The following is a 54,223-nucleotide window of genomic DNA, read 5'->3' as shown; positions in this document are numbered from 1 at the left end:
GGTCGCGCCTGGCGCTCGCGCCTGGCGGTCGCGCCTGGCCGGTAGCCGATGGCCCCGCACCGGGAACCGGCCGGCTGAGCGCTCGGTGGCGCCCCGCCGGCCGGTCTCCGTCCGGTTCCGTCAGTCCGACTCGGCCGGCGGGATGAAGCCGCCGGGCACCTTGTCCGGCGTCACGATCTGGGTCTCGCCGGGGTACGGCTTCTTCCAGTCGTGCGACTGGTACCAGGTGAAGTGGTTCATCTGCGCGGGGTTGGCGAAGTCGGCACGGGCGCCCGGCCCGGAGAGCCGCTGATGCGCCTTCCACGCGTCCCACTGTGCCGCCACCGCCTTCTCGTTCGCCGGCACGATGGCCGTCGGGGCGGCCGCCGCGGTCGGGTCCTGGGCCGCCGGGACGTCCGCGCCGCAGGACGGCAGGGTCGACAGGCCGAGGGTGAGCGAGGTGCGGTTGGGCACCGCGGTGAACGGCGTGTAGTCGGGCCGCGAGGTGAACGCCGCGGACATCGGGGTGGCCGCGCTGTCCTTCTGGTTCATCGGCCGGACCCCGAGGATCTGCTCGATCGTCCGGATCATCGTGATCTGCGAGTAGTAGTGGCTGTCCACCACGCCCCGCTTCGCGTACGGGCTGATGATCTCGATCGGGGCCCGGTGGCCGTCGACGTGGTCGAGGCCCGCCTGGGAGTCATCCTCGACCATGAAGATCGCGGAGTCCTTCCAGTACTTGCTGTGCGAGATCGTGTCGACCAGCTTGCCGACCGCGAGGTCGCCGTCGGCGACCTGGGCGGCGGCGTTCGGCGGCCCGCCGGTGTGGTCGCTGGAGAACCAGAACATGTTCAGGTTCGCCGGGCCGTTCTTCTCGAAGTCCTTCTTCCAGATCTCGTACCGGTAGATGTCCGGCACGTCGGTGTCGAACTTCGGGAACCCGGCGACCGACACGCTGTTCAGCGACGGGATCGGCGAGGACGAGACCAGCGGGTACGCCGTGTCGGCGCCGGTCGCGGCCATGTTCTTCGTGTCGCAGTACAGGTTCTGCCAGGTCGCGCCGGCCGGCTTGGTGAGGAACTGGTGGAACTCGCCGAAGTCCCGCACCGACTTGCCGGCGGCCTGCGCACCGGTCCAGAGGAAGCCGGTCCGCTGGTGGCCGAGCGCGTCGTCCTCGGTGTCGTAGCTGCGGATGTACTCGCCGGCCGAGGACTCGGTGTACTCCGGGTCGTCGGCCTGCATCAGCCAGTTGTGGCCCTCGGCCGAGTTGGTGCCGATGTCGTACGTGTTGTCGAAGAGCCCGAACTCCCGCTCCAGCGCATGCTGGTTGGGGGTCACGTTCTCGCCGAACTCGTTCACCGACGGGTCGCCGTTGGCCCGCGTCTCGCCGCCGTACATCTGGTCGTACGTCCGGTTCTCCTTGACGACCAGGAACACGTGCTTGATCGTCGACGGGTCGCCGAGCCGGACCGGGACCGGCGCCGGGCGCGCGTACCCGCTGCCGTAGGTCACCGACCCGGGCGTCCAGCCGTTCTGCGCGAACACCTTGGCGGTCAGTGCCCGGATGGCCCGGTCGCTGGGCAGCGTGAAGCGGGTCAGGCTGGAGGTGGTGTCGTGCGTGCCGTGCCCGGCCGCGGTGGTCGGGCGGCGGGCGTCGATACCCCGGGTGTTGGCGACCAGCACCTGCGTGCCGACCGTGGTGATCTCGGCCGGGAAGTAGTCGGTCGGCAGCAGCCCGAGGTAGCTGACCGGCGCGAGCGCGCCGTAGAACCGGTAGACCGCGATCGCGTTCGCCCGGCCGAGCGTGACCAGCAGGTGGCCGTCGTCGGTGAGGGTCACCGCGTTCGGCTCGTAGCCGACCGACGCCTCCGGCCACGGCTGGGTGGCGATGGTCTGCACGACCTTCCCGCGGCCGGTGTCGATGACCGAGACGCTGTTGGTCGCCGTGTTGGTGACGAAGACCGTCCGGCCCTTGGCGTACACCGCGGTCGGGTGCAGGCCGACGCCGATGCTGCCGACCGCGGCGGCCGGGTCGGCCAGGTCGATGACGCTGACCGTGCCGGTGGTGGCGGCGCCGGTGACCGGCGAGGCGGGCACCGGGGTGTTGTACGAGTTGATCGTCGTGTCGCCGGCCTGTGCCGTGCGGCCGCCCTCGTTGCTCACGTAGAGCTTGGTGCCGACCTGCACCAGGTCCCGCGGCGCGATGCCGGTCGGCCAGGTCTGCTTGATGGCGCCGGTCGCCGCGTCGATCGCGACCACCCGGTTCTGCCCGTTGACCGCGGCGAACACGGTGGACCCGTCGGCCGAGAACACGGCCCCGCTCGCCAGGGCCCGGTTCGAGCCCACCTTCGGGATCGAGACGAACGTCGGGTTGGCCAGCGAGCCGTCCGCGTTGACGTCGAACCTGCGGTATCCGTCGGCCTGGCCCAGCCAGAGGTGCTTGCCGTCGGGGGAGTAGGCCGGGCCTTCCTGGCCCACGTCGTTGCCGCTGATCCGCAGGTCGGCGGCGGCGTTGTTGCCGATGAGCTGCTGGACCTTCCACGACTGGAGGTCCACGATGGCCAGTGCCTCGCCACCGTCGGCGACGTTGGCGGCCAGGTGGCTGCCGTCGGGGCTGACGGTCGACGACATGATTTTGCCGTTGTTGATGACGAGACGCCCGCCCACCGGGTCGATGTACTGGTCGGCGGAGACGACCTGACCCTTCGCGGTGACCTCGCCGACCTGATCGGTGCCGAACTGCCACGTACTTGCGTACGCGACGCCGGCGCCGGTCGCGACGACCGCGGCGGTGGTGCCCGCCGTGGCGACGAACAACCGTCGTCCGGTCCTGCTCCCGGCACGCCTGCGTTGGCGTGTTACCTGCATCGAGCTATCCCTTCGGCTCGTTCTTCAACAGATCGACATTGCCGTCGAACTGCCAGAGCGGATTCGGCGCATCCCCGGTCGGGGTGTGCACCAGGAAGTAGCCGTTGACCTCTTTCGGGCCGTCGCCGTCGGCCATGTACCGCCCGTCCGGGGTCAGGTCGAGCTGGTAGATGGCCTGCCCGGTGGCCGTGGTGCCCGGGAGGTGCCAGGTCACCACGCAGCGCCAGTCGTTTCCCGCCCCCGACGGGTCACGCCGGCCGCCGCCCCTGGTGCAGTCGGCCGTGGTGGCCAGTTGCGCCTCGGTGACGTCCGGCCGGTTCAGCCGGCCGGTCTGCAGGCGGTAAAGGTGGGCGAACGCGGTGGCGATCGAGCGCTGCACCTTCGCCTGCCCGATGCCGGAGCCGGAGACGCCGGTCGCCGCCCCGAGCACGACGACCGAGACGACGAACAGCGCGGCCAGCGGCAACGCGCCGAACAGCAGCGCCCGCCGGCCGGTGCCGTCCGGCGTCAGGCTGGTGAAGTCGCGCCGCAGAAAGAGAACGTACGCCAGGGTGGTCGCCACGGCCGCCCACAGCAGACTGACCGCGATCCCGATCAGTAACGGCCCCCACTGCGCCGGGTTCGCGAACAGCCCGTTCCAGGCGATGAACGCGTACCCGGGAAGGGCCAGCCGCACCGCGACCGGGATCGGCAGCATCTGGGCGAGTTGCAGGGCGAGCGCGACCACCGCGGGCAGCAGCAGCCCCATCGGCGACCGGCCGAGCAGCACCGAGCCGAGCAGCCCGATCGCGGCCAGCGCCAGCGTCGGCGCCAGCACGCAGGCCCAGGCGAGCAGCACCCGGGCCCCGGCGTCCCCGGCGCTCAGCTGGTGCCCGTCCAGCCCGGTCAGCGGCTGGTTGCCGACCGCGAGCACGCCGCCGAGCGCGCTGGAGACGACCAGCCCGGCCACCATCAGCACGATCACCGAGAGGCTCGCGAGGGACTTCGCCACGAAGATGCGCCGCGGCGAGCGGACCGCGACCAGCAGGTGCCGCCAGGTGCCGAGCCGGTCCTCCGCGGCGAACACGTCGCCGGCCACCAGCGCGACCAGCAGCGGCAGCGCCCAGGTGCCGGCGAAGCCCAGCATCACCAGCGGGCCGGCCCAGCCGGTGGCGTGCATCCACCGGCCGAACAGCGTGTCGACCGGCAGCGTGCTCTGCCGGCTCACCGCGGCCACGAACAGGCCGGGCGCCACCCAGCAGGCGAGCACGACCAGCCGGATCCGCCACTGCGAGACCAGCTTGACCAGTTCGAACCGCAGGCCGCGGTAGAGCGGCGCGGGCCGCGCCAGGGTGGCGGCGGTCATCGCTTGTCCTCCGTAAGACTCAGGAACGCGGCCTCCAGCGGAGAGACCACCGGCGTCAGCTCGCGGACGGCGACGTTCTCCCGTACGAGTCGGGTCACGAGCTCGTCCATGGCGGGAACCAGTCCCCGGACCACGTTGTCCTCAACGACCGTGATGCCGTGCGAGTCCGAAGCGATGGCGCGCGTCCGGGCCGGGTCCGAGGTGCGCAGCCGGTAGTCGAGCTCGCGGTTCTCGGCGGCCAGCTTGCCGAGCGGCCCGGAGAAGACCACCCGTCCGGTGGCCAGGATGGTGACCTCGGAGCAGAGCGCCTCGACGTCGTCCATCCGGTGGCTGGAGAGCACGATGCTGGTGCCCTCGGCGGCGAGCCCGGTGAGCACCCGGTGCACGTGCCGGGAGCCGGCCGGGTCCAGCCCGTTGGCCGGCTCGTCCAGTACCAGCAGGGTCGGCGGGGTGAGCAGCGCGGCGGCGAGCCCGAGCCGCTGCCGCATGCCGAGCGAGAACCCGCCGGCCCGGTCGTCCGCGACATCGGTGAGCCCCACCTGGGCGAGCGTCTCGTCGATCCCGGCGCTGCGCGGGTTCCGCCCGCGCAGCCGGGCCAGGGCGGCGAGGTTCTGCCGCGCGGTCAGCGAGGGATAGAGGCCGGGGCCGTCCACAAAGCCCGACACGCCGTCCGGGACGTCCAGCGCCCGCCGGACCGGCGCGCCCAGGATCTCCAGCGTGCCGCTGTCCGGGACCGCGAGGCCCAGCAGCAGGCCGAGCAGCGTTGTCTTGCCCGCGCCGTTGGGTCCGACCAGGCCGTGGATCTGCCCCGGCGCCACATCGAGGTCTATCGCGTCGAGCGCGACCACCTCACCGAAGCACTTGGTGATCCGCCGGGCCCGCACCGCGCGCGGCTGTTCCATCGATCCCTCTTTCGTCAGCCCCTACGAAACGTAGGAGTTTTTGGCTGACGAGGGCGTACACCGCCAGTTGAACGGTGATAGAACGAACAGCGAAAGGAATTCGTCGAATTCGATGTCTATCGAGACAGTGGATCAGGCGTGCAAGTGGACGATGGCCTCGATCTCGACCGGGATGCCGAACGGCAGCGCCGCCTGGCCGACCGCGCTGCGGGCGTGCCCGCCGACCTCCGGCCCGAAGAGTTCGAGCAGCAGATCGGAGCAGCCGTTGATCACCTCGGGCAGGCGGTCGAAGCCGGGCGCGACATTCACCATGCCGAAGACGCGTCCCCAGGCCGCGATCCGGTCCAGGTCGCCGAGCTCGCGGGCGAGGCTGGCCAGGATCGCGAGGCCGGTGAGCCGGGCCGACGCGTACGCCTGCTCGGGGGTGACCTCGGCGCCCACCTTGCCCAGCGGTTCGGCGAGGGTGCCGTCCGCGGCGAGCGGGCCGTGACCGGCCACGTACGCCACCGACCCGACCACGCGCACCTGACGGAACGGCAACCGCACGGCGCCCGGCGGCGTCACCGGCGCGGGCAGCACCAGCCCGAGCTCGGCGATCCGCGACTCGATCTCGCTCATGGCGCCGATGGTGTCAGTCGCCGTCGACCCACTCGACGGCGGGGGCGGTGCCCGCGCGCAGCGCCTCGATCTCGCGCCGCAGGCCGTCGGCGCGGGCGGAGGTCGCCGACTTGACCCCGCCGGCCGCCGCGAGCACCGACGCGAAGGTGGGCGAGGACGGCACGGTCCGGGTGAGCCGGGGCAGGGTGCCGGTGCGGGCGTCGATCGCCTCGCGCAGGCTGCCCACCCGGTTGGTGAGCTTGCCGAGGTCGCGGAACTCCGGGTCGGTGCCGAACCAGATCTGCTGGAACCAGTGGTCGCTGTCCGGGTCGTGCCAGCTCAGGTAGCCGCCCGTGACGATCCGGCGCGGCCCGTCGAGGTTGCCGCCGAACGAGTAGCGCACGCCGGCCGCGGCCACCGGGTCGTAGAAGTGCGGCGTGATGAAGTCGGAGACCAGGACCCCGTTGACCTTGTACGCGAACTGGGCCTCCTCGATCGGGTCGGCCACCTCGACCAGGAACTCGACCCGGCCCTGCCCGGGCTTCGGCGAGTCGCCGGCGACCACCCGGTTGCCGAACGGGTCGGCCAGCATCTCCAGGGCCTCGTGGCTCGCGGTCAATGACCAGGACTCGCTGTACTCCACGAGCGAGTACGGCTGGCCGTTCTGGTCCAGGTGCACGCCCGCGGCGCCCGGCTGCCCGATGTCGTCCTGCACGATGATCGGCCAGTACCCGATCGGCACGTCGTCGAGCGTCGTGAAGGCGTCGACGGTCGCGTGGATCGACCAGATCGGCGCGAAGTCGCGGATCGCCTGCTTCTGCAGCGCCGCGGCGACCCGGGTGAGCTGCGAGTGGGAAATTCGGTCGGTCTCCGCCACGAGAGCGAGTTCGGTCACCAGCATTCGACGGACGCTACGTCCGGGCGTACGCCGAATGAAGGTTCGGAGGTCTCTTTACGCGCTCGTTGCCGCTCGACCCCAAACGGGATCGGCCGAACGGCCGTTGTGGGGTTGCGAGGACCGAGCATCATCGGTAATGACCCACCATTGTGCACTGTCGGGGGAGAGGGGCCATGGTGCTGCGCCGGATCGTCCTGGCGGCGGTCCTCTTGATGCCGGCCGGCTGCGGTGTGCAGCGGCACGGTCTGGTCGTGCCGAGCGCGCCCGCGACCACGCCACCGGCGGTGAGCGCGGCGGTGAGCGCCGCCGGTCCGCACACCCCGACCCCTGCTCCGTCGACCATCGCCGGCCTCGTGCCCTCGGCGCTGGTGGTCAGCCGATCCGGCGCGCCGCCGGGGCAGTTCGACGGCGTCCGGCTGACCGACGCGCTGCTCACGCTCGACGACATGCCGGCGGGCTGGACCGTGGGGACGAGCACGGTCAACCAGACCGGGTTTGAGGTGACGAACTGCCCGCCGTACGACCGGATCAACGCGTGGCCGGGCGTGCAGGCGGTGATCGGGTTCCAGGCCGGGGACGGGCGCACCCAGTTGGTGGAGGGGGTCCTCGCCACGACCGACGCGGACGCTAAGCGGCTGCTGGCCACCACCCGCCAGATGATCGTCCAGTGCCTGACCATCACGATCCACGACAGCGGCGGCAACCCGCACGTCCTGGACGTGACCGAGCCGGCGCAGGCCCGGCTCGGCGACGACTCGTACACCCTCCGGCTGGGGAGCGGCCAGGTGTTCTACGACAACACGCTGGTCATCCGGCGGGGTGGGCTGGTGGTGACGGTCGCGTCGCTCACGAATGGTCCGGACGCACCGCTGTTGGCCAAGTTCGGCCGGGACGCACTCGCGAAGGCGGAGCGCAAGCTGCGGTGAGCGCGGGACCGCCGGCGGCGGCCCCGCGCCGGAAAACTACGAGGAGAACGACCAGAGCTGGCAGGTGTTGTTGAGCCACATCCACAGCTGCACCTTGGTGCCGTTCGCGGTGCCGCAGTTCTGGTCGTCGAGGACCATGCCGCTGTTCTCGACGACGAGCTCGTAGCGGCCGTTGCCGGCCGGGATGACCGCCCACTGCTGGCAGTTGTTGCCGAGCGACGACCACAGCCGAGCCACGGTGCCCAGGGCCAGGCCGCAGTTCTGCGCGTCCAGGACCTTGCCCGAGTTCACGTTCGCGATCGTCCACTTGTTGGCGCCGACGCTGGTGAACTTCCACTGCTGGCAGGTGTTGCCGAGGTTCTGCCAGACGTCGAGCAGGGTGCCGTCAGCGGTGCCGCAGTTGATCGCGTCGAGCACCTTGCCGGCGGCCAGGTTGGTCAGCCGGTACGACGAGCCGCTCACCGGGAACGTCACGCTCTTCGAGTAGCCGACGGCCACGATGTTCGACTGCACCGAGCTCTCCGTGGCGTCCGACGGGTAACCGCTGGTCATCACGCCCTCGAAGAACGAGCCGACCGAGCCGTTGCTGTTGTCGCCGCCGATGCCCAGGATGATCGCGCCCTGCTTGGTCATCGGCAGGTACCCGCTCTGGGTGGGCAGCGATCCGTTGTACCGGGTGGCCAGCCCGCCGGACTGGGCGTTGCCGTCCTTGATCGCGTACGTGCTGGTGCCGTTGTTCTTCGTCATCGCCGTCACGAACGCGCTGTTGCGGCCGGTGTTCGCGGTGTTCGAGCCGTTCCCGCCGGCGAACAGGCCGTTCTCCAGGTCGGCCATGACCTTCGGGTTCGAGCCGCTGCACGGCGAGAACCAGCACAGGGTGCCGAAGTAGATCGCATCCATGTCGCCGTTGCCGGTGTCGTTGTTGTTCGTCTCGGCGTTGCCGTAGTCGAAGCAGCAGCGGTTGTTGACGTGCGTGCCCTCGGTGACCATGTACATGCCCTCGGGCGCGCTGCCGGTGGCGACGCCATTGGTCGAGTTGTTCCGGTAGCCGTTGCCGGCCGAGATGTAGACGCCGTAGACCTTGTGGCCGCCCGCGGTGACCGGCAGCGCCGCCGCGTTCGCGCCCTGGTCGGCGGTCGGGTTGGCGCCGCCGCCCGGAGCGATGGACAGGTCGTTGTGGTGCGACGTCTGGTCGTAGATCTTGACGATCGTGCAGTAGGTGCCCGAGCAGAAGTTGTCCTGCGTGGCGGCGTTCGCGTACCCGCCGGCGGCGAGCACCCCGACGTTGGTCGTCGCGCCGTCGGACCAGCGTCTCACCTGGTAGAGCGAGCCGCTGTAGGAGCCGAACAGGGCCCGGGTGGTCGAGTGCGCGGCGACGCAGGGGGTGCCGCCGCCGGCGTAGATGTCGCAGGGTGCGGTGGTGGCGGCATTCGCCGCGCTGGTCGAGGCGACCAGCGACGCCGCGACGACCAGGGCGGCGGCCCCGGCGGCGAGCGCCTTGCGCAGGCGGGGACGGGGGGACCGGAGACTCATCGGAGTCCTTTCGCGGGCGTGCGAAGCAGCGGCACGTGGCCTGGACGCTGCTGGGGAGTCGCGGATGTGAACGTTAACAAATCCTTGCGTGCTGATTTCATGGTTGTCAATAGATGCGACCTCCGGCGGCACTTTCGGGCCGCGTGGCCGGTCGGGCGTGCATCCCGGCGATATGATCAGTTGTTACCTGCTCCGGCCGGATGCGGGACGCCGCGGTGACGCAGGGCTAAGGCCGCGGGGGTTCGCGACCGATGCTTCGGCCGTCAGGTCGCCATCGTCGTACGGCCGGGGTAGCGCATGTCGAGCGGTTCCGAGATCGCCGTGGTGGAGCGGGTGACCGCCGCCGAGCTGCTGCAGCGCAGCCGGGACGCGCTGCGCGGCTCTGAGCACGAGACCGCGCGGGCGCTCGCCCAGGAGGCGGCCGACCGGGGTGGGCCGGCCGAGCGGGCGGAGGCGCTGTGCATCCTCGCCACCTGCCGCCGCCTGCGCGACGAGTATCCGGAGGCCATCGAGGCCGCGCTGCGCGCCACTGAACTGTGCCGCGAGATCGGCGACCCGAGCGCGGAGGCGCGGGCCCGCAGCGAGGTCGCCCGGGCCCTGACCGCCTCCGGCGAGACCGACGAGGCGCTGGGCGAGAGCCTGGCCGCGCTGGAGCTGGCCGAGGCCGGTGCCGACCTGGGCGCCCGGATCGCCGCGATGACCGCGGTCGCCAACGTCTACCTCGTCCTCCAGCAGCACGACCTGGCCATCGAGCTGTGCGAGCGGGGCGCCGAGATGGCCCGCCTGCTCGGCGACGAGATCGCCAACGGGGCGCTGCAGGACACCGTGTCCTGCGCGCTGCTGATGCAGTCCCAGGTGGCCCGGACCCGCGGTGACGAGCAAGCGGCCGTCCAGTACTCGCTGGCCGCCGCCGAGCGTTCGCAGACCGCGATGGCGATCGCCCGCGAGCACGGGCACCGGCGCAACGAGGCGTGCGCCCTGGGCAACCTCGCCGAGGCGCTGGCATCGGCCGGGCAGCCGGCGCACGCGCTGGCCCTGCTCGACACCTGGGAGATCGACCCGGGGCGGGACTCGGCCTTCACGATCACCCATCACCTCGACACCCGCGGCGGCATCTGCGTGCTGCTCGGGCGATACGAGGAGGCCATCGCGCTGTTCTCGCGCGCGCTGGACGTCGCCGAGAGCAAGGGCTCGGCGATGATGTACTGCGAGCACCTGGCCGAGGCGTACGAGAAGAACGGCGACTTCGCGGCGGCGCTCGCCACCTACAAGCGGTTCCACCTGTTGTACTGCGAGGTCGCCTCGGAGGCGGCGCAGCGCAACGCCCGGCTGGCCGCGGTGCGGCTGGAGACCGAGCAGGCCAAGGCCAGCGCCGAGCGGGAGCGGCTGCGCGCCGACGGCCTGCAGCGACTGTCCTTGGAGGACCCGCTGACCGGGCTCGCGAACCGGCGCCGGCTGGACAACGAGCTGGCCGCCGGGGTGGCCGGTCACACCATCGCGCTGATCGACGTCGACCACTTCAAGCGGGTCAACGACGGCTTCTCCCACCAGATCGGCGACGAGGTGCTGCGCGAGCTGGGCCGGTTGCTGCGGTCCGTCTGCCGGGCCGACGACCTGGCCGCCCGCTACGGCGGCGAGGAGTTCGCGGTGCTGTTCCGCGGCCTGACCGCGGCCGAGGCGGCGGCCGCGGCCGAGCGGATCCGGCGCGCCGTCGAGGAGCACGACTGGTCGGTGGTCGCCGAGGGCCTCACCGTCACGGTGAGCATCGGCGTTGCGTCCGGCGGCGCGTCGACCCCGGCCGCCGGGTTGATCTCGCTGGCCGACCAGCGGTTGTACGAGGCCAAGCACGCGGGCCGCAACCGGGTTCGGGTCTCGACCGGCAGCACGTGACCTCGGGAAACGCCGGCGGGCAGGTGCCCGCCGGCATTCCTGTCGCTCAGAAGGCCGATACGCCGTTCGGGGTGCCGAGGCCGGTCGGCCCGTCCCAGCCGGCCCGCGCGTTGCACCACTGACTGGTGCTGCAGGAGCCGTTGGAGCCCGACGTGACGTCGAACAGGCCGCTCGAGTGCGTGTACGGGTAGTTGTTGTCGATGCTCGCCGCGTTGCCGGCCAGGCCGTAGACGGCGGCGATGATCGGCGCCGAGGCGCTGGTGCCGCCGAACGTCAGCCAGCCGCTGTAGCCCTGGTAGGCGTAGCTGTCATAGACCGAGACGCCGGTGGCGGGGTCGGCGACCGCGGAGACGTCCGCCTCGGCCCGCCTGGAGCAGCCGGTCGAGAAGCTCGCCGCACCGCTGAGCGCGGTGTTGTAGGCGGAGCAGCCGCTGCCGGCGCCGGACCAGGCGGTCTCGCTCCAGCCCCGGGTGGTGCTGCTGGTCTTGAGGGTGGTGCCGCCGACCGCGGTCACGTAGTGCGAGCTGGCCGGGTAGGAGGCGCCGTAGCCGTCGTCACCCGAGCTGGCCGTGACGGCGATACCCGGGTGGTTGTAGTAGCTGCCGTACGAGCTGTCCGACGCGTCGCTGCCGCCGTAGCTGTTGCTGATCGCGGTCGCGCCGAGTGCGGCGGCCTCGTTGACCGCCGCGCCGAGGTTGGCGAACGAGGCGCTCTTGGCCTCGACCAGCAGGATCTTGCAGTTCGGGCAGATCGCCGAGACCATGTCGATGTCCAGGGAGATCTCCTGGGCCCAGCCGCCGTTCTTGGCCGGGAGGCTGGTGGTGCTTCCGGTCTGGCTGACCTTCTTGAAGCAGCCGTTGGCCGTCGTGCACGCGGACAGGCCGAAGTAGCTGCGGTACACGCCCAGGTCCGCCTCGGCGTTCGGGTCGTCGTAGGCGTCGACGATGGCGATCGTCTTGCCGGAGCCCGCGCTCGAGGACGGCAGCTTGTACGCGGACTGCAGGTTCGCCGGGCTCAGTCCCGACGGGGTCGCCGCGGCGGCGCTGACCGAGGCGCCGCTCGTGAGGCTGGTGACGGTCGTGCGGACCACGGCCATGCAGCGGGCGAACCCGCGGGCCGAGGACGTGCCGCAGGAGTTCATCTGCTTGAAGCCGAGGGGTTTGGCCTGGGCCGGCGCGGCGCCGGCGAACGCCAGGCCGCCGGCCACGAGGATGGCCGTGGCGACGAGACTGGTGATCTTCTGGATGGGTCGCATCAATCCTCCGAGGTACGGGGGGTACGGGGATTGGCGCGAAGCGTATTCACATTTGTCATTGGAACTCAATTGCCGCCGGAGGGCGTCGGGACGGCGTTGCCCGGTGTCTCGGGCCAATTCCGAGAGGTCCGACGTGAGTAGACAAGCCTCGAATAACGCCAACTGCCGATAGGCGCGAAAAGGCGTTATGCATCTTCCATAACGTATCCATGATGGTCGACGGCTGTGGATTTCCTGTGCGAAATGCTACCGACCTGACGATGAAATAAGTCGCATAGCCGGTAATGAATTTCACCGGCCGCCGGTCAGACCCCGCAGGGCGCGCGCCGCGCCGTCCACCACGGTCGCCGGCAGTCCGCGGCGGGGCCGGACGGAGAGCGCGATCGGCGCGGCCGGGGGCAGGTCGTCGCGTACGGTCAGGCCCTCGATCTGCTGTCCGGGCGTGGCCATCAGTGCCACGCCCAGGCCGGCCCGGACAGCCGCCTGCACCCCGGCCAGGTTCGCCGCCTCGCAGCCGACCTCCGCGGGCAGGCCGCTCTCCGCGAGAGTCTCCAAGGCACGGGTACGCAGGGCGCAGGGCGCGTCGAAGGCGACCAGGGTGATCGGCCCGGCGGCCCGCCGGCCGGCGGAGACGCTGGTGGAAGGCGCGCCGGCCGATCCCGCCGAGGTAAGCGCGGAGTACCAGGTCAGCGGCAGCTCTCCGACGGTCTGCGCGTCCGGGTCGTCGGCCGGCCCGAGCAGCAGCGCCAGGTCGATCCGCCCGTCGGCCAGCCCCGCGCGCAGCTGCTGACCCCGGTCGATCCGGAATTTGACCTGGTGCGCCGGGAACGTGCCGGCCAGTGCCGCGGACAGCCCGGGCAGCAGCTGGGCGGCGGCGTGCTCGGTCGAGCCGATCACCAGGCGCGGCGCGGCCTCGACCGCGAACGCGCGCAGCGTCTCGTCGTGTGCGGCCAGGATGCGCCGGGCCTGGATCAGCAGCGTCTCGCCGTCGACGGTGAACCGCGAGCCGCGGCCGTCCCGCTCGACCAGCGCGCGGCCCAGCGCCGACTCGAGCCGGCGTACGTGCTGGCTCACCGCGCCCTGGGTGAGGTGCAGCGCGGTGGCGGCCCGCTGGAAGCCGCCGCAGTCGGCCACCGCCACGAAGCTGCGCAGCGGCCCGATCCCCAGATCACGAGTCATGCCTATCAGAATACTAGGAATTGATTAGCCGGCGTAATGGCCGGTCATCACGATCTCTCGTTGGACACCGCGAGCCGGCCACGCCGAGACTTCTGGCATGGCTACCAGCAGAAGACTGATACTCGGCGCCGTCCTGATGGGCGTCGGCGGACCGGGCCAGCACCACACCTGGCTCGACCCCGAGATCCCCGGCGACGCGAGCGTGGACATCCGCTGGTACATCGCCCGCGCCCAGCAGGCGGAGGCGGCCAGGTTCGACCACATCTTCATCGTGGACAGCCAGTACATCACCCCGGACTCGCCGAACCACTACCTGAACCGGCTCGAGCCGCTCACGCTGCTGTCCGCGGTCGCCGTGCACACCAGCCACATCGGGCTGGTCGGTACGCTCACCACCTCGTACAACGACCCGTTCAACGTCGCACGCCGGCTGGCCTCGCTCGACCTGATCAGCGGCGGCCGGGCCGGCTGGAACGTGGTGGCCACCGGCGACGGCGGGACGGCCGGCAACTACGGGCGGCAGGAGCACTACGACTACGCGACCCGATACGGCCGGGCCCTCGAGCACGTCCGCGTGGTGCAGGGACTCTGGGACTCGTACGAGGACGACGCCTTTCCGCGCGACCGGGAGCGCGGCGTCTTCTTCGACAAGACCAAGCAGCACGCCCTGAACCACGTCGGCGAGCACTTCTCGGTGGCCGGGCCGCTGAACATCCAGCGCTCGCCGCAGGGCCGGCCGGTCATCTTCCAGGCCGGCGACTCCGAGGAGGGCCGTGACCTGGGCGCCTCGATCGGCGACGCCATCTTCACGCACGCCGCGACGCTCGAGCAGGGCGTGGCCTTCCGTGACGACATGCGGGCCCGGGCTGCCGCGAAGGGCCGCGACCTGCTCATCGTGCCGGGAATCAGCCCGATCATCGCGGACACCGACGAACAGGCCCGGGAGAAGGAGCGGGCGCTGGTCGGCGGCAAGGACTTCGCCCGCGCGCTCAAGGAGCTCGGCCGCCCGTTCGGCTGGCACGACTTCACCCGGTACGACCTGGACGCGCCCTTCCCCGACCTGGGCGACGCCGGCGACCGCAGCTTCCGTACCCAGGCCGAGAAGATCAAGCGGCTCGCCCGGGAGAACAACTACACGCTGCGGCAGGTCGTCCAGCACTCGATCGACGCGCAACGCTCGCCGTTCACCGGCTCGGCGCGGACCGTGGCCGACGAGATCCAGCGCTGGTTCGAGGCGGGCGCCTTCGACGGCATCAACCTGACCGTCACCGCGCCCAGCGAGTTCGCCCGGTTCACCGACGAGGTGCTGCCGATCCTGCGCGAGCGGGGCATCGCCCGCACCTCCTACGAGGCGACCACGCTGCGCGGCAACCTCGGCCTGCCGATCCCGGAGAACGTGCACGCCCGCTCGGTTCTCGCGTCATGAGGCTCGGCCCCGACCTGGACGCGTCCGTCCGAGCGCTCGAACTGATCGCCAAAGAGATCGCGCCGGCCCTCGGCTGGTCGCCGGCGTAAGAGTGCCGCGCGGGCGGATCTCAGCGGCGGCGGCGGTGCCACAGGGTGCGCGCGTACAACAGCAGGTGTTGATCGATCCATCGCGTGCTGAGCACGGCGAGAGGCCGCGGGCGGCCCTGCCCGTCCGGCTCGGTGATCACCTGTATCGGATAGCCACCGATCGTGGCGGGCCGCACCGCCAGGCCGTCCGGGCCGGGTTCGGGCTCCGGAACGTCGTCGAAGGTGATCTCCTGCGCGATCTCCGGCGCCGTCGCGCGGACGGCCAGGACCTCGACCTCGCCGGCCGGGGTCACGGCGACCACGGCGGCGACCTCGACGTCGCCCAGCACGCCTCGCATCAGGGCCATCAGATGACCCGGCCGGCGTAGCCGTTCCCGCAGTTGCGGCCAGCTGCGCCGGTCCTCCTCCTCGAGGCCGATGGCCGACACCGACCCGCACACGGTCGTCCCGTCTCGATTGCCGCCTGTCCTGCATCAGCCTATGCCCGGCTGTTCGGTTCCGGTGCCATCCCCAGACCATCTGCGAGGAGGGTACGGCTGCTCGCCGTACCCTCCTCGCGGTTTTGGTCTTTGTCAGCAGGTCAGGTTGGCGCCGGTCGGGACGCCGAGGATGCCCGCGAAGCGGGTGTAGAGGTTGACGCGGTCCTGCATCTGCGCGGTGTTGCCGCCGTTGCACTCGATGCGGTTGATGGCTCGGATGGTGGTGCCGAAGCCCTGGCCGTTGACCATCGCGTTGTGCGAGGTGGTGCCGGCGTTGCCGGTGCCGGTCATCCAGTACCAGATGCCGGTCTCCCAGGAGATGGCCGCGTCGGTGGCGACCAGGTTGGGGTTGTTCAGCAGGTCGACGCCGAGGGCGTTGCCGGCCGCGTAGTAGTTGAAGTTCCAGCTCAGCTGGATCGGACCGCGACCGTGGTAGGCGGATTGGCCGGCCGGGCAGCCGTACGGCTGGGACCGGTCACAGTAGGTCGGCCAGTTCGCCTGGTTGATCTCGTCGATGTAGACCAGGCCGCCGGTCTCGTGGCCGACGTTGGCCAGGAACGCGGCCGCCTCCTGCTTGGCGACGGTGTCACCGCCGGTGGTCGCGAACGACGGGTACTTGGACAGCGCGGTGACCAGGCCCTGGTAGGTGTAGAAGCTGTTGCGGCCCGGGAACATCGAGTTGAACTGGGCCTCGCTCACCACGAAGCCGCCGGTGTTGCCGCCACCCCCGCCGCTGCCGGTGCAGCTGTACGGGGACCAGAACCAGGTGGAGATGGTCGGGTCGTAGCCCGGGTTGTCGTGCGTCGCCTGGTAGTAGAGGCCGTTGGTGTAGCGCACGATGGCGCCGGTGGTGTAGTTCTGCCCGGCCACCCAGTTGGGGTAGTTGCAGGTGCCGCCGCCGCCGCCTCCGCCGCCGCCGGAGCCGCCGCAGGCGCCGTTGTCGGTCCAGACGCCGGAGCCGCCGGTGGAGGGCGCCTCGTACTGCGTCCACCACTTGGCCGTCCAGTTGTGGCTGTTGTACGAGACGACCGCGCCGCCGGTGTAGACGCTGCTGTTGTTGTAGGCCGTCGCGCACGCGGCGGCGGCCTCGGACGCGGTGATCGGGAGCAGGGCGGCGGCCGCTCCGGCGATCGCGACGCCGATGGTGGCGGCGATCGCGATGAGGCGTTTTCTGGGCATGGGTCACCTTCCGTGCGTGGGGAAAGACGCACAGCACATGGGGGATTGTGGGCGGTCGTGGGGGCAATGCCCCGACCGTCCGATTGACATCGACTGAACCAGATGTCCCGGTAGCCGGTCAATATCTGTTAAGAAACTTCAGGATAATCGGGCAGCCGGGTAAATGCGTCGCGGGCGTGGCGGCCCGATCTGTACAGTCTTGCGGTGCTTCCCGTCGCAGAACGTGTGGTGCCGGCCCGGCTCGGTGGCCCGTTCCGCTGGTTGCTGGCCTCGTCCTGGACGACCAACCTCGGGGACGGCATCGAGATCGCGGCCGGCCCGCTGCTGGTCGCCTCGCTGACCACCGACCCATTTCTGATCTCGCTGGCCGCGCTGCTGCGCTGGCTGCCGCCGCTGCTGTTCGCCCTGTGGGCGGGGGTGCTCTCCGACCGGTACGACCGCCGGCGCATCGTGATGGTCGCCGACGGCAGCCGCGCGGTGGTGCTCGCCGTGCTGGTGGTGGCGCTGGCGGCCGGGCGCCTGCACGTGGCCGGGGCGCTGCTCGCGCTCGGTCTGCTGTCGACCGCCGAGGTGTTCGCCGACAACACCGCGGCCACGCTGACCCCGATGCTGGTGAACCGGGACGACCTGACCCTGGCCAACGCGCGGCTGCAGTTCGGCTTCCTGTCGCTCAACCAGCTGGCCGGGCCGCCGATCGGGGCCGCGCTGTTCGCCGCCGCCCACTCCTGGCCGTTCCTGACCCAGGCCGTGCTGGTCGCCGCGGGGGTGCTGCTGGTGTCGCGGGTACGCGCGCCCGCGCCGCGGGCCGCCGAGCGCACCAACGCCGTACGCGAGATCAGGGAAGGCTTCGCCTGGACCGTCCGGCACCCGGCCGTGCGTACCCTCGTCCTCACGATCTTGATCTTCAACGTGACCTTCGGCGCGGCCTGGTCCGTCCTGGTGCTGTACGCGACCGACCGGCTCGGGCTGGGCGCGGTCGGCTTCGGCCTGCTCACCACGGTGTCGGCGGTCGGCGGCCTGCTCGGCACCGGCCTGTACGGCTGGATCACCGCCCGGGTCAGCCTCGGCAACGTGATGCGGGCCGGCCTGATCGTCGAGACCCTCACCCACCTGGCGCTCGCCCTGACCACGTCGCCGGCGGTCGCACTGGTGATCTTCTTCGTGTTCGGCGCGCACGCCTTCATCTGGGGCACGACCTCGATCACCGTGCGGCAGCGCGCCGTGCCCGAGCATCTCCAGGGCCGGGTGACCAGCGTCAACACGATCTGCGTCTTCGGCGGCCTGGTGGTGGGCTCGGCGATCGGCGGCGCGCTGGCGACCCGCTTCGGCGTCACGGCGCCGTTCTGGTTCGCCTTCGCCGGCTCGGCCGTCTTCGTGGTCCTGCTCTGGCCCCAACTGACCCGGATCGCCCACGACGAGGGATAGGGTCGCACTATGTCGTATGCCGTGGACTTCGAGACCGTGTCGACCGCCGGCCTGGAGTCGTCGCCGGTCGCGGCCGCACTCGCCGGCCTGCGGGCGAACGAGGCCCGCTATTTCAAGAACAAGTACGACCACGTCTTCACGGTCGAGCCGGCGAGCGACGCCAAGTCGACCATCGACTGGGTGCACGGAATCCTCGACAAGGAGCGCGGTCTCGTCATCGCCTCGCCGCCGCTCGAGGCGACCGCGTTCCAGGTCGAGAACATCCGGATGGCGTACGTCTTCTACCAGAACGGCCTGTCGATCAACGTGATGTACACCGTCGACGACGGCGGAAAACGGGCGGTCGGCTTCAAGCTCTCCGACGGGATGGAGGTTCCGGAGGAGCTGGGGGCGTTCAAGTTCGCCCGGCAGAAGTCGAGGCTGGCCGGCACGATCCGCGGCTCATACTTCGTCATCAAGAACGAGTACTGATCCCCGCGGGCGTCTGATCTGCGTGGGCGGGGACTATCAGCCGCGCTTCTCTCGGCCTGACGAACCCTCGGGGCCGTTCGGCTGTCTGCTTTCCCTGGGATTCCGGGACAGCGGCGGCGCCGGGGCCAGGTAGCCCGGGCCGGAGCCGCTGTCGACCCAGATCAGGCGGTGACGATTCGCTGTCTGGGTCCGCTGCTCGTCGCGCCCGGCGTCGACCGCGTCCATGTTCCGCTCTTCCGAGGTCATTCCAGCCCGCGCCCCGCAGTGTTCCGGGTATGGCGTCGCAAGGATCCGCCGGATCGCGTCGCTGTGCGCGGCGGCATCCTGTCGGGCCGCTTCCTGCCGCGCCCGGACTGCCTTGACGCGGCGCCGCCAGACGAAGCGACGCCGGAGCGCGGCCGGTAGCTGCATTGCTGTCGCCTCCCCACGGAACCGGGTACGGCGGCGAGCCACGGGGTTCGAATACGCAGCCCGCCGCCGCTGACTCGATGGTCGCGCGGCGATCACCGTGTGTGGAGTAGGTGGCCGTCCGCCAACCGCGTCCGCCCGTCCGCAATCAGCGGACGCTACGACGCGGTGATCGCCGGCCGGTGCTCGTGCGCCAGCGCCAGCAGATCGGCAGCCTCAGGCGCGCCCGACCCCACCACGCCGCCGACCACCTCGGCCGCGCGCCACCAATTCGACGACACGACCCGGCCTGACAGGATCGCCTCGCGGGCCTCAGCCGCAGCCTCGTCAGCTTTGCCGGCAGACAGCAGCGCCAGACCGAGATCGAGCTGCGCCGAAGCCACGCGCCGCGGGCGGGCGCCGTCGCGGCGCAGCTCCTTGATCACCTCCTGGGCGACGGAGACGGCGGCCGGATCACCAACCCACGCCAGGGTGGTGGCGGCGTAGGAATGAGCCTTCGCCGGGTCGTATTGGTAGTGATGCTCGGGATGCTCGGGCCGGTCCAGGTGTTCGGCGAGCTGCTCCACCCGATTCAGGGCCTCGCCCGTCTGGGCACTGTCACCGAGCCGCGCCCACGCCCGGCCCTCCTGAGCCGTCGCCTGGATGTAGACCGAGCTACCGGCGGGCGCCACCGCCTGAGCCTGCTGGGACAAGTCGAGAGCACGCCGGTACTCGCCGGCGGTGAGGACCTGCCATGCGCGGGTCTCCAGGCACCAGGCGGCGATCTCACGGTGTCCGGTCTGCTCGGCAAGCGTGGCGGCGGCGTCCAGATGCGCGGCGGCGGCCGTGGCCTGGGTCAGGTCGATGTGCAAGGTGGCGCGCAGCAGCGAGAGCCAGCCACCGATGATCAGCAGCCGGCGGCCCTGGTCGAGGGTCTTGCGCGCATCGAGAAGCCGGTCGACGTAGCCGAGGTACTTCCGGACGCGGAGCAGCAGTTCCTCCGGCGGCGTGGTGGCGTACAGCATCGCCATCGAGTTGGCGGCTCGCTCCAGTTCGTTGAGGGTTTCCGCGCTCACGTCCGACGCGGTGACGCGGCGGACCAGCTCGATCGCCTCGATCCCAGCGTCCAAACCGTCGTCGCCCACCGAGAGGATCTCCCGGAACCGGCGGCCAGTCCCGAACGCACGGTCGAGCCTGGCGGCAACCTCGGCGTTGGCGGGCTTTTTGCCCTTGACCAGTTCCTCGAGATAGCTGCTGCTGTAGTTGGCCAGCCGGGCAAGTTCGCGGTAGCTGAGGCCACGCTCGGTCTTGAAGTGGAGAAGCTCGGCGGCGAATCGTGCCCCTTGATTGGTCATGGCCCATCCCTGCTAGCGGTCAGGGGCGGCGGGCCGGCCCGCTAGGACCGGGCGCCACACACGACGGTACCGTCTCGATCCGCGCTGATCCCCGCGGCCGTTGGCGAACCGGCCGCCTGGGTGGCGGCGCGGACCAGGGCGGCCACCGCGGGTGACGTGCTCTGCGGCGGCCACGCGATCACCGTCGTCACCGGTGGGGCGTCCGGGACCGGGACGGCGGTCAGGCCGGCGCCCAGCTGGCTACGGCACGACTCGGGCAGGATCGCGGTGGCCCGGCCCAGCGCGACCAGCTGCAACAACTGCGTGTGATCTCGTACGGCCGGGCCCGGCCCCGCCGGATAGCCGCCGTCCCGGCGCGGCCAGCGCGGCGGCGGCAAGCCGGCGATCGCGGTGGCCTCGGCCAGCGGCAGCGAGCCGCGCGAACCGAGCGGATGGCCGGCCGGGAGCACCGCTACCTGGCCCTCGGTGCGCAGCTCCTCGTAGTCCAAACCGGTGACCGTGTCGAACGGCCGGTGCAGCAGGGCCACGTCGGCGCGACCGTCGCGCAGCAGGTGCTCCTGCTCGGCGATCCCGCACAGCAGCACCTCCACCTCGGCGGCGGCGGGCTCCGACGCGTACGCGTCAAGGATTTTGGCGAGCAGCTCGCCGGCCGCGCCCGCCTTGGTGACCAGGACGATGCCCGGTTTTCTCGCGCCGGCCCGGCGCGTGCGGCGGTCGGCGGCCGCCAGCGCGTCGAGCGCCGCCCGGCCCTCGGTCAGCAGCACCGAACCGGCCTCGGTCAGCGCGACCGCGCGGCTGGAGCGTTCCAGGAGCGTGACACCGAGCCGCCGCTCGAGCCGCTGGATCGCCCGGGACAGCGGCGGCTGCGCCATGCCGAGCCGGTCCGCCGCCCGGCCGAAGTGCAGCTCCTCGGCGACCGCCACGAAGTATTCGAGCTCCCGCGACTCCACGCCGCAACGATACCCGGCGGGTATCGACGGGCGTGGAAGACTCTATGCCGCGTCGACGCACGCCGGGTTTCGGCGGGCACGGAAGGGCTCTACGCCGCGTCGATACCCGGCGGGTATCGCTGGGCACCGAAACGGTGTTGGCGGGGCGCCGGGCCGTGCGGACAGGATCGATGCATGAGTTCATCGACGATCGCGCTGGTCACCGGCGCGAACAAGGGCATCGGGTACGAGATCGCCGCCGGGCTGGGCGCGCTCGGCTGGCGCGTCGGGGTCGGCGCCCGGGACGCGGCCCGCCGGGACGAGGCGGTGGCGAAGCTGCGGGCGGCCGGGGCCGACGCGTTCGCCGTCCCGCTCGACGTGACCGACGACGACAGCGTGCGGGCCGCCGCCCGGCTGTTCGAAGTGGACCACGGCCGGCTGGACGTCCTGGTCAACAACGCGGGCATCACCGGCGGCATGCCCCAGGACCCGATCGGCGCCGACCTCGACACGGTCCGGCGAGCGGTCGAGACCAACGTCATCGGCGTCATCCGGGTCACCAACGCGATGCTGCCGCTGCTGCGCCGCTCGGCGTCGCCCCGGATCGTCAACATGTCCAGCCGGGTCGGATCGCTCACGCTGCAGAGCGGCGGCGGCGAGACCGGGCCGATCTCGGTGGCCTACGCGCCGTCGAAATCCTTTCTCAACGCGGTGACCATTCAGTACGCCAAGCAACTGGCCGACACCAACATCCTGGTCAACGCCGCCTGCCCCGGCTACACCGCCACGGACCTTAACGGGTTCCGCGGGGTGCGCACGCCGCAGCAGGGCGCCGCGATCGCGATCGCCCTGGCCCAGCTCCCGGACGGGGGCCCGACCGGCACCTTCACCGACGACGAGGGCGTCATCCCCTGGTAGGAGGCGCCGCGGAGGAGGCGCCTCAGAGGGCGACGAAGTGCAGACCGCGGCTCTTCAACTGGGGCAGCACAACCTTGAGTGCGTTGTAGGTCTGGGACCGGTCGCCGCCGCCGTCGTGACAGAGCAGGATCTGACCGGGTCGCGCGGTCAGCAAGGTGTGCTCGATCTTGCCGACGCCGGGCCGGGCCCAATCCTTCGGATCATTGGTCCAGTCCAGCGGCAGCAGACCGGCCGCTGCGGTCTGCTGCAGCACGGTCGGCGACCAGGCACCGCCGGGGGAGCGGAAGAGCTTCGGTGCCTGCCCGGTGGTGTCATGGATCTTCTCCTGGGCGCGGAGGATCTCTTGGTGTACGACGTCGCCGGTCTTCTTCTGCAGCGACGTGGGGTGGCTCCAGGTGTGGTTCGCGAGCTGGTGTCCCGCAGCGGTCACCATCTTGGCGATGTTCTCGTGACCCAGCACCTGGTTGCCGATCATGCAGAACATTGCGGGTACGTGGTGCTGGTCCAGCAGCTGCAGGATCTTCGGTGTCCAGATCGGGTGCGGTCCGTCGTCGATGGTCAGCGCGACCGCGTTGGCCGGGAACGGGCCGGCGCCGGTCGCCTTCCGATACTCCGCCAGCGTGAAGATCGGCTTCCGCTGCACCGGGACCGGCGGCGTGGTGACGTGCGTGGTCTCGGGCGCGCGCGACCTGGTGGTGGTCACCGCGGTCGGGTTGGCCGGTCGGACCGCGGAGCCGGCCGCGTTCGGCTGACGGCCGGCCCGCTGCGCGGTGATGCCGCCGACGATCGCCGCCGCGGCCACGCCTGCGCCCGCGAGCAGCAAACGGCGGCGGCCGAACTGGAGGCGGCCGGGGTGTGTCGCCGGTGCCGCCTCGCGTGCCGGTGCCGCCTCGCGCGCTGGTGCCGCCTCGCGTGCCGGTGCCGCCTCGCGTGCCGGTGCCGCCTCGCGCGCCGGCGCGGGCGCCGCGGGGGGCAACGCGACGGTGCGCTCCTCCGGCAGTGAGGCACGCGCGGCCGGGATCGCGACGGTGGGATCGGCGAGCGTCGGCTCCTCCGACTGCGACGCAGGGGCGGCCGGGATCGCGACGGTGGGATCGGCGAGCGTCGGCTCCTCCGACTGCGACGCAGGGGCGGCCGGGATCGCGACGGTGGCATCGGCGAGCGCCGGCTCTGCCGTCGGCGCGGGCGGTGAGGCCTTCGAATCGGTCGCCTCCGGCGGGGTCGGCAGCGCCGTGGTCGCCTCGTCCGGGTCCGGCATGGCGGGGATGGGCAGCGTCGGCTCCGCGCTGGTCGGCGCGTCGTCTCCCGGCGTTACCTCCGCCGCCTGCTTGGAAGACGCGATGGTCGCCTCGCCGTCGTCCGTCGCCGCGCCAAGGCCGGGCAGCTTGGCGGTGGTGTCGTCGTCCGCGGCCGGTTGCTCGGCCGGCGCCCCAGGTGTTCCGGGCAGCTTTACCGTGGGTTCGTCCGGAGTCACCGTCTCGGCCGCATCCGCGGCGGGCTGCGCGGGAAGCGCCACGGTCACCTCGTCGGTCCGGTCACCCTTGTCCGGCATTGCCACCGCACGTTCCTCCCCGTGTCGTCACCTGGGGTTCGTCGCCGTCGGACCGCCGCCGCGGTCAACGGTGTGGCCCCAGGTCGGCCGTTGGCCGTGATTCCGGCAAATCGATTGCCTTCGCCAGCGGAGAAGGCTAACACCGCGGGGCAAATCCCCTCAGCCGGTATCGAGAGCGACCAATCCGGTCGCGGTCGCTCGCCAGGGGATCCGGCCGGTGGTTCGCGGCGGGCAGCCGTCACGTCCGTACGGAATCCGTTCACCGAGGACGGTCGGTGCGCCGATCAAGTGCGGCCAGGACCTCGTCCAGGGACAGCTCGGCGGCGCTCGCCAACAGAAGATCGGCGGCGGCGAAGCGGGCGTGGTCGGCATGCGGGTTCGGCACGGCCACGCAGCGCAGGCCGGCCGTGTGCGCCGCCGTCACGCCGTGCGCGGCGTCCTCGAACGCGACCGCGTCCTGCGCCCGCAGCCCGAGCCGGTCCAGCGCCAGCAGATAGACCGCCGGATCCGGCTTGTGCGCGGCCACCTCATCGCCGGTCGCCAGCACCTCGAACCGCTCACGCAGTCCCGCCTGATCCAACATCGCGCCCACGTGGGAAATCGGGGAACTGCTCGACACCGCCAGCCGAAGTCCCAGCTCCGCGGCCCGGTCCAGCCAGTCGACGATGCCCGGCGCGGGGTCGAGCGCCGCATTCAGTTCCGCCCGGTAGGCCATCCGGAGCGTGTGGCTGGAGCCACGGTCGTAGGCCGGTCCCACCGCTGCCGCCAGCTCCAGGTATCGCGGCTCGTTCGCGTCGCCGCCGTGGTCGGCGAAGAAGCCGGCCGGGTCGAGTTCGAGACCATGCCGGCGCCACTCCCAGCGCCAACTCTCCAGCAGCGTGCTCTCCGTATCCATCAGCAGACCGTCGAAGTCAAAGATCAACGCCTTGATCGTCACGGCGACCAGTATCCCGGCTATCCTCCAGCGGACACGCCCGCGACGTGGGCGACACAGGGGAGCGATGTGTCATGAGCGTGCTGGGTGACCTCATTCGGCTGTCCACATCGCGACGAGCGGACATTCAAGCCGAGCCGTCCAGCGCTTACGACGAGGTGACGAGATTCGGGCCACCCGAGCGGCTCGAGCTGGACTGGGAGTGGCGGCCCTTCCGCATGCTGTTCGACCCGAGGTCGCCGTGCGCCTGGAGCAGACATCGTTCGCGAGCCTCACGCCTTTTCTGCCCGCCGTATTGGTCGAATGGAAAGCCATCCGGATCGATCGTGACTTTCCGTCGTACCGAACCCGGCTGGCGGGCCGATATGAGGAGCTCACCAGCTTCTACCGGGTGGCAGCACGAGACAACGAGTGCACGATCTTCTGGGCGGCGTGAGGCAGACCCCGCGGCCCGGCATGTCCGATCAGGCGGAGGGCGCCGCTGATCACCCGAAAGCGGTGGCCCGGTCCGGCCCGCTGACCGACAGTTGAGGGAGCGAGTCCGGCCGGCCCCATGGAGTGGCCCGATGTCGTACGAACCTCGACCGCAACGCCGCCCCCCACTGAAACCGCTGTATGCCGGCCTGCTCGGGCTCGGTGCGATCGTCGTGCTGCTGGTAGCCGGCGTCGCAGTCGAGCGGTTCACCGCCAAGGAGCCGGCGGCCGCCACGACCACGCCGACCAAATCCGCCCAAACCGCCCAGGCGACGCCGGGGGTCGGCGCCGCGGTGCGCGACGGGAAGTTCGAGTTCGTCGTCTCCCAGGTCGACTGCTCGCACACCACGCTCGGCCAGGAGCACCTCAAGCGCACCGCCAAGGGCAAGTTCTGCATCGTCAGCCTGTCGGCGCGCAACATCGCCGACGGGGCGCAGTTCTTCCTGAGCTATGCGCAGAAGGGGTTCGACGCGGCCGGCACCGAGTACGGCGTCGACGAGATCGCCGACCTCTACGTCAACCGGGACACCAGGACGTTCCTGGACCGGGTCGCCCCCGGCGAGCGGGTGGCCGGCAAGATCGTCTTCGACGTGCCGAAGACGGTCACGCTGACCACCCTGGAGCTGCACGACTCGCTGCTCTCCGGGGGCGTGCGGGTCAGAACGGCCCGGTGACCGGCGTCAGCCGCCGGTGATCGACCAGTGCCAGGGCTCCGACGGCAGGTTCTGGTAGCCGTACCTGGCCGCGTGGGCAGCCAGCCACTTGTAGCCGGGACTGGCGTGGTTCGGGATCGTCTTGCCGCCGTACGTCATGTCCACGGCCAGCCCGATCTCGTGCAGCGAGCGTCCCGGAATCGCGGTCGGCACCTTGCAGGACGACGCGGGCGCCGTCCAGATGTCCGGGCAGCCGTTGGTGACCCGCAGCTTGATCTGCTGGTCCCGGGTGCGGAAGCCGCCGCCGGAGAGCGCCACGCCGTCCTTGGCGGCATCGTCGATCATGTGCTTGAAGGCGTACGCGACGGTCCGGTTGACGGTGATCCCGTGGACCTGGGTGGTGTCGGTGGTCTTGAAGGCCGCCCGGGTGTCGGTGACGACCTGGGCGGCGAGCTCGGCGGCCTGCCCGGCCGGGCGCGCGTTGTAGCCGTCCGTAGCGGTCTTCAGCTCGGCGTTGCGCACCGCCGCGGCGGCGGCTTGCCAGGCGTCGTTGGCCGCGACCAGCTTCACGGTGGCATTGCGCAGGCCGGTCTCCGCGGTGCGCAGCGTGACCACCGACTTGCCGAGCTGCGTGCGCCGCTGCACCACGGTCGCGTTCAGCCGGCGGCGCTCGGCCTTGGTCTTCGCCTTCTTCCGGATCGCGACGGCCGTCGCGTACGCCTTCTTGGCCTTGACGTTGGTGGCGGTCGCCGCGGTGAGGCCGGCCAGCGCCTTGCTCTGCGCGGCGGTCGTCTGCTGGACGGCGACCTTCCGGACGGTGGCCGTCTGCCGGAGGCTCGGCAGCGCGGCGCGCAGCCGGACGACCTCGTCCATCGGGCTGAGCGCCTTCCACATCAGCGACGACCAGGTCTTCGCCGCGGCCGGCTGGGCAGCTTCCGCCGGTTGCGCCGCAACCGCGATGATCGGAGTCGTGGCCAGCACGGCGGCCATGACGGCTGGGTACTTCCGCAAGCGATCCTCCCCAGGACGTGGCGGAGGCCCGCACCGGGCGGGCGCGGGCCTCGTCGACGCCAAACCGATCGGCGACCGGCGTGGGGAATGAAGCGGTACGGTCAGCTCAGGGCGAACTTCTGGGCATTGCTACCGTTGCAGTCATAGATCTGCAACCGAGTGCCGTTGGCCGTGTTGCCGCTCGGCGAGTCGAGGCAGCGGCCGGACTGCGGGTTGAGCAGTGACCCGTCGGCCTGCTGCTGCCAGTTCTGGCCGCCGACGCCGTTGCAGTCCCAGAGCTCGACCTGGGTGCCGTTGGCGGTGCCGTTGCCGTTGATGTCGAGGCAGCGGCCGAGCGTCCGCAGGGCGCCGTTGCTCTGCCGTACCCAGTGCTGGTCGATCGCGTAGGACTGGCAGTCCCACAGCTGCACCGCGGCACCGTTGCCGCCGGTGTCGTCGGCCGCCACGTCGATGCACTTGCTGCCGGGCCCGACCGCCGGTCCGCCGCCGTTGACCGCGAACTTCTGCGCCGCGGAGCCGTTGCAGTCGTAGATCTGCAGCCGGGTGCCGTTGCCGGTGTTGCCGCTCGGCGAGTCGAGGCAGCGGCCGGACTGCGGGTTGCGCAGCGATCCGTCGGCCTGCTGGATCCACTTCTGGCCGCCGACGCCGTTGCAGTCCCAGAGCTCCACCTGGGTGCCGTTGGCCGTGCCGTTGCCGTTGATGTCGAGGCAGCGGCCGAGGGTGCGCAGCGAGTTGTCGGCGTAGTGCGTCCAGTGCTGGTCCGAGGCGTACGACTGGCAGTCCCACAACTGCACGGGGGCGAGGTTGACGCCGGTGTCGTTCGCGGCCACGTCGACGCACTTGCCGCCGGGGCCGATGACCGTGCCGGACGGGCCGTTCGGGACGTTGGTCTGCCCGGCATAGCCGACCGAGACGACGTTCGCCTGGACCGCGTCCTCGGCCGCGTCGGTCGGGTAGCCCGACACCATCGCGCCCTCGAACCAGGTGCCCATGTTGCGGTTGCTGTTGTCGCCGCCGATGCCCAGGATGATGCCGCCCTCCTGGTGCATCGGGCGGTAGCCGGACTTGTCGGTCGGCAGCGAGCCGTTCCACCACGTGCTCAGGCCACCCGACTGCGAGTTTCCACCCTTGATCGCGTACGTGGTCTGCCCGTTGTTCTTGAGCACCGCCGTGACGTAGGTCGACTTGTTGCCGGCGTTGGCGGTGTTCGAGCCGTTCCCGCCCTGGAACATGCCGTTCTCCATGTCCGCCTCGACCCATGGTCCGGAGCCGTTGCAGGGCTGGAAGTAGCAGGTGGTGGCGATGCTGACGGCGTCCATGTGGCCGTTGCCGGTGTCGTACGGCGTCGACTCCGCGTTGCCGTAGTCGAAGCAGCAGTCCGAGCCGACGTGGGTGCCGCTGGCCACCATGTAGACGCCCTCGGGCTGGCCGTTGACCGCGACGCCCGAGGCGACGCCCGTGTAGCGGTAGCCGATGCCGGGGGAGACCCAGATCCCGTACGCCTTGTGGCCGCCCGCGGTCACCGCGATCTGGCTCGCGTCGGCGCCGCGGTCGCCGCTGCCGGCCCCGCCGTCGGGCGCGACCGACAGGTCGCTGTGCCGGCTGGTCTGGTCGTAGATCTTGGTGATCCGGCAGGTCGTGCCGTTGCAGAAGGCGTCGTGGTCGCCGGCGTTGACGTAGCCGCCGGCCGCGAGCAGCCCGACGTTGTGGGTCGCGCCGTCGGAGGCGCGGGTGAGCTGGTAGAGCGCCCCGCCGTAGGACGCGAAGAGGGCGCGCACGGTGCTGTGCGCGGCGACGCAGGGGGTACCGGCGGACGCGTAGATGTCGCAGGGGAGAGAGGTGGCCGCCTGTGCCGTGCCGGCCTGGCCGAAGAGCAGGCCGATCACCAGCAGCAGGGCGGCGCCGAGGGCGGGGAGACGGAATCTGGGCATGGGGAGTTGCTCCTCATCGGGGAACGGAGCGCTGAGGAGTCTGCGGTGGCCGGCCGGGCAGACATCGAACTAGTTAACTGTGTTGAAAGTTAACCCCGATGGTCGATTGAGTCAATATTTGAATTCCGGTGTTCGGATCTGTTCGAAACACCATCGGCAAAGCGTTTAACTATGAGGCCCGGCCCCCCGTCGATAAAGTCGCATCACTTGGGTACCGTCTGCACCCGGGCGAGATCCTTGGGGGGCAAGCAACATGGGCATGGTCGGCTTCACGGACAACTACCAGGACCGGTCGACGCACGAGGGTTACCAGTTCGAGTTCTACTGCGAGCGCTGTGGCAACGGCTACACGTCGTCGTTCAAGCGCTCGGCGATGAACTTCGGCGGCAAGCTGCTGCGGATGGGCGGCGACCTGATCGGCGGCGAGTGGGGCCGCAAGGCCTCCGAGCTGGGCTGGGACGCCAACTGGATGCGCGACGGCACCCGCGGCCCGGCCTGGGACAAGGCGCTGCAGAGCGCAGTCGAGGAGATCCGGCCCAACTTCAACCAGTGCCACCGCTGCGGCCAGTGGGTCTGCCACCAGGTCTGCTGGAACGACGAGCGCGGCGTCTGCACGAACTGCGCGCCCAAGCTCGACCAGGAGATCGCCGGCATCCAGGCGCGGGCCCAGGTCGAACAGCTCAACGACAAGATCCGTACGGTCGACTGGACCGAGGGCACGAACTACGGCACGACCGCCGTGGGCCGCTGCCCGTCCTGCTCGAACGAGACCGGCGGCGGCAAGTACTGCCAGCACTGCGGCACCCCGCTCGCGGCCGCGCCGGAGGCGAAGCGCTTCTGCGGCCAGTGCGGCACGCAGGTGAACGCCAACGCCATGTTCTGCACCGGCTGCGGCTCCTCAACCGCCTGAGCGGGCCGTTCTCGCCGCTACCGGTCGATCTCCCAGCGCCCGCAGGGAATCGGCCTGGACGCGGCGGGGCCGTCCCGGGTCGGCGGGTCTTCGTACTCCCGCGCCGTGGTTATCTTGATGGTTGCCAGCGCGGCATCGATGTCGAGAATCCGGTCGAGCGTGAAAAGGGCGCCCGCGTCGGCTGCGAGCAGGCGAGCGTCCAGGGCCGCGTAGTCATCAGGAGAATCCTGCAGATTCAATTCGCCCCTTCCTTGGCGACTCGGTACGCGTTCAGTTTTCGCCTCAACTGGTGTCGGGCGTGTCGTAGGTGCGACCGGACCGTCGCTTCCGACTTGCCGAGACGAGTAGCGATCTCCCGCACTTCGAATCCGTCGTAATACCATGCCATGGCGCGGCGCTGTTGGTACGGCAGGCTGCGGATGAGACTGAGGACGACCCGTTGCTCCTCGTCGAACTCCGTGAGGTCGACGTCGGTCTGCCCCCGGTCCGCGCACCAGCCTCCGCGCACGGCTTTGAACGATGCGGACCGGGCACGTTCTGCCGCGGCGATGAAGTTTCGCTCGGCTACGAGCCGCACCCACGCTTCCGGGTGGTCGATCTCGTGCCATTTGAGATAGGCGCTCGCCATCGCCTCTTGCACACTGTCCTCCGCTTCCTCCCGGCTCGCCCCAATCTTGATCAAGAACAAGACGATGCGTGCAGCGGATCGACGGAAGAACTCGTCAAACCCGTCCGGGCCCAAGACCATACGTTCGGAGCTCCTTTCGCTATCCCATAGAGGGAAAGCGATCCGGAAACGTGCAAAGTCCGCAAGGCCGACTTTTTGTGCCGATGAGCTTGCACAGCCGGGTCCGGTGACCGCACTTCTGGACATGAACAGGCATGCGGCACCTCGCCGGGTGACCCCTGACCGGCAACCGGCCCGGTCGAGGAGGCGCGTCCCGCGGCCGCGCAGTGTCATCGCGGTGGCCAACGGTTGTCTCGCCGCTGTCGGCGCGCTCTACGGCACGACCCGATCAGTGCCGGTCGTGATCATCGGATCGTGCCTTGCCGCCCTGACGGTGGCGCTGTATCTGCTGGTCGCCGCGAGATCGCGACCCTCAACCACGCGGCTCCAGCAAGGTCAGGCACCGCTCCGGGCTCTCCACGTGCGCGTTGTGCCCCAGCCCCGCCAGCGTGACCACCGGTACGCCCAGGGCCGCCAGCTGTGCGTCGGTGTTCATCGGGTCGTGCTCGCCGCGCGCCAGCGTGACCGGCCCCGACGAGCCGGACACCAGCGCGGCCATGGCCGGCGCGCCCACCGCGAAGGCCCCCGGGTCGAGGGCGAGCCGCCACCGGCCGTCCTCCTCCCGGACGCCGCTCAGCGCCGCCGGGTCGTCCTCGGCGACGAGACCCGACAGCCCGGACACCTTCAGATGCCGGGCGACGGCCTCCTCGCGCGAGGCGAACCACGTCACCGGCCGCGAGGCCAGCGCCGCAGCCCGGTGCAGCTCCTCGTCCGTCCAGGCGACCTTGATGCCGAGCCCGACGACCGCCGCCACCGGGCATCGCGCGGCCAGCTCCAGCGCCACCACCCCGCCGAGCGAGTGCCCCACCACGACCGTCTGCCCATCCGCCGGGACGAGCGGGCGCAGCGCCTCGGCCATCGCCTCGAACGTGTAGGACGGCAGCGCCGCCGCCACGCCGTGGCCGGGCAGGTCCGGTGCCACCCACTGCCCCGGCCAGTGCTTCTCCAACTGCGGCCGCCACCCGGACCAGACCTCGCCGGTGGCACCCAGCCCGTGCAGCAACAGCACCCGGGCGGCCACCTACGCGCCGCCCTGGGCCTCGATCGAGATCGGCTGCCACTCCCGCCACTCGGCGAGCCGGGACTCGTAGTCGGCGGTCGCGATCGCCAGCGGCGCCGCGCCGAAGAACACCCGCAGCGGCGGGTTCTCGGCGTCCACGATCTTCAGGATGGCCGAACGGGTCGCCACCGGGTCGCCGGGGCTCGCGACCCGCCGGCGGCGGCCCTCCGCCGCCACCTCACGGACCTTCTCGTACGCCGGGGACGCCGTCGCGTGCCGGGCGGACGAGCCACCCCAGTCGGTGCTGTACGCGCCCGGCTCGACCAGTGTCACCTTGATGCCGAACAGCGCGACCTCCTGCGCCAGCGCCTGGCTGATGCCCTCGAGCGCCCACTTGGACCCGTTGTAGATGCCGATGTTCGGGAAGGCCGAGACGCCGCCGATCGAGGACACCTGGATGATGTTGCCGCCGCCGCTGTCCCGCAGGTAGGGCAGCGCGCCCTGGGTGACCCACAGCGCCCCGAAGACGTTCGTCTCGAACTGGGCGCGGGCCTCCTCCTCGCTGATCTCCTCGATCATGCCGAACTGGCCGTAGCCGGCGTTGTTCACGACCACGTCGAGACGGCCGAAGCGCTCGTACGCCCGGGCCAGCGCGCTCAGCACGGCCGGCCGGTCGGTGACGTCCAGCGCGATCGGCAGCACGTTGTCGCCGTGGCGGGCGGCTAGGTCGTCGAGGGACGAGACGTCGCGCGCGGTCGCCGCCACGCGGTCGCCCCGCTCGAGCGCGGCCTCGGCCCACTCCCGGCCGAAACCGCGCGAGGTGCCGGTGATGAACCAGGTCCTGGCCAAATGACTCAACTCCCGTAGATCCGGGTCGGTGTGATGAGCACGGCCGTCCGGCGCTGCGCCAGCATCGTCCGGTCGTACTCGTCCCAGTTGTCGTGGGTGCCGCCGGCCGCCGTGAAGATCTCGCGCAGCAGCAGGCGCAGGCCCTCCGCGTCGACGCCGGGCGACGGATCGTCCGGGCCGATCAGGGAGGCGCGTCCCTCGACGGTCGCGTAGCGCCAGCCACTGTGGAAGGCGACGCTGAGTTGCGGGCGGGCCCGGAGGTTGGCGAGCTTCACCGCCCCGTACGTCACGAAGGCCAGCCGGTCGCCGACGATGCCGGTGTTGACCAGCGAGGACTGGATGGTCTGGTCGGCGCGCAGAGTGGAGACGATGGCCAGGCCGGTGTCCTGGCGGCTCAACTCCCACGCCGCGGTCAATGTCAAACCCACCCCCAAAGCCTAGAGGTATCCCGGTCGTAAGGTGGACACCGTGCGCGACGCGGGGCCGGTGCTGAGCAGGACGGCCGAGTTGGGGCCCTATTTCGCCTGGGAGCCGTGGGACGGCGACACCACGACGTGGCGGCCGTTCGCCGACCTGCTCGACGTCGACGTGGTGGTCGAGCGGGTCGGGATCGCGCGGCGGACGCTGACCGCGATGACCGGTCTCGGTGCGGACGAGGTCGGCGAGCGCGAGGTCGCCTCGATCACCTTTCTCGGCTGGGCGTCGCGGCTGGTCTCGCCGCTGCTCGGGGCGGTCGCGACCGGCGCGGCGTTGCCGCTTCCGCAGATCGGGCAGCTGCGGTGGCGCGCGGTTTCCGGCGGCCCGCTTCCCCTTGCGTACGCGCAGATGGGTCTTTTGGATGTCGCGGGGTGGACCGGCGCCGCGGTCGCCGAGGCCGTCGGCGGTCTGCCCGTGGTCGCGCCGATGGTGGCGGTGTTCGCCCGCCGCTTCCACCTGCCGGACCATCTGCTGTGGGGGAACGTGGCGTCGGCGCTGGGCGGCGCGGCCGGGATGATCGCCGACGCCGCGCCGGAGCACGCGGGACGGGCCGCCGAGGTGGTCGCGGAGCTGCTGAAACGGCCGCCGCTGGCCGGGACGGCCGAGCTGGAACGGCCCGACCCGCGGCGCGACCACTGGTTCCTGGTGCGCCGCAACTGCTGCCTGTACTACCGGATTCCCGGCGGCGGGACGTGCGGCGACTGCGTGCTGACGCCGGCCGAGGTCCGGCGTCAGCAGTGGCAGCGGGTGCTCAGCCGTTGACCAGCGCGGGCGCCGGGCGGGCCGGGGCGCCCGCGAGCAGGCGCTCGGCCATCGGCGCGAAGACCAGCCCGATCGTGGCCCACAGCACCAGCTGCGCCCCGATCGCGTAGAACCGGAAGTGGAACAGCACGTCGGCCGGGAAGCCCGGGAACACGATCGTGCCGCTCGCGTCGGTGAGCGGCTGCGGCGTCTCGGCGACCCGCGGCAGCACCAGCATGACGATCGCGGTCGCCGCGATGAACACGCCGCCCGCGATCAGCGTCGCGTTCCAGGTGCCGAAGCGTGCCTGCAGCCGCTTGCCCAGCCACACCGTCAACACCAGCAACAGGATCGACCCGACGACCATCAGCAGGTAGTAGGAGCTGCGCTGCTGGATGGTGTCCGCGTCGCCGATCGCCGGCGGGTTCGCCGGGTACTTGACGAACGGCACCAGATAGATGCCGAGAAAACCACCGCCGGCCACGAGCAGGGCCAGCGTGCGGGGCCGCACCCGGCCGGTGCGTCCAAGACAGATCGCGTACGCGACCGCGAAGAGCGCACCCATCGCCACCCCGAACAGGATCAGGCCCACGCCGATGCCGACATTGCCCTGCACGGCCCGGGAGAACACCTCGCCGTGCTCGTGCGGCACGATGCCGGCGGCCGAGTTCAGCGCCTCCTGGGCGTGGTCCCGGCCGTCCTCGTAGTCGATCGCCTGCTGGATCTGCGGCTCCGCGAAGATGCGGGCGAACACGAACGCGAGCAGCCCGCCGATGGCGCCGGCCAGCATGCCGCGCCAGATGATTCGTTTCTCCATGGGCTCAGTGGCAGGGGAAGCCGAGGAAGTGGCGAGCGTCGTGCACGAACTCGTGGACGTGCGTGTCGCTGCCGAACACCGAGACCGCGCCCTGGTCCACGCCGATGAAGTAGTACAGCGCGATCGCGAACAGGGCGGCGCCGGCCAGCCAGAACACGGCCCGGGAACCGGGAATGACCAGCGGGGTGGCCGCGGTGGTGGAATGCGGCATAGAGCTCATGAAGGCCTCCTTGGGGATCGTGCGTCCCTCGTACGGATGGGGCATGGGCGGCGGGTGAGTATCTGACTTCCGGCGGGCTGCCGGCTCACAGTGGCGCGACCGTGCTGGATGGTCCCTTGGGGGGTCCCAGCTTCCTCACACCGACCCAGTCTCGACCCTATGTCCCCGCGATGAGGCCAGTCAACGAAAACACGCCCCGGTGGCGTGCACCACCGGCCGTGCGACACCGCGGCCGTGTGCTACATCCTCTGTCTCCATTCCGGGGTGCTCAGCGGACGGGTACTCGGCCTGGTTGCGCCGTCGGCGCAGCCGGTCGAACGGCCGCAGGACCGCGCCCAGAGGCGGGTCGAGCTGGGCGGACACCGCATCGCGCACCGCTATGTGGCCGCCCCGGCTCGTCGCCCGCAGCCCTTGGTTCTCGAGCACCGCCGCCAAGGACTTGCGCGCTGCGTCGTAGAGCAATTGGTAGCCGCCGACCGGGTCGACGCGGGCGATCGCTCGCGCCGAGGCAAGGTGCTGCCGCGCTTGCCCGAGCAGAACGTCCGCGTGGTCGCGGCTGGCCGGGACGCGTTCGAGCTCGCCGCGCCCGATCATGCCGTCGAGGGTGTCGCGGCCTTGTTGCCACCTCATCGGTCATCTCCGGACAGGTCGATCGGGTAGAGCGGGCGTGCGCGCACCGAAGTGAGGAAGGGGTCGTTGCCGGCTTGCCACGCTCGGGCGGACACCCGGTGGATGTTGACTTCGCGGCCCAGCTGGCCCTCGGCCGCCCGGGCCGCGTCGTTGAGGTCGTCCTCGTCCGCCGTGCCGACGATCAGAACGTCGATGTCGCGTGGTGGCGGCCCCTCTTCGCCGGCGTAGCGCGCTGCCCACGAACCGTACACATAGGCCTCGTCGATACCGTCGACCGCGGCGAGCAGTTCGCCGAGAACGGCCGCCGGTCCGTAGGTCAAGGCCAGCAGCTCGCCGAGTGGGCGCGCCAGCGGGTTGTCGGGGTTCGCCCGCAGCAGCCGCAGGTTTCCTCTGCGCTCCTCGCGTACCAGCTCGGACTCGGCGAGGCGATCCACCTCGCGGCTGACCGTGGACTGGGAGGCCTGGAGACGACCGGCGAGCTCCGTCACCGAATACGACTCCTCCGGGTGCAGGAAGAGCCATGCCAGCAACTCGCCGACCAGCGGGGATCGAAGCAGCGGAAGCAGACGTGAACGAGCTTGCACAAGTTGCATATTACCTTGCAGGATGTGCAAGGACCACCGCGGGCGAGTGGGGCTCAAACCGGGCAAGATAGGTGGATAACCGGAGGGGCGGAGTTTCGATGCGTGCTGTGTGGATCACCAAGGCGGGTGGGCCCGAGGTGCTCGCGGTGCGGGAGAGCGCCGACCCGCAGCCGGAACGCGGCGAGGTGCGCATCGCGGTTCGCGCCGCCGGGCTCAATTTTGCCGAGGTCATGGCGCGGCAGGGGCTGTATCCGGACGCGCCGAAGCCGCCGTGCGTGGTGGGGTACGAGGTGGCCGGCGTGGTCGACGCCGTCGGCGCCGAGGTCACCGGCCTCGAGGTCGGGCAGCGGGTGCTCGCGCTGGTGCGGTTCGGCGGGCACGCCGAGTCGGTGTGCGCCCCGGTGGAGCGGGTGCTGCCGATGCCCGACGACCTCAGTTTCGTCGACGGGGCCGCGCTGCCGGTCAACTACCTGACCGCGTACCACATGCTGTTTCGCGTGGCGCAGCTGCGGCCGGGGGCCCGGGTGCTGGTGCACATGGCCGCCGGCGGCGTCGGCATCGCGGTGCTCCAGCTGTGCCGCACGGTGCCGGGGGTCGTCACGTTCGGCACGGCGTCGGCCGCCAAGCACGCGGTGCTGCGCGAGGAGGGCTGCACCCACCCCATCGACTACCGCACCGAGGACTACGCCGCGCGGGTGCGGGAGCTGACCGGCGGCGAGGGGCTCGATCTGGTGCTGGACCCGCTGGGCGGCCGCGACTGGAAGCGCGGGCTCGGCCTGCTGAGGCCGGTCGGGCAGCTGATCGCGTACGGCTTCGCCAACCTCAACACCGGTGAGCGCCGGAGCGTCCGGCGGCTGGTCGGCCAGTTCACCGGCGTGCCGCTGCTGACACCGTTCGCCATGATGAACCGCAACCAGACGGTCAGCGGCGTCAACCTGGGCCACCTCTGGGGGCGGCCCGACCTGCTGCGCGAGGAGCTGTCCGCCCTGCTCGACCTGTGGAACGAGGGCGCCGTCAAGCCCCGCATCGACGGCGTCTACCCCTTCGCCGAGGCCGCGGCGGCACACCGCCGGATCGGCAGCCGCGGCAACATCGGCAAGGTCGTCCTCGTCCCGTGAGGACCGAGCTCAGGTGACCGTCCGGGCGGTTTCCCGCAGGCGGGCGTGCATTCCCTCGTACGCCATCGCTTTGTTCAGGTATTTCTTCGGCAGTTTGGCGAGCATCGTGTAGTTCGGGTCGCAGACGTTGCCGACCGGCGCGGTGCCGGCCTGGCTGACCAGCTGGTACGCGTCGAGCTCGTCGAGGCCGGTCAGCGCGGCGGTCCAGGTGACCAGGTCGTGCTGGCTCATCCGGTACGCGTCCTCGAGCGGGCGCGCCGAGCCGGCCGACATCAGCGCCTCGTCGGTCTCGAAGCGGGGCGTCGGGGTGAAGACACCCTTGACCACGTCGAGGATCACGACCGTGTTCATCGCCGCCTCGATGCCGGTGCCGCAGACCTCGCCGTCGCCCTGGCGGCAGTGGCCGTCGCCGAGGGCGAACAGCGCACCGGGCACGTTGACGCCGAAGTACGCGGTCACGCCGGCGCGCAGCTCGGGGGTGTCCATGTTGCCGCCGTGCACGTCCGGGACGATCGTCATGCGGCTCTCGAAGGCGGCCGGGGCGACCCCGGCCGTACCGTGCATGGGGTCCAGCGGCATCTCGACGCTGAAGTCGCCGCGCCGGGCGTGATAGCGCACGATGCCCGCGTCGACGTCCACGTCGTAGCGCCAGACCAGTTCGTCCAGCGGCGGCTGCAGGGTCGCCGTGGTGTGCGTGCCGGTCAGGGCGCCGAAGTGCGGGAAGGTCGACGAGACCGCCCAGTCGCGGGCCGGGGTGATCGAGACGAAGTGCACGGCCAGGGTGTCGCCGGGCTCGGTGCCCTCGACGTGGAACGGGCCGGTCACCGGGTTGAGGTAGGGGAACTCGCAGACGACCGAGGGCAGGTCGGTGACCTCGCGCACCCGGCCGCCGAAGCAGTCCTCGGTGTAGAGCTCGACGACCGTGCCGGGCTTGACGCTCTGCACCGGCGCCCGCCCGCCAAACGTATACGACAATTCCGAAATGTCGGGCTTGTACTTCATGGAGTGCTCTCCTGGGACAGGCCGGCCAGCTGCGGGCGGCGGCCGCTGACGTAGAACGAGATCAAGACGATCACGCCGATGCCCAGCCAGATGAAGCCGAGGGTCTGCGCGGCGATGTTCGCATTGATCACCACGTAGAGCAGGATCAGGAAACCGATCACCGGTACGACGAGGTGCCGCAGCCAGTCACGGCTGTGCTGCCGCACCACGTAGTGCACCACCACGGCGACGTGCAGCGCCAGGAAAGCGGTCATCGCCCCGAAGTTGACCAGCGTGGAGAGCAGCGAGATGCCGTCGTCGCGGGTCGCCATGTACAGGCCCAGGGCCAGCGAGACGGCGGCGACCAGCAGCGTCGCGTTGGCCGGCACCTTGTGCTTCTCGTTGATCCGGGCCAGGAAACGGGGCATCTGGCGGTCGCGGGCCATCGCGTACAGCAGACGGCTGGTCGCCGCCTGCGCGACCAGGGAGTTCGCGAAGCCCCAGGCGATCGCGGTGGCCAGCGCGGTCAGGCTGGCGAGCCAGCCGCCGCCGGCCGCGCGGGCCGCGTCGTAGAACGCGGTGCCCTCCGGGTCACCGTTCGCCAGCAGACCGGGAGCATCGGGTACGAGCAGGGCCGCCACCCAGGTCTGCACGATGAACAGGGTGCCGGCCAGCAGCAGCGCGCCGACCATGGCCCGGCCGATCTGGCGAGCGTCCTCGCGGCTCTCCTCGGCGAGCATCGAGATGCCGTCGAACCCGAGGAAGCTCAGCACCGCGATCGAGACCGCGCCGAAGACGACCGACCATTCGAAGGTGTCGGCGTTGAACAGCGGCGCCCATGCATTTTCCACGTGCACTTTCCCGGAGAACAGCGCATAGAGCCCGACCACCAGGAAGATCGCCAGGACGATCAGCTCGGCCACCAGCATGAGCTTGTTGACCCGGGCGGTCATCTGGATACCCAGGTAATTGACCACGGTGTTGAGCAGGACGAACGCGACCAGCCACAGCCAGACCGGTATCCCCGGCACCAGCGAGTGCATGGCCACGCTCGCGACCAGGTAGAGCAGCCCGGGCACCAGCACGTAGTCGAGCAGGATCACCCACCCGGCGAGGAAGCCGACCGGCGGCGCGATGCCCCGGCCCGCGTAGCTGTAGACCGAGCCGGCCATCGGGAACGCGCGCACCATCTGGGCGTAGGAGAGCGCGGTGAACATCATGGCGATCATGCCGATGACGTACGCCAGCGCCACCATCCCGCCGGAGCCACTGTAGACACTGCCGAAGATGCCGAACGGAGCGATCGGCACCATGAAGATCAGTCCGTAGATGAGGAGGTCGGCAAAGCTCAGCGAGCGGCTCAGCTCCTGCCGGTAGCCGTACTGTTCGAGATCGGCCATCGCGGGTCTCCCCTAAGAGTCCATTGATCACTGTCTACCATTTGGACCGGGGTGACGTCGATCGACGCTACGGCTGGAACGCCCGCCGGAACCGGGCCGGACGCCCACGCCTCCATGGCCACCACGCCCGCGCGGCCCAGCCGCCGGAGCGCGGTGGCGGTCGCCGGGGGGAGGGGCCCCGATCGACCGCCGTGCGGTGGTCGTCCCGCGCCGGCCGGCTTACTGGCCGGCCACGGATCGCATGACGTCGCCGAGGGTCATGACGCGGACGCCGGACTTGCCGGCCACGTAGTCGACCAGGGCGGCGTGGTTCGCGATCGAGAACTGGGTGGAGGTGGTCGGGGTGGTGACGATGTCGTGGCAGCAGAACACCAGCAGCCCGCCGTTGTTGGCGACCCCGTCCACCCGGCTCTGCAGCGTGGCCAGCACGCTGTTGTTGTCGAGCGTGTAGCACCGGATCGCGTACGGGTCGGCCGGCGGCATCGTCTCGGCGCTGTTCGCCGTGCTGGTCATGGCTCGGGCGTAGGCCAGCCCGTCGTGCGCCATCTGCTGCTGCACCGCGGTGTTGTAGCGGCCCAGCGGATAGCAGTGCCCCACGAACCCGTCGGACAGGTTGTTGCTCTCCAGCCACTGGATCGTGTTGGTCAGTTCGGTGTCCAGTTCGGCCGCCGACAGCGGGTTGGTGCCGTAGATGATGCCGGTCGCCGTGTTGGTGGCGCCGGCCCAGCCCCGGTTGTGGTTGGTCGCGGTGTACGCGTGCGGGCCGATCTCCCAGCCCGACCAGCTCCGCATCTGCTGCAGCTGGACCGTGGTCAGGTAGGTGCTGTTGCCGCCGTCGCCGGCCTGCACATTGGACACGATGGTGTACGCCGTGCCCGGGAATCCGTACTTGTCGAGGTCACGCTTGGCGATCGTGTACTGAGCGGCGTAGGAGTCGTCGTACGTGAAGCACACGATCCCGCCGGCGGCGACCGGCCGGCGCTCGATCACCTGCATGGCCTGCAGCCGCACCTGGCAGGTGGTGCCGCTCGCGGACGTGGCCCGGATGCGCAGCGAGTCGACGGCGGTGAGGTTGGGGTTGCCGGTGATGATCGCCGACTGCCAGGGCAGCGTGACCCATTTCCATTCGCCGTCCTTGAGCCAGCGGACGGACGGGTCCGGCGTCTCCGACTGGATGTAGATGATGCCGAAGTTGGCCACCATGCTGTCCGACGACACGTACACGTTCAGGCCCTGGAGGAAGTCGACGCCGTCGACCCGGATCAGGACGCGCAGCTGCTTGGTGCCGGAGATGTTCAGCGACAGTCCGGTCTTGGTCAGGGTCGTGGCGACGAGGTCGGTGCGGGTGGTGATCGAGGCGGACTGGGTGCCCATCGCGTACGTGGTGGTGTCGTTCAGGTTGCTGGTGCTGGCGTTCTGGACCACCCAGCCGTGCCCGGACTGCATCGACGTCACGTGCGTGACGACGCGGGGGTTCACCGGGTTTGCGCTGTTGAACGCGCCGGTGCTGTCGCCCACCAGAAGGGCTTTGCGGTCGGGGGCGGTCCGGGGGAGCAGGGGCAGAGACAAGCCGGCAACGGTGCCGGCACCGGCGGTGAGGGCGGTGCGACGACTGATCGGAGCCATCGGGCCTCCAGGTCTCGTGTCTTCCACTGTGTCCCCTCATTGGAACGGGGCCGTTCCGGCGGTGTCACATGACGGAAGGCGATGGAATCCACGTGAAAAACCGCGGTTGATCTCTTGACGGGGGTGGTTGTTAACGTTCACAGTGGCGGGATTGGTCCATGGCGACATCGATGCCGGCGGATGGACGCCGGCCGAGGCAAGGGACGGCCCATGAGGATCTTCGCCGCTGGCATCGCGATCGCTCTCAGCCTGTTCGGCACCGCCACCGCGGCGCAGGCGGCCCCGCCACCCGCAGCGCAGGCGGCCCCGCCATCCGCGGCGCGGGCGGCCCTGCCACCCGCGGCCGAAGCCCTGTCAGCTGCGGCCAAGGCGCTGTCACCTGCGGCCGAGCGGCCCTGTGACATCTACGCCGCCGGGGGCACGCCCTGCGTGGCCGCGCACAGCACGACCCGGGCGCTGTACGCCTCCTACAGCGGCCCGCTTTACCAGGTGAAACGGCTGTCGGACAACCGCGTACGCAATATCGGTCCCGGGCAGCGTGGCGGCTATGCCGACGCCGGCGCGCAGGACCGGTTCTGCGCCGGCACGACGTGCCTGATCACGACGCTCTACGACCAGTCACCGATGCACAACGACCTCACCCAGGCACCCCGCGGCGCCTTCAGCGGCCCGGCCATGGGCGGCGCGAACAACCTCCCGGTCGCGGACATGGCGCCGGTCACCGTGGACGGGCATCGGGCCTACGGCGTCTTCATCGCGCCCGGGATGGGCCTGCGCAACAACGACACCCGCGGCATCGCCGTCGACGACGAGCCGGAGGGGATGTACTGGGTCGTCAACGGCAAGCACTACAACGGCGGCTGCTGCTTCGACTACGGCAACGCCGAGACGGACAGCCGCGACGACGGCGACGGCACGATGGAGACCAGCTACTTCGGCACCGCGAGCGCCTGGTACCACGGCGTCCCGCCCGGCCCGTGGATCATGACAGACCAGGAGAACAATCTGGTCGGCTGCGTGAACCCGGGCAGCACCTCGAAGCTCTGCGCCACCCTGCCGAGCGTGACCTCACGGTTCGTGACCGCGGTGGCCAAGGGCGAGCCGCACCACTGGGCCAGCCTCGGCGGCGACTCCCAGCAGGGCGCCCTGACCACCATGTTCGACGGGCCCCGCGTCGGCCCGAGCTACGACCCGATGCGCAAGCAGGGCGCGATCGTGCTCGGCAACGGCGGCGACAACAGCAACGGGTCGCAGGGCACGTTCTACGAGGGCGTGATGACCGCCGGCTACCCGTCCGACGCGGTGGACCAGCAGGTGCAGGCCAACATCGTGGCCGCCCGGTACGCCGTGGCGCCGCTGACCCTGACGCCGGGGCTGCGCACGTTCGCGCCGGGGGAAAGCCAGGACGTCACCGAGACGTACACGAACACGACCGGCGCGACCGCGGCCGACGTCGCGTTGAGCGTGTCGGTGCCCCGGGGATGGAAGGCGACGGCCCGGGGCGAATCACGGTTCACTTCGGTCGCGCCCGGCGAGAGCGTGAGCACCACCTACACCGTCACGTCGAGCACGCGGGCGTTCGAAGGCGACCTCACCGGCCGGGCCGAGTGGCGGAACCCGACCGGCCACGGGCGCGAGGTGGCCGCCACGGTCGAGAAGGTGCGCAACACCAACCCCGTCAAGATCAATGAGTTCCGCATCGGTACGAGCGGCAACTCCACCGACTCGTACATCGAGCTCTACAACGCCGGTTCGAAGACGGTGGACGTCTCCGGCTGGACGCTGACCGAGCACCCCACCCAGCAGGCCGTCAACTCGACGATCCGGATCCCGGCCGGCACCCGGATCGCCGCACACGGGCAGTACCTGATCGGCCTCTCCACCGCCGGTCTCGCCGCCCCCGCCAAGGCCGGCGACACCACGCTCAACGTCACCAACACGACCGGCATGAACGTCGGCGACCCGGTCGTGATCGACACCGGCGGCCACGCCGAGTCGGCGACCATCGCCGACATCCCGGCCGGCGGCGCCTCAGGGCCGCGGATCGCCGGGCGTCTCGGCAACGCCGTGCGGCTCAACGGCGCCGACGAGTACGTCGCGCTGCCCGCCGGAATCGTCAGCGCGCTCTCCGACTACACCATCTCGGCCTGGGTGAACCCGTCCTCGGACGACACCTGGGCGCGCATCTTCGACTTCGGCACCGGCACCGCGGTGAACATGTTCCTGACCGTCAACGGCGGCGGCAACGGGCTGCGCTTCGCCATCACCGCCGGCGGCAACGGCGTCGAGCAGCAGCTGACCGGCGGCGGCCACCTGCCGCTGAACACCTGGTCGCACGTCGCGGTGACGCTCTCCGGGACGACCGGCACGCTCTACCTCAACGGCACGGCGGTGGCGAGCAACCCGGCCATGACGCTCAAGCCGTCCGCGCTGGGCAACACCAACCAGAACTGGATCGGCCGCTCGCAGTACCCGGATCCGTACCTCAACGGCGCGGTCGACGACTTCACCATCTACAACCGGGCGCTGTCCGCCAGCGAGATGGCCGCCCTGGCCGGTGGCCAGGCCGGCGCGGGCAACGTCGCCGACTACAAGTTCGACGAGACCACCGGGCGTACGGCGACGGACTCGTCCGGCAACGGGCGCACCGCCACGATCATCAGCCCCGGCTCGGCGGCCGGCGCCCCCACGCCGCTCTGGCAGCCCCTGCCGGACGGCCCGATCATCACGGTGCCCGCCCGTTCGACCAACGTCCCGGTCACCAGCACGGCCGGCTTCCACGTGGGCCAGCGGGTCGCCCTCGGCCACGGCGACAAGCTCGAGGTCGCCACGGTCACCGCGATCGGCAAGCCCGGCACCCAGGCGTACCTGTCGGCGCCGGCCGCGGTGGGCGCCACCACCCTGAAGGTCAGCTCGACCACGAACATCTCGGCCGGGGACTCGATCCGGCTCGACATCGGCTCGCGGATCGAGACCGTCACCGTCGCCGCGGTCGGCACCCCGGGCGCCAACGGCACCGGCCTGACCCTGGCCGCACCGCTGACCATCGCGCACTCGTCCAACCTGCCGTTCAGCGACCGCGGCACCGGGCTCACCTTCACCCCGGCGACCCGCTTCGCGCACTCCAGCAACGAGCCGGTGCAGGCGCTGGGCAGCGGCATCGTGCTGGACCGCCCCCTCGCCCACCCGCACGCCATCCACGTGCCGGTCGCCGACGCCGCGGTGACGACCGCCGGCTACCAGGGCACGCCCGCCCCGAACCAGTGGTTCGGCGGACCGGCGCTGTCCACCGGTGCCGGCAGCATGGTGCTGCGGGACGCCCGGGGGCTGGTCGCCGACAGCCTCAACTACGGGCTGCTCGTCGACCCGTGGGCGGCCGAGGGCGACCAGGGCGGCACCGGGGCCGGCTGCACCGTGGCCACCCCGGCCCTGTCCACCGGCGACGGCAAGAGCGCGAGCCGGTTCCCGGACGGCGCGGACACCGACAGCAACTGCGCCGACTTCATCACCTCGAGGCCGACGCCGGGCGCGGCGAACCTCTTCGCGCTCGACCCGGGACCGTGGGTCTCGTTGCAGGCGACCACCGCCGGCCAGACCGGCAACTACGTCAAGCACGGCGACGCCGACGACCTCGTGGTGACCGCGCCGGTCACCGCGGGCAGCTCGGCGACCGACAAGAAGGACGCCACCTTCGTGGAGACGGCCGGCCTGGCCGACGCCGGCTGCGTGTCCTTCGAGTCGGTCAACCGGCCGGGCAGCTACCTGCGGCACCAGAACTTCCAGCTGCACCTGCAACCCAACGACGGCAGCGCGCTGTTCTCCCAGGATGCGACGTTCTGCCCGCAGACCGGCAACAGCGGGCAGGGCACGTCGTTCCAGTCGGTGAACTATCCGGGCCGGTTCATCCGGGCCTTCGAGAACACCGTCTACCTGGCGAGCAACGGCGGGTCCAACGCGTGGGACACGACCACCTCGTGGGCCGACGACTCCAGCTGGCTGGTCGCCGCGCCGTGGAGCCCGCAGCCCTGACGGGTCAGGTAGACGCTGGCCGCCTCCCGGCCGCCGAGCCCGGCCTGCTGGACCGCGCCGAACACCAGGTCGGCGGCCCGGAACTCGGCCTCCCGGCGCAGCGTGCGGTTGGCCACCAGCAGGGCGACCCGCGGGTGCGCCTCGAACGACCGGCGGGTGGCCCGGGCGAGCGACAGCAACCGTTCCCGCCAGTCCGGCTCGTCCTCGTCGACCTGCGCGAACGCGTCCTCGAGCAGCCGGGCGCCGAGCGCCAGCAGCAGGTCGTCCTTGTCCCGGAAGTGCCGCAGCACGGCGGTGGGCGCGACCCCGAGCGCCTTGCCGAGGCGGCGGAAGGCCAGCGCGTCCGCCCCTTCGGCCTCGGCGATCTCGAGGGCGACCGTCACGATCTCCTCCTGGTTCAGAGATCCCCGCACCCGCTGCTTGTCCATGCGCCCCACCATAATGTCGCAGTGACAGACACCCCCACGGAGAAGGCGAGCACCACCTCGGCGGAGCGGCTGGTCTTCTTCACCGACGCCGTGGCCGCCATCGCGATCACCCTGCTCATCCTGCCGCTCATGGAGAGCGTGTCGAGCGAGGCCGGTCAGAAGAGCATCGGCGACTTCGTGCACGACCACATCGGCGAGTTCGGCGCGTTCGTGCTGAGCTTCGCGGTCATCTTCCGGCTCTGGTGGGCGCACCATCAGTTGTTCCGGCACATCACCCGGCTGGACAGCATGGTGGTACGGCTGAGCCTGCTCTGGACGTTCGCGGTCGTGCTGCTGCCGATCCCGACCGCGCTGATCACTGCGACAAAGCCGTCGGCCGGCAGCGTCGCGCTCTACGGCGGCGCGCTGTGCCTGGCCAGCGGCTCGCTGATGCTGCTCGGCTGGTACGGCCGCCGGCATCCGGAACTCACCGCGGACGCGACGCCGGTGCCCCGCGCGCAGGTGCTCTCCTCCGCCACGGCGTTCGGCATCGAGCTGGTCGCCACCGCCATCGGCGCCGTCTTCGCCGCGAGCATCAACTTCTGGGCGTTCCTGCTGATGCCCCTGGGCGGCCCGATCCAGAACCTGATCAAGTCCCGCTGGCGCGGCAACGACTGAGCGCCCGCCCCGTCCACCGTGGATACGACCTGATCCGATCGTCGACCCGGCCGCCGAGGCCCCGGCGATCTGGTTCCAGCAGTTGGACGAGCCGCGACGGCAGCGCAACCGGATTCACTTCGACCTGTGCGTCCCGCACGACCAGGCCCACCGGCGCGTCGCCTCGGCCCCGGCCGCCGGCGGCCACCTGGTCTCCGACACCCGGGCGCCGGCGTTCTGGGTCCTCGCCGACGCCGAGGGCAACGCGGGACCAGGGTGAACACCGCCCACCAGACGCCGGCCGAGACGGTGCACCGAGGTCTGCCGCACGACCTGGCAGGGCCGCGACCCGCGATAATTCGCTCCGCTCGATCGAGGTCCGCGACCTCGATCGATGCCTGCCCGTGCGCGCACCGAGCTTTTCCCGTTCGAGGTTCAAAGTTTGCAAAGAACTGTCTCGATATTGCGTGACTGTGTCGCGGACGTTACGGTCCACCTAGTTCCTCAGGTTCCCCGCTCCATGCGTCCCGGTCTGGCGGCCCCTCTGCCAGGGCGGTCCTCGGCATGGGCGACATCCCCCGGTCGCTCCGTCGAAAGCGAGCAACACAGATGACCAGACGAAGGCTTGGCGCCGGACTTGTCGGCGCCGCGCTGATCGGCTCCCTGCTCTACGGCAGCCCGGCGCTCGCCGCCGCCACCGGTGGCGTGGGCGCGACCCTGCCCTATGTGGAGGTGCAGGCCGAGAACGCGACGACGAACGGCACGATCATCGGCCCCTCGGCGGCGTACAACACCCTCCCGGCCGAGGCCTCGTACCGGAAGGCGGTGACCCTCGGCGCCGGGCAGTACGTCGAGTTCAGCGCTCCGGTGGCGACCAACTCGTTCGTGTTCCGGTACAGCATCCCGGACTCGTCGGGCGGCTCCGTCTACACGACCCCGATCAACTTCTCGATCAACGGGACCGCGTCCACCGCGTTCACCCTGACCAACGCGTACAGCTGGTTCTACGGCGGATATCCGTTCACCAACTCGCCGGGCAGCAACCCGCACCACTTCTACGACGAGACGCACCGGCTGTTCTCGACGAGCTATCCGGTCGGCACCAAGTTCCGGCTGACCGCCACCACGACCACCACGATCGACTTCGCCGACTTCGAGAGCGTCGCGGGCGCGCTCAGCCAGCCGGCCGGCTCGGTGAGCGTGACCAGCAAGGGCGCCGACGCGACCGGCGCCGCCGACTCGACCGCCGCGTTCAACTCGGCGATCCAGGCGGCCGGCGCGGGCGGCACGGTGTGGATCCCGGAGGGAACCTTCAAGATCCCCGGCCACATCGCGGTCAACAACGTGACGATCAAGGGCGCCGGCATGTGGCGCTCGACGGTCACCGGCGCGGCGCCCGGCTTCTACGGCAACGACGCGCCCAACCCGAGCACCAACGTGCACCTCGCCGACTTCGCCATCTTCGGCGACGTACAGGAGCGCAACGACAGCGCGCAGGTCAACGGCGTCGGCGGCGCGATGAGCAACTCGACCGTCGACCGGCTGTGGATCGAGCACGACAAGGTCGGCGCCTGGATGGACGGCCCGATGGACAACCTGATCTTCTCGGGCATGCGGATCCGCAACGTCACCGCGGACGGTGTCAACTTCCACAAGGGCGTGACCAACTCCAAGGTCACCAACTCGGATCTGCGCAACACCGGCGACGACGGCCTGGCCACCTGGGCCGAGTCGGTGGCCGACGCCAACGACTCGTTCGACCACAACACCGTGCAGTACCCGATCCTCGCCAACGGCATCGCCATCTACGGCGGCCACGACAACTTCGTCACCGACAACCGCGTGATCGACTCGGGCCTCACCCAGGGTGGCGGGATCCACGTCGCGCAGCGTTTCGCCTCGACGACGCTCGGGCGCACCGACGTGCTGCGCAACACGATCATCCGGTCCGGCAGCCTCGACCCGAACTGGCAGTTCGGCGTCGGCGCGCTCTGGTTCGACGCCCGCGACGCGGCGATGACCGGGCTCACCAATGTCGACAACATCCTCATCCAGCAGAGCCCGTTCGAGGCCATCCAGTTCGTCTCCGGTTCGCAGATCTCGAACGTCAAGATCAACAACGCGACGATCCAGAACACCGGCACGTACGTCGTGCAGGAACAGGTCGGCGGCGCCGCGACGATCACCAACAGCACCGCCACCGGCACCCAGGGCCGGCCTCGATATACAACTGCGGTGTCGGCTTCACGCTGACCGACGGCGGCGGCAACTCGGGAATCTTCAACTCGTCCGCCTGCACCCAGGTCACCAACCCGACGTTCCCGCCGTACCTGCCGGACAACGGCTCGCTGATCTCGATCAGCCCGACCACGCTCGGCTTCGGCACCGTGGCCACCGGCGCGACCAGCGCGGCCCAGACGGTCACGGTCACCAACTCGGGCACGGCCGCGGCACCGGTCACCGGGGTCGCCACCACCGGCGACTTCTCGCAGACCAACACGTGTGGTAGCTCGATCGCGGCCGGCAGCTCCTGCACGGTGACCGTCACGTTCGCACCCACCGCGACCGGCGCGCGTACCGGCAACCTCACGGTCACGGCGTCCGGCATCACCAACACGATCCCGCTCTCCGGCACCGGCGTGGCGCCCGGCCCGATCCTGTCGGCCAGCCCGTCGAGCCTGTCGTTCGCCGGCACCATCGTCGGCTCGACCAGCGCCGCGCAGACGGTCACGGTCAGCAACACCGGCACTACCACCGCGACCCTCTCGTCGGTCACCGCGAGTGGTGACTTCGCGCAGACCAACAACTGCTCCTCGCTTGCGGTGGGTGCTTCCTGCACGGTCACCGTGACCTTCAAACCCACCGCGGCGGGTACGCGTACCGGCAGCGTCACCCTCACCGGCAACGCCAACAACAGTCCGGCCACGATCGCCCTGACCGGCAGCGGCATCGGCACCACCACGAACATCGCGGCCGGCCGCCCGGCCACCGCCAGCTCCCAGGTCAACGCGACCCAGGCGCCGGCCACCGCGACCGACGGCGACGCGAACACCTACTGGGAGAGCGCGAACAACGCGTTCCCGCAGTGGCTGCAGGTCGACCTGGGCTCGGCGTACGCGATCGGGAAAGTGACTTTGAAGTTGCCCCCGTCGACCGCCTGGCAGACCCGCACCCAGACCCTCTCGGTGCTGACCAGCACCGACGGGTCGAGCTTCGGCACCGCGGTGGGCTCGGCGACCTACACCTTCGACCCGGCGTCGGGGAACACGGCGAGCATCACCGTGCCCGGCACGAACGCCCGCTACGTGCGGGTCAACTTCACCGCGAACTCGGGCTGGCCGGCCGGTCAGGCCGCGGAGCTCGAGGTCTACCCGAGCGGTGGCGGCAGCACCCCGGCGCCCGCGCTGTCGGCGAGCCCCTCGTCGCTCACCTTCGGTAGCCAGGCGCTGAACACCACCAGTGCCGGGCAGCAGGTCACCATCACCAACAGCGGGACCGCCGCGGCCACCTCGCTCGCGGTCGGGGTCACCGGCGACTACGCCCAGTCCAACGGCTGCGGCACGTCGCTGGCGGCCGGCGCCTCCTGCGCCGTCACCGTCACCTTCCGGCCCACCGCCTCCGGTACGCGAACCGGCACCCTCACCGTCTCCGGCGGCGGAGCGAGCACCGCGGTCGCCCTGACCGGCACCGGCGCGGGCGCCACCAGCACCAACCTGGCGGCCGGCAAGCCGACCAGCGAGTCCAGCCACACCGACGTCTACCCGTCCGGGAACGTCACCGACGCCGACCAGAACACCTACTGGGAGAGCGCGAACAACGCGTTCCCGCAGTGGGTGCAGGTCGACCTCGGCTCGGCGCAGAGCGCCTCGAAGGTGGTGCTGCAACTGCCGGCCGCCTGGGGTGCCCGCACCGAGACCCTGTCGGTGCTGGGCAGCACGGACGGCTCCACCTGGTCCACCCTCAAGGCGTCCGCCGCCTACCCCTTCGATCCCGCCACCAACAACACGGTGACCATCACGTACACCGCGTCGACCCAGCGATACCTCCGCCTGAACATCACCGCCAACACCGGCTGGCCGGCCGGCCAGATCTCCAGCTTCCAGGTCTGGACCAGCTGAGATCGCACCGGCGAGGGTGACCCGGGGCCCCGGCTCCGGGTCACCCGGCGCGACGCGGTCGCCATCCGCGCCGAGCCGGATCAGCCCCGCCGTCGGCGAAGCCGGCCGCCCGGGCAGCGCGGCAGATCGTGGATGGCCGCCTCAGGCCTCCGCGAGGGTGCCGTCCGATTCGTGGTACTCGGCGCCGGTCTCGGGGCAGACCCAGACGCCGTCGCCCTTGGCGGTCAGCGGGCGGCCGGCGCGGCCGACCCAGCCGATGCGGCGCGCGGGGACGCCGACCACCAGCGCGAAATCGGGGACGTCCTTGGTGACCACCGCGCCGGCCGCCACCAGGGCCCAGCGGCCCACCGTGACGGGGGCGACGCACACGGCGCGGGCGCCGATCGCCGCACCCTCCCCGATGGTGACGCCGACCGCATGCCAGTCGTCGCCGGTCTTGAGCCGGCCCTCGGGGGTGACGGCGCGCGGGTACTCGTCGTTCGTCAGGACCGCCGCGGGGCCGATGAAGACGCCGTCGGCGAGGCGAGCCGGCTCGTACACCAGGGCGTGGTTCTGCAACTTCACGTTGTCGCCGATGACCACGCCGGGGCCGACGTACGCGCCGCGGCCGATGTTGCAGTTCGCGCCCAGCGTGGCGTCCTCACGAATCTGGGCGAGATGCCAGACGCGGGTGCCGGCCCCGATCGCAGCCTGATCGTCGACATCGGCGGTCGGCGCTACGGTGACGCCGTCGCGGTCGGCATCGGTCATGGCGGGGTACCTCCATCGGGGTCGGCGAACCGGCGTCGAGGGTAATGGCGGCGGCAGGCTCGCCGTGGTCGGAAATCCGACGAACTGGCCGAAGGTCCGCCGCCCCTGGACCGACAGTCTCGTAGCGGCAACCGAAGGTACCGCCTTGACCTCCCGGCTCCGCCGGATTTCCGTCAGCGGGCTGGCGGCGAACCGCGTCGTATCGATAACTTGCCGTCGAACCGGCGTCGGGTGTGCGCACGCGCGCCCCCGCTTTACCGACGAAGCCGACGAAGCCGCGGCTTCCAGAACGAAACGGATGTCTGTGACACCTCCGCTTCCCGTGTCTGACGAACCGATCGGAATCGCCGTTATCGGGGCCGGCTATTGGGGCCCAAACCTGGTCCGCAACTTCCAGGCGTCGCCGGCCTTCCGGCTGCGCTGGCTGTGCGACCTCGACGTGGACCGGGCCAAGCGCGTCCTCGGCGGCTACTCGACCGTCCGGGTCTCCGGCGACCTGGACGAGGTGCTCGCCGACCCCGAGGTGAAGGCGGTGGCCATCGCCACCCCGGCCGGCACGCACCTGCCGGTCGCCCTGGCCGCGCTGCGGGCCGGCAAGCACGTGCTGGTCGAGAAGCCGCTGGCGGCGACCCATGAGGAGGGTCTGCAACTGGTGGCGGAGGCCGACAAGCGTGGCCTGACCCTGATGTGCGACCACACCTACTGCTACACCCCGGCGGTGCTGCGCATCCGCGAGTTGCTGCACTCCGGCGAGCTGGGCGACCTGCACTTCCTCGACTCCGTACGGATCAACCTCGGTCTCGTGCAGCGGGACATCGACGTCGTCTGGGATCTCGCGCCGCACGACCTGTCGATCGTCGATTTCGTTCTCCCGCCCGGCGTGCGCCCGGTGGCCGTCGCGGCGCACGGCGCCGACGGCATCGGCGCCGGCCGGGCCTGCGTGGCGTATCTCACGTTGCAGCTGAACACCGGCGCGATCGCGCACATCCACGTCAACTGGCTGTCGCCGGTGAAGATCCGTACGGCGATCTTCGGCGGCTCGAAGCGGACGCTCGTGTGGGACGACCTGAACCCCAGCCAGCGGCTGGCCATCTACGACCGGGGCGTCGACGTCGCCTCGCCGGACGAGCTCGGCGACGAGCAGCGGCGCGACATTCTCGTCTCCTACCGCTCCGGTGACATGGTCGCCCCGGCGCTCGGCGAGCGCGAGGCATTGCGCACCATGGTCGAGGAGTACGCGCGGGCCATCACCACGGGCACGCCGGCGCTGACCGACGGCCGGGCCGGGCTGCGGGTGCTCGAGATCCTCCAGGCCGCCTCGCGCAGCCTGGCGGAGGGTGGGACCATGATCAAGCTCGACGAAGGGCACATGGCGTGACGGGCGTACAGATCGAGGGCTCGCGGGCCCTCGTCACCGGCGGAGCGGGCACGATCGGCTCGCACGTCGTCGACGAACTCATCCGGGGCGGGGCGGCCGAGGTCGTCGTCCTCGACAACTTCGTGCGCGGCCGCCGGGAGAACCTGGCCTGGGCGCTGGCGAACGGGCCGGTGACGCTGGTCGAGGGCGACATCCGGGACCAGAAGCTGGTCCGCGAGGTGACCGCGGGCAAGGACCTGGTCTTCCACCTCGCCGCGATCCGCATCACGCAGTGCGCCGAGGAGCCGCGCCTGGCCAACGAGGTGCTGGTGGACGGCACCTTCAACGTCGTCGAGGCGGCCGCCGAGGAGGGCGTGAAGAAGCTCGTCGCGTCGTCGTCGGCGTCGGTCTACGGCCTGGCCGAACAGTTCCCGACCACGGAGCTGCACCACCCGTACAACAACGACACCTTCTACGGCGCCGCGAAGGCCTTCAACGAGGCCATGCTGCGCAGCTTCCACGCCATGAAGGGCCTCGACTACGTCGCCCTGCGCTACTTCAACGTGTACGGCCCGCGGATGGACATCTACGGCCTGTACACCGAGGTGCTGATCCGCTGGATGGAGCGCATCGAGTCGGGCACCCCGCCGCTGATCCTCGGCGACGGCCTGCAGACCATGGACTTCGTCCACGTCGCCGACATCGCCCGCGCCAACATCCTGGCCGCCAAGGCCGACGTCACCGACGAGGTGTTCAACATCGCGAGCGGCGAGGAGACCAGCCTCAAGGAGCTGGCCGCCGCGCTCACCGAGGTGATGAAGTCCGACCTCGCCCCCGAGCACGGCCCGGCCCGCGCGGTCAACGGCGTCACCCGCCGTCTGGCCAGCACCGCCGCCGCCGAACAGAAGCTGGGCTTCCGCGCCGAGCTGAGCCTCACCGAGGGCCTGCAGGGCCTGGTCGACTGGTGGAGGTCGTCGAAGTGACCGACCGCAAGATCCCGGTGATGATCCCGATGCTGGGGGAGGAGGAAGCCCAGGCCGCGGCCGAGGCCGTCCGCTCCGGCTGGGTCGCCCAGGGCCCGCGCGTCGCCCGCTTCGAGCAGGAGTTCGCGTCGCTCGTCGGCGCCGGTCACGGCGTCGCGGTCAGCTCCTGCACGACCGGCCTGCACCTGTCGCTGGTGCTGCTCGGCGTCGGCCCCGGCGACGAGGTCGTCGTGCCGTCGCTGTCGTTCATCGCGACCGCGAACGCGGTCCGCTACGTCGGGGCGACCCCGGTCTTCGCCGACGTCGACCTGGCCACCGGCAACCTCACCGTGGAGACCATCGACGCGGTGCGCACCCCGCGCACCCGGGCGGTCATCGCCGTGCACCAGGGCGGCGTCCCGTTCGACACGGTCGGGCTGCGCAAGGCGGCCGAGGGCTGGGGCATCGGCCTGGTGGAGGACGCCGCCTGCGCGGCGGGTTCGACCGCGTACGGGCAGCCGGTCGGCGCCGGTGCGGCGATCGCGGCCTGGTCGTTCCACCCGCGCAAGGTCATCACGACCGGCGAGGGCGGCATGGTGACCGTCGACGACGCCGGTCAGGCCGCCCGCCTGCGCCGGCTGCGCGAGCACGGCATGAACGTCTCCGCCGCCGACCGGCACGCCAGCAAGCAGCCGGTGCTCGAGGCGTACCTGGAGACCGCCTACAACTACCGGATGACCGACATCCAGGCCGCCGTCGGGCTCGTGCAGCTCGGCCGGCTCGCCGGGCTGGTCGCCCAGCGGCGCGAGCTCGCGGCGCGCTACCAGGAGCTGCTGGCCGGCATCGACGGCCTGGTTCCGGTGCGCGACCCGGCCTACGGGCAGACCAACTACCAGTCGTTCTGGGTGCTGCTCGACGGCTTCCCGGTGGGCCGGGACGAGGTGCTGTCCGAGTTGGCCGCCAGGGGCGTCTCGGCCCGCCGCGGCATCATGGCCGCCCACCTCGAGCCCGCCTACTCGGACATGGCACCGGTTTCCCTGCCCGTCACCGAGCGACTCACCAGCGACTCGCTCATCCTGCCGCTGCACCACGCGCTGACCGCCGACGACCAGGACCACATCGTCGGCATTCTGCGGGAGCTGGCGAGCCGGTGAGCGATCTCGTCATCGTCGGAGCCGGCGGCTTCGCGCGGGAGACCGCGGCCGCCGCCGGCCCCGC

51 protein-coding genes (1 of these 51 only partly in view) are annotated in these 54,223 nt (G+C 70.8%); 20 read left to right on the top strand and 31 right to left on the bottom strand.

Annotated features, from left to right (window positions below; translation table 11 throughout):
* Positions 1–120: 120 nt before the first annotated feature.
* The 5 genes from ODJ79_RS22300 to ODJ79_RS22280 form a co-directional block, all read right to left on the bottom strand.
* Positions 121–2,796 (bottom strand): alkaline phosphatase family protein, encoded by a 2,676-nt coding sequence (locus ODJ79_RS22300; protein WP_263025472.1) that lies wholly within the window; start codon positions 2,794–2,796, stop codon positions 121–123.
* 55 nt (positions 2,797–2,851) lie between these two features.
* Positions 2,852–4,192 carry an ABC transporter permease gene (locus tag ODJ79_RS22295; RefSeq protein ID WP_263025471.1) on the bottom strand — a complete coding sequence of 447 codons (1,341 nt, stop codon included), beginning with the start codon at positions 4,190–4,192 and terminating at the stop codon, positions 2,852–2,854.
* Positions 4,189–5,094 carry an ABC transporter ATP-binding protein gene (locus ODJ79_RS22290; protein ID WP_263025470.1) on the bottom strand — a complete coding sequence of 302 codons (906 nt, stop codon included), beginning with the start codon at positions 5,092–5,094 and terminating at the stop codon, positions 4,189–4,191. The genes ODJ79_RS22295 and ODJ79_RS22290 overlap by 4 nt, the downstream gene beginning before the upstream one ends.
* Positions 5,095–5,226: 132 nt before the next feature.
* The gene (locus ODJ79_RS22285) at positions 5,227–5,712 is read right to left on the bottom strand and encodes a RidA family protein (protein ID WP_263025469.1); all 486 of its coding nucleotides are present in this window, start codon (positions 5,710–5,712) and stop codon (positions 5,227–5,229) included.
* A gap of 13 nt (positions 5,713–5,725) precedes the next feature.
* On the bottom strand, positions 5,726–6,592 hold the full coding sequence (locus tag ODJ79_RS22280) for a hypothetical protein (RefSeq protein ID WP_263025468.1): 867 nt from the start codon (positions 6,590–6,592) through the stop codon (positions 5,726–5,728).
* A 170-nt stretch (positions 6,593–6,762) separates the two neighbouring features.
* On the opposite strand from ODJ79_RS22280, the gene ODJ79_RS22275 reads away from it, so the two are divergent.
* Positions 6,763–7,515, top strand: a complete 753-nt coding sequence (locus ODJ79_RS22275; protein WP_263025467.1) for a hypothetical protein — start codon at positions 6,763–6,765, stop codon at positions 7,513–7,515.
* Positions 7,516–7,551: 36 nt separating this feature from the next.
* Here ODJ79_RS22275 and ODJ79_RS22270 read toward each other — a convergent pair whose 3' ends face one another.
* Complete coding sequence (locus tag ODJ79_RS22270; protein ID WP_263025466.1) at positions 7,552–9,048, bottom strand: arabinofuranosidase catalytic domain-containing protein; 1,497 nt, start codon at positions 9,046–9,048, stop codon at positions 7,552–7,554.
* A 297-nt stretch (positions 9,049–9,345) separates the two neighbouring features.
* Here ODJ79_RS22270 and ODJ79_RS22265 point away from each other — a divergent pair, with 297 nt between their 5' ends.
* Positions 9,346–10,938: a tetratricopeptide repeat-containing diguanylate cyclase gene (locus ODJ79_RS22265; protein WP_263025465.1), complete on the top strand. Its 1,593-nt coding sequence runs from the start codon at positions 9,346–9,348 to the stop codon at positions 10,936–10,938.
* A 46-nt stretch (positions 10,939–10,984) separates the two neighbouring features.
* Here the strand turns inward: ODJ79_RS22265 and ODJ79_RS22260 are convergent, their stop codons facing one another.
* Positions 10,985–12,193 carry a S53 family peptidase gene (locus tag ODJ79_RS22260; RefSeq protein ID WP_263025464.1) on the bottom strand — a complete coding sequence of 403 codons (1,209 nt, stop codon included), beginning with the start codon at positions 12,191–12,193 and terminating at the stop codon, positions 10,985–10,987.
* A 291-nt stretch (positions 12,194–12,484) separates the two neighbouring features.
* Positions 12,485–13,372: a LysR family transcriptional regulator gene (locus ODJ79_RS22255; protein ID WP_263025463.1), complete on the bottom strand. Its 888-nt coding sequence runs from the start codon at positions 13,370–13,372 to the stop codon at positions 12,485–12,487.
* A 97-nt stretch (positions 13,373–13,469) separates the two neighbouring features.
* Here ODJ79_RS22255 and ODJ79_RS22250 point away from each other — a divergent pair, with 97 nt between their 5' ends.
* On the top strand, positions 13,470–14,798 hold the full coding sequence (locus tag ODJ79_RS22250) for an NtaA/DmoA family FMN-dependent monooxygenase (protein WP_263025462.1): 1,329 nt from the start codon (positions 13,470–13,472) through the stop codon (positions 14,796–14,798).
* A gap of 109 nt (positions 14,799–14,907) precedes the next feature.
* Here ODJ79_RS22250 and ODJ79_RS22245 read toward each other — a convergent pair whose 3' ends face one another.
* On the bottom strand, positions 14,908–15,315 hold the full coding sequence (locus tag ODJ79_RS22245; RefSeq protein WP_263025461.1) for a hypothetical protein: 408 nt from the start codon (positions 15,313–15,315) through the stop codon (positions 14,908–14,910).
* 144 nt (positions 15,316–15,459) lie between these two features.
* Complete coding sequence (locus tag ODJ79_RS22240; RefSeq protein WP_263025460.1) at positions 15,460–16,545, bottom strand: glycoside hydrolase family 19 protein; 1,086 nt, start codon at positions 16,543–16,545, stop codon at positions 15,460–15,462.
* Positions 16,546–16,749: 204 nt separating this feature from the next.
* Here ODJ79_RS22240 and ODJ79_RS22235 point away from each other — a divergent pair, with 204 nt between their 5' ends.
* Complete coding sequence (locus ODJ79_RS22235; RefSeq protein ID WP_263025459.1) at positions 16,750–17,970, top strand: MFS transporter; 1,221 nt, start codon at positions 16,750–16,752, stop codon at positions 17,968–17,970.
* 9 nt (positions 17,971–17,979) lie between these two features.
* Complete coding sequence (locus ODJ79_RS22230; protein ID WP_263025458.1) at positions 17,980–18,441, top strand: phage tail protein; 462 nt, start codon at positions 17,980–17,982, stop codon at positions 18,439–18,441.
* Between the two features lie 36 nt (positions 18,442–18,477).
* Here ODJ79_RS22230 and ODJ79_RS22225 read toward each other — a convergent pair whose 3' ends face one another.
* From ODJ79_RS22225 to ODJ79_RS22215, 3 genes are all read right to left on the bottom strand, one after another.
* On the bottom strand, positions 18,478–18,666 hold the full coding sequence (locus ODJ79_RS22225) for a hypothetical protein (RefSeq protein ID WP_263025457.1): 189 nt from the start codon (positions 18,664–18,666) through the stop codon (positions 18,478–18,480).
* Positions 18,667–19,007: 341 nt separating this feature from the next.
* Positions 19,008–20,183, bottom strand: a complete 1,176-nt coding sequence (locus tag ODJ79_RS22220; RefSeq protein ID WP_263025456.1) for a transcriptional regulator — start codon at positions 20,181–20,183, stop codon at positions 19,008–19,010.
* A gap of 41 nt (positions 20,184–20,224) precedes the next feature.
* The gene (locus ODJ79_RS22215) at positions 20,225–21,133 is read right to left on the bottom strand and encodes a LysR family transcriptional regulator (RefSeq protein WP_263025455.1); all 909 of its coding nucleotides are present in this window, start codon (positions 21,131–21,133) and stop codon (positions 20,225–20,227) included.
* Positions 21,134–21,307: 174 nt separating this feature from the next.
* On the opposite strand from ODJ79_RS22215, the gene ODJ79_RS22210 reads away from it, so the two are divergent.
* Complete coding sequence (locus tag ODJ79_RS22210) at positions 21,308–22,030, top strand: SDR family oxidoreductase (protein WP_263025454.1); 723 nt, start codon at positions 21,308–21,310, stop codon at positions 22,028–22,030.
* 22 nt (positions 22,031–22,052) lie between these two features.
* Here the strand turns inward: ODJ79_RS22210 and ODJ79_RS22205 are convergent, their stop codons facing one another.
* A complete protein-coding gene (locus ODJ79_RS22205) occupies positions 22,053–23,582 on the bottom strand; it encodes a polysaccharide deacetylase family protein (protein ID WP_263025477.1) in 1,530 nt (509 codons plus the stop codon).
* Between the two features lie 259 nt (positions 23,583–23,841).
* Positions 23,842–24,519: an HAD family hydrolase gene (locus ODJ79_RS22200; protein WP_263025453.1), complete on the bottom strand. Its 678-nt coding sequence runs from the start codon at positions 24,517–24,519 to the stop codon at positions 23,842–23,844.
* A gap of 199 nt (positions 24,520–24,718) precedes the next feature.
* On the opposite strand from ODJ79_RS22200, the gene ODJ79_RS22195 reads away from it, so the two are divergent.
* Together ODJ79_RS22195 and ODJ79_RS22190 are read left to right on the top strand one after the other, a co-directional pair.
* Positions 24,719–24,952, top strand: coding sequence for a YfbM family protein (locus ODJ79_RS22195; RefSeq protein WP_263025452.1), 234 nt, complete (start codon positions 24,719–24,721; stop codon positions 24,950–24,952).
* A gap of 130 nt (positions 24,953–25,082) precedes the next feature.
* Complete coding sequence (locus ODJ79_RS22190) at positions 25,083–25,664, top strand: DUF4352 domain-containing protein (RefSeq protein WP_263025451.1); 582 nt, start codon at positions 25,083–25,085, stop codon at positions 25,662–25,664.
* A 6-nt stretch (positions 25,665–25,670) separates the two neighbouring features.
* Here ODJ79_RS22190 and ODJ79_RS22185 read toward each other — a convergent pair whose 3' ends face one another.
* Both ODJ79_RS22185 and ODJ79_RS22180 read right to left on the bottom strand, forming a co-directional pair.
* Positions 25,671–26,654: a M15 family metallopeptidase gene (locus ODJ79_RS22185; protein WP_263025450.1), complete on the bottom strand. Its 984-nt coding sequence runs from the start codon at positions 26,652–26,654 to the stop codon at positions 25,671–25,673.
* Positions 26,655–26,755: 101 nt separating this feature from the next.
* On the bottom strand, positions 26,756–28,585 hold the full coding sequence (locus ODJ79_RS22180) for an arabinofuranosidase catalytic domain-containing protein (protein WP_263025449.1): 1,830 nt from the start codon (positions 28,583–28,585) through the stop codon (positions 26,756–26,758).
* Positions 28,586–28,844: 259 nt separating this feature from the next.
* Between ODJ79_RS22180 and ODJ79_RS22175 the strand changes: the two genes are divergently transcribed.
* Positions 28,845–29,495: a double zinc ribbon domain-containing protein gene (locus tag ODJ79_RS22175; RefSeq protein ID WP_263025448.1), complete on the top strand. Its 651-nt coding sequence runs from the start codon at positions 28,845–28,847 to the stop codon at positions 29,493–29,495.
* Positions 29,496–29,512: 17 nt separating this feature from the next.
* On the opposite strand, the gene ODJ79_RS22170 is transcribed toward ODJ79_RS22175, so the two are convergent.
* From ODJ79_RS22170 to ODJ79_RS22150, 5 genes are all read right to left on the bottom strand, one after another.
* Complete coding sequence (locus ODJ79_RS22170) at positions 29,513–29,734, bottom strand: hypothetical protein (protein ID WP_263025447.1); 222 nt, start codon at positions 29,732–29,734, stop codon at positions 29,513–29,515.
* Positions 29,731–30,243 carry an RNA polymerase sigma factor gene (locus tag ODJ79_RS22165; RefSeq protein ID WP_263025446.1) on the bottom strand — a complete coding sequence of 171 codons (513 nt, stop codon included), beginning with the start codon at positions 30,241–30,243 and terminating at the stop codon, positions 29,731–29,733. Before ODJ79_RS22165 ends, ODJ79_RS22170 begins: the two co-directional genes overlap by 4 nt.
* A gap of 352 nt (positions 30,244–30,595) precedes the next feature.
* Complete coding sequence (locus tag ODJ79_RS22160; RefSeq protein ID WP_263025445.1) at positions 30,596–31,303, bottom strand: alpha/beta fold hydrolase; 708 nt, start codon at positions 31,301–31,303, stop codon at positions 30,596–30,598.
* A complete protein-coding gene (locus tag ODJ79_RS22155; protein ID WP_263025444.1) occupies positions 31,304–32,131 on the bottom strand; it encodes an SDR family oxidoreductase in 828 nt (275 codons plus the stop codon).
* 5 nt (positions 32,132–32,136) lie between these two features.
* On the bottom strand, positions 32,137–32,559 hold the full coding sequence (locus ODJ79_RS22150; RefSeq protein WP_263025443.1) for a TIGR03618 family F420-dependent PPOX class oxidoreductase: 423 nt from the start codon (positions 32,557–32,559) through the stop codon (positions 32,137–32,139).
* 40 nt (positions 32,560–32,599) lie between these two features.
* Here ODJ79_RS22150 and ODJ79_RS22145 point away from each other — a divergent pair, with 40 nt between their 5' ends.
* Positions 32,600–33,370 carry a (2Fe-2S)-binding protein gene (locus ODJ79_RS22145; protein ID WP_263025442.1) on the top strand — a complete coding sequence of 257 codons (771 nt, stop codon included), beginning with the start codon at positions 32,600–32,602 and terminating at the stop codon, positions 33,368–33,370.
* On the opposite strand, the gene ODJ79_RS22140 is transcribed toward ODJ79_RS22145, so the two are convergent.
* The 4 genes from ODJ79_RS22140 to ODJ79_RS22125 form a co-directional block, all read right to left on the bottom strand.
* Positions 33,360–34,166 carry a CbtA family protein gene (locus ODJ79_RS22140; RefSeq protein WP_263025441.1) on the bottom strand — a complete coding sequence of 269 codons (807 nt, stop codon included), beginning with the start codon at positions 34,164–34,166 and terminating at the stop codon, positions 33,360–33,362. The genes ODJ79_RS22145 and ODJ79_RS22140 overlap by 11 nt on opposite strands.
* Before the next feature lie 4 nt (positions 34,167–34,170).
* Positions 34,171–34,386, bottom strand: coding sequence for a CbtB-domain containing protein (locus ODJ79_RS22135; RefSeq protein WP_263025440.1), 216 nt, complete (start codon positions 34,384–34,386; stop codon positions 34,171–34,173).
* A gap of 180 nt (positions 34,387–34,566) precedes the next feature.
* On the bottom strand, positions 34,567–35,016 hold the full coding sequence (locus ODJ79_RS22130; RefSeq protein WP_263025439.1) for a hypothetical protein: 450 nt from the start codon (positions 35,014–35,016) through the stop codon (positions 34,567–34,569).
* Positions 35,013–35,600 carry a MarR family transcriptional regulator gene (locus ODJ79_RS22125; protein WP_263025438.1) on the bottom strand — a complete coding sequence of 196 codons (588 nt, stop codon included), beginning with the start codon at positions 35,598–35,600 and terminating at the stop codon, positions 35,013–35,015. The genes ODJ79_RS22130 and ODJ79_RS22125 overlap by 4 nt, the downstream gene beginning before the upstream one ends.
* Before the next feature lie 98 nt (positions 35,601–35,698).
* Here ODJ79_RS22125 and ODJ79_RS22120 point away from each other — a divergent pair, with 98 nt between their 5' ends.
* The gene (locus ODJ79_RS22120) at positions 35,699–36,718 is read left to right on the top strand and encodes a synaptic vesicle VAT-1 family membrane protein (protein ID WP_263025437.1); all 1,020 of its coding nucleotides are present in this window, start codon (positions 35,699–35,701) and stop codon (positions 36,716–36,718) included.
* Between the two features lie 9 nt (positions 36,719–36,727).
* Here the strand turns inward: ODJ79_RS22120 and ODJ79_RS22115 are convergent, their stop codons facing one another.
* From ODJ79_RS22115 to ODJ79_RS22105, 3 genes are all read right to left on the bottom strand, one after another.
* A complete protein-coding gene (locus tag ODJ79_RS22115; RefSeq protein ID WP_263025436.1) occupies positions 36,728–37,720 on the bottom strand; it encodes an acetamidase/formamidase family protein in 993 nt (330 codons plus the stop codon).
* Positions 37,717–39,099, bottom strand: coding sequence for an APC family permease (locus ODJ79_RS22110; protein WP_263025435.1), 1,383 nt, complete (start codon positions 39,097–39,099; stop codon positions 37,717–37,719). Before ODJ79_RS22110 ends, ODJ79_RS22115 begins: the two co-directional genes overlap by 4 nt.
* Positions 39,100–39,318: 219 nt before the next feature.
* A complete protein-coding gene (locus tag ODJ79_RS22105) occupies positions 39,319–40,668 on the bottom strand; it encodes a polysaccharide deacetylase family protein (protein WP_263025434.1) in 1,350 nt (449 codons plus the stop codon).
* Between the two features lie 267 nt (positions 40,669–40,935).
* On the opposite strand from ODJ79_RS22105, the gene ODJ79_RS22100 reads away from it, so the two are divergent.
* Complete coding sequence (locus ODJ79_RS22100) at positions 40,936–44,754, top strand: arabinofuranosidase catalytic domain-containing protein (RefSeq protein WP_263025433.1); 3,819 nt, start codon at positions 40,936–40,938, stop codon at positions 44,752–44,754.
* Here the strand turns inward: ODJ79_RS22100 and ODJ79_RS22095 are convergent.
* On the bottom strand, positions 44,652–45,182 hold the full coding sequence (locus ODJ79_RS22095; protein WP_263025432.1) for a TetR/AcrR family transcriptional regulator: 531 nt from the start codon (positions 45,180–45,182) through the stop codon (positions 44,652–44,654). The two genes, ODJ79_RS22100 and ODJ79_RS22095, sit on opposite strands and share 103 nt — an antisense overlap.
* Before the next feature lie 21 nt (positions 45,183–45,203).
* Here ODJ79_RS22095 and ODJ79_RS22090 point away from each other — a divergent pair, with 21 nt between their 5' ends.
* The 4 genes from ODJ79_RS22090 to ODJ79_RS22075 all read left to right on the top strand — a co-directional run bounded on the left by ODJ79_RS22090 (position 45,204) and on the right by ODJ79_RS22075 (position 49,936).
* Positions 45,204–45,839 (top strand): TMEM175 family protein, encoded by a 636-nt coding sequence (locus tag ODJ79_RS22090; RefSeq protein ID WP_263025431.1) that lies wholly within the window; start codon positions 45,204–45,206, stop codon positions 45,837–45,839.
* Positions 45,840–45,861: 22 nt separating this feature from the next.
* Positions 45,862–46,098: a VOC family protein gene (locus ODJ79_RS22085; protein ID WP_263025476.1), complete on the top strand. Its 237-nt coding sequence runs from the start codon at positions 45,862–45,864 to the stop codon at positions 46,096–46,098.
* Between the two features lie 329 nt (positions 46,099–46,427).
* The gene (locus ODJ79_RS22080) at positions 46,428–48,071 is read left to right on the top strand and encodes a glycosyl hydrolase family 28-related protein (RefSeq protein ID WP_263025430.1); all 1,644 of its coding nucleotides are present in this window, start codon (positions 46,428–46,430) and stop codon (positions 48,069–48,071) included.
* Positions 48,072–48,205: 134 nt separating this feature from the next.
* A complete protein-coding gene (locus tag ODJ79_RS22075) occupies positions 48,206–49,936 on the top strand; it encodes a choice-of-anchor D domain-containing protein (RefSeq protein ID WP_263025429.1) in 1,731 nt (576 codons plus the stop codon).
* 141 nt (positions 49,937–50,077) lie between these two features.
* Here the strand turns inward: ODJ79_RS22075 and ODJ79_RS22070 are convergent, their stop codons facing one another.
* On the bottom strand, positions 50,078–50,686 hold the full coding sequence (locus ODJ79_RS22070) for an acyltransferase (RefSeq protein WP_263025428.1): 609 nt from the start codon (positions 50,684–50,686) through the stop codon (positions 50,078–50,080).
* Between the two features lie 322 nt (positions 50,687–51,008).
* Between ODJ79_RS22070 and ODJ79_RS22065 the strand changes: the two genes are divergently transcribed.
* The 4 genes in view from ODJ79_RS22065 to ODJ79_RS22050 are tightly spaced (each overlapping or abutting the next) and all read left to right on the top strand, a layout consistent with a single transcriptional unit that may run on beyond the window.
* A complete protein-coding gene (locus ODJ79_RS22065) occupies positions 51,009–52,064 on the top strand; it encodes a Gfo/Idh/MocA family protein (RefSeq protein ID WP_263025427.1) in 1,056 nt (351 codons plus the stop codon).
* Positions 52,061–53,026: an NAD-dependent epimerase/dehydratase family protein gene (locus ODJ79_RS22060; protein WP_263025426.1), complete on the top strand. Its 966-nt coding sequence runs from the start codon at positions 52,061–52,063 to the stop codon at positions 53,024–53,026. Before ODJ79_RS22065 ends, ODJ79_RS22060 begins: the two co-directional genes overlap by 4 nt.
* Positions 53,023–54,159: a DegT/DnrJ/EryC1/StrS family aminotransferase gene (locus ODJ79_RS22055; RefSeq protein ID WP_263025425.1), complete on the top strand. Its 1,137-nt coding sequence runs from the start codon at positions 53,023–53,025 to the stop codon at positions 54,157–54,159. The genes ODJ79_RS22060 and ODJ79_RS22055 overlap by 4 nt, the downstream gene beginning before the upstream one ends.
* Positions 54,156–54,223, top strand: the 5' portion of a protein-coding gene (locus tag ODJ79_RS22050) for an acetyltransferase (RefSeq protein ID WP_263025424.1). 583 nt of this gene lie beyond the right edge of the window; the window shows 68 of its 651 coding nt (coding positions 1–68); it begins with the start codon at positions 54,156–54,158; its stop codon lies off the right edge, out of view. The genes ODJ79_RS22055 and ODJ79_RS22050 overlap by 4 nt, the downstream gene beginning before the upstream one ends.

This window comes from Actinoplanes sp. KI2 (assembly GCF_025630775.1).
In the GTDB taxonomy this organism is placed as follows: Bacteria; Actinomycetota; Actinomycetes; order Mycobacteriales; family Micromonosporaceae; genus Actinoplanes.
The sequence above is the reverse complement of the archived record's forward strand: the minus strand, read 5'-3'. Positions and strand labels throughout refer to the sequence as shown.

Bases quoted from the DNA above. Each gene is read 5' to 3' on its own strand.
- ODJ79_RS22295 (WP_263025471.1), bottom strand. From the start codon at position 4,192: ATGACCGCCGCCACCCTGGCGCGGCCCGCGCCGCTCTACCGCGGCCTG.
- ODJ79_RS22290 (WP_263025470.1), bottom strand. From the start codon at position 5,094: ATGGAACAGCCGCGCGCGGTGCGGGCCCGGCGGATCACCAAGTGCTTC.
- ODJ79_RS22285 (WP_263025469.1), bottom strand. From the start codon at position 5,712: ATGAGCGAGATCGAGTCGCGGATCGCCGAGCTCGGGCTGGTGCTGCCC.
- ODJ79_RS22280 (WP_263025468.1), bottom strand. From the start codon at position 6,592: ATGCTGGTGACCGAACTCGCTCTCGTGGCGGAGACCGACCGAATTTCC.
- ODJ79_RS22275 (WP_263025467.1), top strand. From the start codon at position 6,763: ATGGTGCTGCGCCGGATCGTCCTGGCGGCGGTCCTCTTGATGCCGGCC.
- ODJ79_RS22270 (WP_263025466.1), bottom strand. From the start codon at position 9,048: ATGAGTCTCCGGTCCCCCCGTCCCCGCCTGCGCAAGGCGCTCGCCGCC.
- ODJ79_RS22265 (WP_263025465.1), top strand. From the start codon at position 9,346: ATGTCGAGCGGTTCCGAGATCGCCGTGGTGGAGCGGGTGACCGCCGCC.
- ODJ79_RS22260 (WP_263025464.1), bottom strand. From the start codon at position 12,193: ATGCGACCCATCCAGAAGATCACCAGTCTCGTCGCCACGGCCATCCTC.
- ODJ79_RS22255 (WP_263025463.1), bottom strand. From the start codon at position 13,372: ATGACTCGTGATCTGGGGATCGGGCCGCTGCGCAGCTTCGTGGCGGTG.
- ODJ79_RS22250 (WP_263025462.1), top strand. From the start codon at position 13,470: ATGGCTACCAGCAGAAGACTGATACTCGGCGCCGTCCTGATGGGCGTC.
- ODJ79_RS22240 (WP_263025460.1), bottom strand. From the start codon at position 16,545: ATGCCCAGAAAACGCCTCATCGCGATCGCCGCCACCATCGGCGTCGCG.
- ODJ79_RS22230 (WP_263025458.1), top strand. From the start codon at position 17,980: ATGTCGTATGCCGTGGACTTCGAGACCGTGTCGACCGCCGGCCTGGAG.
- ODJ79_RS22225 (WP_263025457.1), bottom strand. From the start codon at position 18,666: ATGGACGCGGTCGACGCCGGGCGCGACGAGCAGCGGACCCAGACAGCG.
- ODJ79_RS22220 (WP_263025456.1), bottom strand. From the start codon at position 20,183: ATGACCAATCAAGGGGCACGATTCGCCGCCGAGCTTCTCCACTTCAAG.
- ODJ79_RS22210 (WP_263025454.1), top strand. From the start codon at position 21,308: ATGAGTTCATCGACGATCGCGCTGGTCACCGGCGCGAACAAGGGCATC.
- ODJ79_RS22205 (WP_263025477.1), bottom strand. From the start codon at position 23,582: ATGCCGGACAAGGGTGACCGGACCGACGAGGTGACCGTGGCGCTTCCC.
- ODJ79_RS22190 (WP_263025451.1), top strand. From the start codon at position 25,083: ATGTCGTACGAACCTCGACCGCAACGCCGCCCCCCACTGAAACCGCTG.
- ODJ79_RS22180 (WP_263025449.1), bottom strand. From the start codon at position 28,585: ATGCCCAGATTCCGTCTCCCCGCCCTCGGCGCCGCCCTGCTGCTGGTG.
- ODJ79_RS22175 (WP_263025448.1), top strand. From the start codon at position 28,845: ATGGTCGGCTTCACGGACAACTACCAGGACCGGTCGACGCACGAGGGT.
- ODJ79_RS22165 (WP_263025446.1), bottom strand. From the start codon at position 30,243: ATGGTCTTGGGCCCGGACGGGTTTGACGAGTTCTTCCGTCGATCCGCT.
- ODJ79_RS22140 (WP_263025441.1), bottom strand. From the start codon at position 34,166: ATGGAGAAACGAATCATCTGGCGCGGCATGCTGGCCGGCGCCATCGGC.
- ODJ79_RS22135 (WP_263025440.1), bottom strand. From the start codon at position 34,386: ATGAGCTCTATGCCGCATTCCACCACCGCGGCCACCCCGCTGGTCATT.
- ODJ79_RS22130 (WP_263025439.1), bottom strand. From the start codon at position 35,016: ATGAGGTGGCAACAAGGCCGCGACACCCTCGACGGCATGATCGGGCGC.
- ODJ79_RS22120 (WP_263025437.1), top strand. From the start codon at position 35,699: ATGCGTGCTGTGTGGATCACCAAGGCGGGTGGGCCCGAGGTGCTCGCG.
- ODJ79_RS22115 (WP_263025436.1), bottom strand. From the start codon at position 37,720: ATGAAGTACAAGCCCGACATTTCGGAATTGTCGTATACGTTTGGCGGG.
- ODJ79_RS22110 (WP_263025435.1), bottom strand. From the start codon at position 39,099: ATGGCCGATCTCGAACAGTACGGCTACCGGCAGGAGCTGAGCCGCTCG.
- ODJ79_RS22100 (WP_263025433.1), top strand. From the start codon at position 40,936: ATGAGGATCTTCGCCGCTGGCATCGCGATCGCTCTCAGCCTGTTCGGC.
- ODJ79_RS22095 (WP_263025432.1), bottom strand. From the start codon at position 45,182: ATGGACAAGCAGCGGGTGCGGGGATCTCTGAACCAGGAGGAGATCGTG.
- ODJ79_RS22080 (WP_263025430.1), top strand. From the start codon at position 46,428: ATGACCAGACGAAGGCTTGGCGCCGGACTTGTCGGCGCCGCGCTGATC.
- ODJ79_RS22070 (WP_263025428.1), bottom strand. From the start codon at position 50,686: ATGACCGATGCCGACCGCGACGGCGTCACCGTAGCGCCGACCGCCGAT.